Annotated in this window: 41 protein-coding genes and 8 pseudogenes; 22 read left to right on the top strand and 27 right to left on the bottom strand. The window is 73.2% G+C overall.

The genetic code is table 11. The annotated features are described in order from the left end of the window. The 3 genes from UK82_RS24935 to UK82_RS24945 form a co-directional block, all read left to right on the top strand. Nucleotides 1–201 (top strand): transposase (locus UK82_RS24935; protein ID WP_236706405.1); only part of this gene is annotated, 201 nt, incomplete at both ends. Between the two features lie 356 nt (nt 202–557). Then, nucleotides 558–1,190, top strand: a complete 633-nt coding sequence (locus UK82_RS24940) for an RNA polymerase sigma factor (protein WP_044884081.1) — start codon at nt 558–560, stop codon at nt 1,188–1,190. Further along, the gene (locus tag UK82_RS24945) at nt 1,183–1,893 is read left to right on the top strand and encodes a hypothetical protein (protein WP_236706406.1); all 711 of its coding nucleotides are present in this window, start codon (nt 1,183–1,185) and stop codon (nt 1,891–1,893) included. The genes UK82_RS24940 and UK82_RS24945 overlap by 8 nt, the downstream gene beginning before the upstream one ends. A gap of 69 nt (nt 1,894–1,962) precedes the next feature. Here UK82_RS24945 and UK82_RS24950 read toward each other — a convergent pair whose 3' ends face one another. Beyond that, nucleotides 1,963–3,861 (bottom strand): alkaline phosphatase D family protein, encoded by a 1,899-nt coding sequence (locus tag UK82_RS24950; RefSeq protein ID WP_055409692.1) that lies wholly within the window; start codon nt 3,859–3,861, stop codon nt 1,963–1,965. Nucleotides 3,862–4,520: 659 nt separating this feature from the next. Between UK82_RS24950 and UK82_RS39995 the strand changes: the two genes are divergently transcribed. The 11 genes and pseudogenes from UK82_RS39995 to UK82_RS25000 form a co-directional block, all read left to right on the top strand. Further along, nucleotides 4,521–5,360 (top strand): O-acetylhomoserine aminocarboxypropyltransferase/cysteine synthase family protein (locus UK82_RS39995; protein ID WP_236706407.1); only part of this gene is annotated, 840 nt, incomplete at its 3' end. Nucleotide 5,361: 1 nt separating this feature from the next. Further along, nucleotides 5,362–5,813 (top strand): annotated as a pseudogene (locus UK82_RS40000) (PLP-dependent transferase); the annotation flags it as partial. Nucleotides 5,814–5,916: 103 nt separating this feature from the next. Beyond that, a complete protein-coding gene (locus UK82_RS24960) occupies nt 5,917–7,080 on the top strand; it encodes a homoserine O-acetyltransferase (protein ID WP_083507358.1) in 1,164 nt (387 codons plus the stop codon). A gap of 18 nt (nt 7,081–7,098) precedes the next feature. After that, nucleotides 7,099–8,046: a MurR/RpiR family transcriptional regulator gene (locus tag UK82_RS24965; RefSeq protein ID WP_044884085.1), complete on the top strand. Its 948-nt coding sequence runs from the start codon at nt 7,099–7,101 to the stop codon at nt 8,044–8,046. Nucleotides 8,047–8,353: 307 nt separating this feature from the next. Next, the gene (locus UK82_RS24970) at nt 8,354–9,562 is read left to right on the top strand and encodes an ABC transporter ATP-binding protein (RefSeq protein ID WP_055409727.1); all 1,209 of its coding nucleotides are present in this window, start codon (nt 8,354–8,356) and stop codon (nt 9,560–9,562) included. Nucleotides 9,563–9,641: 79 nt separating this feature from the next. Further along, a complete protein-coding gene (locus UK82_RS24975) occupies nt 9,642–11,033 on the top strand; it encodes an ABC transporter substrate-binding protein (RefSeq protein WP_055409696.1) in 1,392 nt (463 codons plus the stop codon). 35 nt (nt 11,034–11,068) lie between these two features. Beyond that, nucleotides 11,069–11,971, top strand: a complete 903-nt coding sequence (locus tag UK82_RS24980; RefSeq protein ID WP_044884087.1) for a metallophosphoesterase — start codon at nt 11,069–11,071, stop codon at nt 11,969–11,971. 99 nt (nt 11,972–12,070) lie between these two features. Continuing rightward, nucleotides 12,071–13,051: a carbohydrate ABC transporter permease gene (locus tag UK82_RS24985; RefSeq protein WP_083507359.1), complete on the top strand. Its 981-nt coding sequence runs from the start codon at nt 12,071–12,073 to the stop codon at nt 13,049–13,051. A gap of 84 nt (nt 13,052–13,135) precedes the next feature. Further along, entirely contained in the window at nt 13,136–13,957 is an 822-nt protein-coding gene (locus UK82_RS24990) for a carbohydrate ABC transporter permease (RefSeq protein ID WP_055409698.1), read from the top strand. A 695-nt stretch (nt 13,958–14,652) separates the two neighbouring features. Next, nucleotides 14,653–14,985: pseudogene (locus tag UK82_RS43340) on the top strand (GNAT family N-acetyltransferase); the annotation flags it as partial. Between the two features lie 222 nt (nt 14,986–15,207). Continuing rightward, nucleotides 15,208–15,717 carry a nuclear transport factor 2 family protein gene (locus UK82_RS25000; protein ID WP_055409702.1) on the top strand — a complete coding sequence of 170 codons (510 nt, stop codon included), beginning with the start codon at nt 15,208–15,210 and terminating at the stop codon, nt 15,715–15,717. A gap of 57 nt (nt 15,718–15,774) precedes the next feature. Here the strand turns inward: UK82_RS25000 and UK82_RS25005 are convergent, their stop codons facing one another. From UK82_RS25005 to UK82_RS43350, 6 genes and pseudogenes are all read right to left on the bottom strand, one after another. Continuing rightward, the gene (locus tag UK82_RS25005; RefSeq protein WP_063897568.1) at nt 15,775–17,400 is read right to left on the bottom strand and encodes an FAD-dependent oxidoreductase; all 1,626 of its coding nucleotides are present in this window, start codon (nt 17,398–17,400) and stop codon (nt 15,775–15,777) included. Between the two features lie 433 nt (nt 17,401–17,833). Then, the coding region (locus UK82_RS25010; protein WP_236706408.1) for an ATP-dependent 6-phosphofructokinase at nt 17,834–19,071 on the bottom strand (1,238 nt) is incomplete at its 5' end. 1 nt (nt 19,072) lies between these two features. After that, nucleotides 19,073–19,171: pseudogene (locus tag UK82_RS40005) on the bottom strand (hypothetical protein); the annotation flags it as partial. Nucleotides 19,172–20,670: 1,499 nt separating this feature from the next. Further along, a partial coding sequence (locus UK82_RS40010; RefSeq protein ID WP_396230645.1) for a hypothetical protein occupies nt 20,671–21,042 on the bottom strand: 372 nt, incomplete at its 5' end. A gap of 1 nt (nt 21,043) precedes the next feature. Beyond that, nucleotides 21,044–23,908, bottom strand: a pseudogene (locus UK82_RS43345) (hypothetical protein); the annotation flags it as partial. A gap of 1 nt (nt 23,909) precedes the next feature. After that, nucleotides 23,910–25,119, bottom strand: a pseudogene (locus UK82_RS43350) (NB-ARC domain-containing protein); the annotation flags it as partial. 450 nt (nt 25,120–25,569) lie between these two features. Here UK82_RS43350 and UK82_RS25020 point away from each other — a divergent pair. Further along, on the top strand, nt 25,570–30,183 hold the full coding sequence (locus UK82_RS25020) for an AAA domain-containing protein (protein WP_236706409.1): 4,614 nt from the start codon (nt 25,570–25,572) through the stop codon (nt 30,181–30,183). Nucleotides 30,184–30,311: 128 nt separating this feature from the next. Here the strand turns inward: UK82_RS25020 and UK82_RS42105 are convergent, their stop codons facing one another. The 20 genes and pseudogenes from UK82_RS42105 to UK82_RS25110 form a co-directional block, all read right to left on the bottom strand. Next, on the bottom strand, nt 30,312–31,484 hold the full coding sequence (locus UK82_RS42105; protein WP_313949836.1) for an enoyl-CoA hydratase/isomerase family protein: 1,173 nt from the start codon (nt 31,482–31,484) through the stop codon (nt 30,312–30,314). A 262-nt stretch (nt 31,485–31,746) separates the two neighbouring features. Next, entirely contained in the window at nt 31,747–32,238 is a 492-nt protein-coding gene (locus UK82_RS25030) for a flavin reductase family protein (protein WP_044884096.1), read from the bottom strand. 229 nt (nt 32,239–32,467) lie between these two features. After that, a complete protein-coding gene (locus UK82_RS25035) occupies nt 32,468–33,784 on the bottom strand; it encodes a hypothetical protein (RefSeq protein ID WP_055409714.1) in 1,317 nt (438 codons plus the stop codon). 572 nt (nt 33,785–34,356) lie between these two features. Continuing rightward, a complete protein-coding gene (locus tag UK82_RS25040; protein ID WP_044884168.1) occupies nt 34,357–34,674 on the bottom strand; it encodes an antibiotic biosynthesis monooxygenase in 318 nt (105 codons plus the stop codon). Nucleotides 34,675–34,709: 35 nt separating this feature from the next. Continuing rightward, the gene (locus tag UK82_RS25045; protein ID WP_044884098.1) at nt 34,710–35,051 is read right to left on the bottom strand and encodes an antibiotic biosynthesis monooxygenase; all 342 of its coding nucleotides are present in this window, start codon (nt 35,049–35,051) and stop codon (nt 34,710–34,712) included. Then, nucleotides 35,051–35,403 (bottom strand): SDR family oxidoreductase (locus tag UK82_RS40020; RefSeq protein ID WP_236706410.1); only part of this gene is annotated, 353 nt, incomplete at its 5' end. The genes UK82_RS25045 and UK82_RS40020, both read right to left, overlap by 1 nt. Nucleotide 35,404: 1 nt before the next feature. Then, nucleotides 35,405–35,788: pseudogene (locus tag UK82_RS40025) on the bottom strand (SDR family NAD(P)-dependent oxidoreductase); the annotation flags it as partial. A 114-nt stretch (nt 35,789–35,902) separates the two neighbouring features. Continuing rightward, nucleotides 35,903–37,237, bottom strand: a complete 1,335-nt coding sequence (locus tag UK82_RS25055) for a beta-ketoacyl synthase N-terminal-like domain-containing protein (RefSeq protein ID WP_370657130.1) — start codon at nt 37,235–37,237, stop codon at nt 35,903–35,905. Next, nucleotides 37,234–38,529, bottom strand: coding sequence for a beta-ketoacyl synthase (locus tag UK82_RS25060; protein ID WP_044884100.1), 1,296 nt, complete (start codon nt 38,527–38,529; stop codon nt 37,234–37,236). The genes UK82_RS25055 and UK82_RS25060 overlap by 4 nt, the downstream gene beginning before the upstream one ends. After that, on the bottom strand, nt 38,526–39,014 hold the full coding sequence (locus UK82_RS25065; protein ID WP_044884101.1) for a cupin domain-containing protein: 489 nt from the start codon (nt 39,012–39,014) through the stop codon (nt 38,526–38,528). Before UK82_RS25065 ends, UK82_RS25060 begins: the two co-directional genes overlap by 4 nt. Before the next feature lie 14 nt (nt 39,015–39,028). Then, nucleotides 39,029–39,523, bottom strand: a complete 495-nt coding sequence (locus UK82_RS25070; protein WP_044884102.1) for an SRPBCC family protein — start codon at nt 39,521–39,523, stop codon at nt 39,029–39,031. Between the two features lie 80 nt (nt 39,524–39,603). Further along, the gene (locus UK82_RS25075) at nt 39,604–39,861 is read right to left on the bottom strand and encodes an acyl carrier protein (RefSeq protein ID WP_044884103.1); all 258 of its coding nucleotides are present in this window, start codon (nt 39,859–39,861) and stop codon (nt 39,604–39,606) included. A gap of 480 nt (nt 39,862–40,341) precedes the next feature. After that, complete coding sequence (locus UK82_RS25080; RefSeq protein ID WP_044884104.1) at nt 40,342–40,716, bottom strand: TcmI family type II polyketide cyclase; 375 nt, start codon at nt 40,714–40,716, stop codon at nt 40,342–40,344. A 649-nt stretch (nt 40,717–41,365) separates the two neighbouring features. Then, nucleotides 41,366–42,274: a LuxR C-terminal-related transcriptional regulator gene (locus UK82_RS42110; RefSeq protein WP_313949837.1), complete on the bottom strand. Its 909-nt coding sequence runs from the start codon at nt 42,272–42,274 to the stop codon at nt 41,366–41,368. A 239-nt stretch (nt 42,275–42,513) separates the two neighbouring features. Next, a pseudogene (locus tag UK82_RS25090) lies at nt 42,514–43,062 on the bottom strand (GTP-binding protein); the annotation flags it as partial. Between the two features lie 130 nt (nt 43,063–43,192). Beyond that, nucleotides 43,193–43,564, bottom strand: a complete 372-nt coding sequence (locus UK82_RS25095; protein WP_044884106.1) for a DUF742 domain-containing protein — start codon at nt 43,562–43,564, stop codon at nt 43,193–43,195. 127 nt (nt 43,565–43,691) lie between these two features. Next, nucleotides 43,692–44,111, bottom strand: a complete 420-nt coding sequence (locus UK82_RS25100) for a roadblock/LC7 domain-containing protein (protein ID WP_009737517.1) — start codon at nt 44,109–44,111, stop codon at nt 43,692–43,694. Nucleotide 44,112: 1 nt separating this feature from the next. After that, the gene (locus tag UK82_RS40035; RefSeq protein WP_313949838.1) at nt 44,113–45,441 is read right to left on the bottom strand and encodes an ATP-binding protein; all 1,329 of its coding nucleotides are present in this window, start codon (nt 45,439–45,441) and stop codon (nt 44,113–44,115) included. A gap of 86 nt (nt 45,442–45,527) precedes the next feature. Next, nucleotides 45,528–46,953 (bottom strand): annotated as a pseudogene (locus UK82_RS40040) (nitrate- and nitrite sensing domain-containing protein); the annotation flags it as partial. 764 nt (nt 46,954–47,717) lie between these two features. After that, nucleotides 47,718–48,689 (bottom strand): acyl-CoA thioesterase II, encoded by a 972-nt coding sequence (locus tag UK82_RS25110; RefSeq protein WP_236706412.1) that lies wholly within the window; start codon nt 48,687–48,689, stop codon nt 47,718–47,720. A 140-nt stretch (nt 48,690–48,829) separates the two neighbouring features. On the opposite strand from UK82_RS25110, the gene UK82_RS25115 reads away from it, so the two are divergent. From UK82_RS25115 to UK82_RS25140, 7 genes are all read left to right on the top strand, one after another. Next, entirely contained in the window at nt 48,830–49,600 is a 771-nt protein-coding gene (locus tag UK82_RS25115) for an enoyl-CoA hydratase-related protein (protein ID WP_044884108.1), read from the top strand. Between the two features lie 112 nt (nt 49,601–49,712). After that, nucleotides 49,713–50,024, top strand: coding sequence for a DUF6343 family protein (locus UK82_RS25120; protein ID WP_055409718.1), 312 nt, complete (start codon nt 49,713–49,715; stop codon nt 50,022–50,024). A 142-nt stretch (nt 50,025–50,166) separates the two neighbouring features. After that, the gene (locus tag UK82_RS25125) at nt 50,167–51,468 is read left to right on the top strand and encodes a DUF445 domain-containing protein (RefSeq protein ID WP_055409719.1); all 1,302 of its coding nucleotides are present in this window, start codon (nt 50,167–50,169) and stop codon (nt 51,466–51,468) included. Between the two features lie 1,272 nt (nt 51,469–52,740). Continuing rightward, nucleotides 52,741–54,051, top strand: coding sequence for a DEAD/DEAH box helicase (locus tag UK82_RS25130; protein ID WP_052680986.1), 1,311 nt, complete (start codon nt 52,741–52,743; stop codon nt 54,049–54,051). Nucleotides 54,052–54,382: 331 nt separating this feature from the next. Further along, a complete protein-coding gene (locus UK82_RS34165; RefSeq protein ID WP_173667349.1) occupies nt 54,383–54,559 on the top strand; it encodes a hypothetical protein in 177 nt (58 codons plus the stop codon). Nucleotides 54,560–54,672: 113 nt separating this feature from the next. After that, nucleotides 54,673–55,746: an alpha/beta fold hydrolase gene (locus UK82_RS25135; protein ID WP_052680987.1), complete on the top strand. Its 1,074-nt coding sequence runs from the start codon at nt 54,673–54,675 to the stop codon at nt 55,744–55,746. 95 nt (nt 55,747–55,841) lie between these two features. Further along, nucleotides 55,842–57,485, top strand: a complete 1,644-nt coding sequence (locus tag UK82_RS25140; RefSeq protein WP_396230646.1) for a pyridoxal phosphate-dependent decarboxylase family protein — start codon at nt 55,842–55,844, stop codon at nt 57,483–57,485. Nucleotides 57,486–57,671 lie beyond the last annotated feature (186 nt).

Here is a 57,671-nt window from a genome sequence, read left to right on the forward strand (position 1 = left end):
CGTTGCACCACATCCACCACCGGACGGACCCTCACCATCCACCCCCAGCACACCCAGCTGGCCGCCGCCCGCCGCGAGGCCACCAACCCGGCATGGCAGGACGAGTACCGCCGCTGGCGTCCCCCGGTAGAACGCGGAATCGCCTGGCTGGTAGCCCACGGCAACCGCCGCGTGCCCTACCGCGGCGTGACCCGCAACGACNCCTGGCTCCACCACCGCGCCGCCGCACTCANCCTCCGCCGGCTGATCAACCTCGGACTCNCCCACACCAGCACCAACGGCTGGNCCCTGACCGCCGCACCCCCTTAAACCACGGCCATCCACCCCCACCAGCACCCCGCAAGATTTTCAGTGATCTTCTAGACACTCCTGGACAAGCAGGTCCTTCGCACAGTTGCGGCGCGCGTTGCGGTGCGACACGCACGGCCTACAGGGTTCAGACCGTGCAGCACGCACCGCAACCGCCGGCTGGTCGCCCGCCGGGCTGCTGTGCACTTCTCGTGGGGCTGCGGGAACCGGACGGCGCCGGGCGGACACATAACCGGTATGGGGCAGCGATGACGGGTGAGTCCGAGTCGGACGAGGCACTGCTGGCGCGGGCCGCCCGCGGGGACGGCGCGGCGTTCGGGCGGCTGTTCAGGGCGCATGCGGGCGTCGTGCACTCGTACTGCTTCCACCGTCTCGGGTCGTGGGGCGAGGCTGAGGACGCGACGTCGGTGGTCTTCCTGGAGGCGTGGCGGCGGCGGTCCGACGCGGTGGTGGTGTCGGGGTCGTTGCGGTCCTGGCTGCTCGGTGTCGCGACGAACGTGATGCGCAACCAGCGGCGCGCCGCCCGTCGGTACGACGCGGCGCTGTACCGGCTGCCGCCGGCGCGCGCGGAGCCGGACCATGCCGACGACGTCGTATCGCGGCTGGATGACGAGCGGCGGATGCGGGCGGTCCTGGACGAGCTCGCGGTGCTGGATCGCGGGATGCGGGAGGCCGTCGTACTGGTGGCGATGGAGGGTCTGACCTATGCGGAGGCCGCGGTGGCGCTTGGTATCCCGGTGGGGACGGTGCGGTCACGGTTGGCGCGGGCGCGCGGCCGGCTGAAAAAGGTGCGGACGGCGGCTGACTCCTGGGATCTCCCTGCCGGTGTAGCCGGTCCGACGGGAGACCTACCCGGTCAGGAAATGGCGCGAGATGTCTGATCTGGAGTTTGGGCAACTTCCGCCGCCGCGGTCGATTCCCGGGGAGCGGCTGGAGCAGCGTCGGATTCTGCTCGAACGTTACGTCGCCGCTTCGCTGCGGTCGTCGCCGAAACGGTGGTGGCGGCGACGGCGGGTGCTGCTCCCGGGCACTGTGGTGGTCGTCACCTGCCTAGCCGCGGCCGGCTGGGGCCTGCGACCGGGTGGCCTGGCCGACCGGGCGAGCGCCGTTGGTTGCTATTCCGCCGTCAGCCTTCAGAGCGATACCGCTGTCATCGGTGGTGCTGCCGCGGCCGATCCTGTCGGTGCCTGTCTCGAGATGTGGCGGCGCTCCGGGCTCGAGTCTGGTGGCGATGCAGCCGCCTGCCTGCGCGACGACGGGGGAATCGCCGTGTTCCCGCGCAAGGACGCCTGCGGATCCCTGGGACTGCGACCGTTCGCGGGTGTTTCTGACCTGGGGCGGCGGTTCGCCGCCTTCCAGCACGACGCGGTCAGCCTGGTAGCGGCGGATCGCTGCCGTCCTCGCGCGGAGATCGTGGCCGATCTCCGGCGAGCACTGGATTCCTACGGGTTTTCCTCATGGTCGGTCGACGACAGCGGATTCGGCCGGCCATGGGCGCGCGGTCTGCCCTGCGCCAGCCTCGCCATCGACCACGACCGGTCAGCCGTGGTCGTCGTGCCGTTTCCCGATCTCCGCCAGAAATGAGGGTGGGGGTGGTCGGCTCCCCTCGGGCGACCACCACCCAGCAGCCCTTCCAGGGTCCAGGGGTGAGGGTCACGGGGTGAGGTCGGCGACGAGGACGGGGTCGAGGCCGCCGGGGGTGCCGTCCGGCTCGGTCTTCGACACGGTCAGGCGCGCGGTGCGGCCCTCGAGCTCCAGCACGGCGAGCTGGCTGTCGAACCAGGGGCCGTCGGTCACCGTCCAGCGCAGCGCCCGCCGGGGCACGCCGGCGAGTCGCGCGACCGCCCCCGACGCCACGGCGAACGGGGTCCGGCGGGACAGGGCGTCGATCCGGCGGATCCCGGGGCCGAGCGGGTTGCGGAACGGCGAGCAGACCGCCTGCCACACCGGCACGTCGACCCCGGCCGGCCCGACCTTCGACAGGTCGGCTCGGGCGAGGTAGGCGTGGTGCACGTCGCCCGACAGCACGACGACGCTGGCCGGGGCGGGGCCGTGCTCGCCGGCGCTGACGGCGCGCAGCAGCTCCGTCATCGCGTCGAAGGACGCGCCGAACGCCGCCCAGTGTTCGAGATCGAGCGCCTGGCGCAGCCGCTCGGCCACCTCGGCGGCGCGGCGGCCCCACCGGCCCGCCGCGATCTGCTCGTTGGCCGCCTCGACGTTGTGGATCAGCGGGCTGAGCAGGTACGGCACCGACGTGCCGAGCAGCAGATGGTCGACCTCGCCGGTGTGCTCGGTCTGCCGGCACACCCAGGCCCACTCGGCGGCGTCGACCATCGCCCGCGTGCCGTCCGCCGCGACGACCCGCGTCGCCCGCGAGTCGATCACGACCAGCCGGGTCCGGCCCAGATCCCAGCGGAAGCTCCACCGCACCGACCGCTCCCGCGGTTCGACGCCGCCCAGGTCGGCCTCGGCCTGGGCGTCGACCTCGGCCTGCTCGGGCTCGGTGGGGTCCGTGGGGTGGGGGTCCGTGGGGTGGGGGTGGTCGGGGACGGCTCGGTCGGCGTCGGCGTCGGAACGCCGGGCGAAGGCGCGCAGCAGGTCCTCCGCGGACGGGCCGGGGCCGCTGAGGCCGTCTGGGCCGGGTTGGCCGGCCGCGATGACGGCTCGGTGAACCGGATCGCGGTCACGCTCGTCCGGTGTCAGGTTGCCCAGGTGCTGGTACAGCCAGTAGGCCATGATCCCGCCGGTGATCCGCGCGTCCCACCAGGGCTCGGTCCTGATCTGCGCGCGCCACGCCGCGGAGATGTTCCAGTCGTCGCGCACGTCGTGATCATCGAAAATCATGGCGGTGGGGACCGTGGACAGCAGCCAGCGGATCTCCGGCTGCGACCAGGCCTCCTGGTAGAGCCAGGTGTACTCCTCGAAGTCGGCGATCTCCTCCCCCGGGGGAGCGGTGACGTCGCGTCGCCGCCGGATCCGCGCGGCGGTCTGCGGGGAGACGTGGTCGGCGTAGACCTGGTCGCCCAGCAGCAGCAGGGCGCCGGGCCAGGTGGCGGGGTCGCGGGTGGGCAGCTCCAGCGCGAGCGCGTGCAGCGCGTCCGTGCCCAGGCCCTGGCTGTCGTCGTCGGCGTTCAGGGTGTACGGCGGCTCCTGCGGCGCGGTGACCCGGCAGGAGCCGAAGACGATGCGCACCGGTTCGCCGCCGCCGACCGGCCGCAGCAGGCTCGGGGGCGCCCCGGGCTCGGGCCACACCCGCAGGGGAGGCGCCGCGGCCCCGGCCAGCCACACCTCGTACGGAACCGGCTCCCCGGGCACAAGACCGTCCGCGACGATTAGGCCGTAGTGGTGCCCGGCCACCTCGAACGTCGACGCGCGGCCCGCGACCCGTCCGAGTGGACCAGGGTCGCCCGGACCCGGGCCCCCCTCTCCCTCGCCCACCACCTGCGGCGGAAGGGCGACCAGCACCTCGCACGCGGCGTCGGTCTCCACCCAGACGGCGACGCGGGAGACGTCCGGGTGGCGTTGGATGGGGCCAAGGAGGAGTCCAGCCATCCTTCTACTGTCGCCCGTCCCGGCCGTCCCACCGGTGGCGGGTGCGCTCCAGATCAGCAATCATGAATACCAGCGCCATTTCGGCCGGCCGGGCGCAGACAACGGGGCGTCGCGCTGCTAGCGTCGTCAACTGTGAGGTCACACGTCGGACATCGGGGACGGTTTCGCGCCGCCGTGCGATGTTCCGTGGGGTGCCCGGAATCCGGCGTCCCGGCCGTCCGCCGGCCTCGCGGCGCCGCCCCCGTCGTGGCGTCCTCCGGTCGCTGACCGGGCCCTTTCGCCGCGACCGTTCGTCGGCATCCCGCCCACCAGCCCTGGCCGCGCCGGCTCCGGTGACCGCCGTGGCCCGCGTCCGGCCACGGGCCGCCGCATACCCAGGTCACGTCCGCGTCACAACCGCGTCACGTCCCTGACGGTGGACGGCGGCCCGCCAAGCCCGGCATCATGCCGCCCGCACCCGACGACCCACCGCAGGCGACGACCCACCGCAGGCGACGACCCACCGCAGGCGACGACCCACCGTCGGCGACGACCCACCGTCGGCGACGTTCCACCCGCCGGCGGCGTTCCACCACAGCCGATGTTCCACCACAGCCAATGCCGCAACGCGGCCACAGCGCAGTGCAGCCGCACCACACCGACACGGGGAGAGTCACCCAATGAGTGCCGAGAGCTGGTCGTTCGAGACTCAGCAGATCCACGCGGGCGCGCAGCCCGACCCGACGACCGGCGCCAGGGCGGTGCCGATCTACCAGACGACGAGCTACGTCTTCCGCGACACCGACCACGCGGCCGCCCTGTTCGCGCTCGGCGAGCCCGGCAACATCTACACCCGGATCGGGAACCCGACGCAGGACGTGTTCGAGCAGCGCATCACCGCCCTGGAGGGCGGCGTCGGGGCGCTGGCGCTCGCGTCCGGGCAGGCCGCCGAGACGCTGGCGATCCTCAACCTCGCCGAGGCCGGCGACCACGTGGTGTCGTCGTCCAGCCTGTACGGCGGGACGTACAACCTGTTCCACTACACGCTGCCGAAGCTCGGCATCGAGGTCACCTTCATCGCGGACCCGGACGACCTGGAGGAATGGCGCGACGCCGTCCGCCCGAACACGAAGGCGTTCTACGGCGAGACGATCGGCAACCCGCGCGGCGACGTCCTCGACACCGCCGGGGTGTCCGAGGTCGCCCACGCCCACGGCATCCCGCTCATCATCGACAACACACTGGCCACCCCGTACCTGTACCGCCCGCTGGAGCACGGCGCGGACATCGTCGTGCACTCGGCGACGAAGTTCATCGGCGGCCACGGCACGGCGATCGGCGGTGTCATCGTCGACGGCGGCCGGTTCGACTTCGGCGCGTCCGGCCGGTTCGCGAACTTCACCACGCCCGACCCGAGCTACCACGGACTGGTCTACTGGGAGGCGCTCGGCCACGGCTCCTACATCGCCAAGGCCCGCGTGCAGCTCCTGCGCGACATCGGCGCCTCGATCTCCCCGTTCNCCTCGTTCCTGCTGCTGCAGGGGCTGGAGACGCTGTCGCTGCGGGTCGAGCGGCACACCGCGAACGCCCAGCGGGTGGCCGAGTGGCTCGAGGCGCGCGACGAGGTGAGCTGGGTGACCTATCCCGGGCTGCCGTCGTCGAAGTGGTACTCCCGGGCGCAGCAGGTGCTGCCCCGCGGCGCGGGGGCGATCCTGTCGTTCGGCATCGCCGGCGGGGCCGCGGCCGGGCGGAAGTTCGTCGAGGGAGTCGAGCTGTTCAGTCACCTGGCCAACGTCGGCGACGCGCGCTCGCTGATCATCCACCCGGCGACGACGACACACTCCCAGCTCACCGAGGCCGAGCAGGCCGCGACCGGGGTCACCCCCGACCTGATCCGGCTGTCGGTCGGCATCGAGGGGATCGACGACATCCTCGCCGACCTCGACGCGGGGTTCCGTGCCGCCAAGAGCTGAGCCGGGGGGCGCCGGTCCGGCCCCGCCGACCGGACCGGCGCCGCCACCGGCCTCCCCCGGCCCGGCCTCCCCCGATCCGACCACGGCCGATCCACGTGGCGGCGTGCCGGCGGGTGACCGGGCACCGGCCGTCTCCGGGGCGTGGCGGGCGGGCGTCGACCCGGTCGGGCGGCGGCGGTTCGCCGAGCTGCCCGGCCCGCTGCGCCTGGAGCGCGGCGGGGTGCTGCCGGGGGTGCGGGTGGCGTACGAGACCTGGGGGCGCCTGGACGCCGCGGCCAGCAACGCGGTGCTGGTCCTGCACGCGCTCACCGGGGACAGCCACGCCGCCGGTCCCGCCGAACCGGGCCATCCGAGCGCGGGCTGGTGGGATGGGCTGATCGGGCCGGGCCGGGCGCTCGACACCGAGCGGCTGTTCGTCGTCAGCCCCAACGTCCTGGGCGGCTGCCAGGGCACGACCGGTCCGGCCACCACCGCACCGGACGGCCATCCCTGGGGCGGTCGCTGGCCCGAGATCACCATCGCCGATCAGGTCTCCGCCGAGGTGGCGGTCGCCGACGCCCTGGGCGTGCGGCGCTGGGCAGCGGTGGTCGGCGGGTCGATGGGCGGGATGCGGGCGTTGGAGTGGGCCGTCGGCCATCCCGACCGGGTCGGGCGGGTCGTGGTGCTGGCCTGCGGCGCCACCGCGACGGCGGAGCAGATCGGGCTGTACGCGGTGCAGGTGCGCGCGATCATCGACGACCCGGGCTGGCACGGCGGCGACTACCACCGCCTGCCGGCGGCGCAGGGGCCCGCCGCGGGGATGGGCCTGGCCCGCCGGATGGCCCAGATCAGCTACCGCAGCGAGGAGGAGCTGGAGGACCGCTTCGCCGCCCGGACCCGCCCGGACGGGCAGTTCGAGGTGGCCTCCTACCTCGACCATCACGCCGGCAAGCTGGCCCGTCGGTTCGACGCCGGCACCTACGTCACCCTGACCCGGGCGATGATGACGCAGGACGTCGGACGGGGCCGCGGCGGGTTCGCCGCGGCGCTGCGCGCCTGCCCGGTGCCGTTCACCGTCGCGGGCGTCGACTCCGACCGGCTCTACCCGCTGCGGCTGCAGCAGGAGATCGCCGCGTCCACCGGCGCGCCGCTGCGCGTCATCCACTCCCGCAGCGGTCACGACGGCTTCCTCACGGAGACCGACCAGGTCGCCGCGCTCGTCCGCGAGGCGCTCGGGGCGCTGCGCGGCGGCGACTCTCCGACCGGGTCACCCGGCTCGTCACCTTAGGCGTGTAAGACCTCCATCATGGTGACTCCCTTCACCGGACCGGCCGGTGCCGTCCGTCCGGGCGGGCTGTTCGCGGCCATCCGCGCGACCCTGCCGAGCCTCGTGCCGAGCGAGCAACGGGTGGCCGAGGTGTGCCTGGCCCGTCCGGGGGAGGTGGTGGAGTGGTCCGCGGCCCAGCTTGCGGAGGCGGCGGGGACGTCGGCGGCCACCGTGGTACGGGCCTGCCAGTCGCTGGGCTTCCGCGGGTTCCAGCACTTCCGGGTGGAGCTGGCCCGCGAGGCCGGGGCGGCGGCACTGCGCGGCGAGGTCGGCCGCGCCGGCGCCGGGGACCCGGTCGAGCGGCTGGTCGACACCGTGTTCGAGGCGGCGGCGAAGGTGCTCGCCGACGCGTTGGGACCGCTGGACCGCGCCTGCCTCACCCCGGCGGTCGACCTGCTGGACTCCGCCGGGCGGCTGCTCATCGTCGGCAACGGCGGTTCGGGGCCCGTCGCCCAGGATGCGGCGCTGCGCTTCCTGAGCATCGGCCGTCCGGCGGAGGCGCCGGGTGATTCGATCATCCAGGAGATCACGGCCCGGCTGCTCGCCCCCACCGACGTCTGCCTGGTCATCACCTCGTCCGGCGCGAACGAGCCGACGCTGCGCGCCGCCGAGGCCGCCCGCACCGCCGGGGCCGCGGTCGTCGGGATCACCAGTTACACGTCGGGCCCGCTGGCCGAGATCGCCGACATCACCCTCGTCGTCGGGACGCCCGACTGGCCGGTCGGCACGGACACGATCGCGAGCCGGCTGGCGTCGCTGTTGCTGCTCAACGCGCTGCAGCTCGCCGTCGGGCTGCGCCGGGAGAACGACCCGCAACGAGCGTCGTCCCTGGTCCCGGACGTCCTCGGCCACTCCGTGCGGGCCGAGCCGGCGAGTCCGCCGGAGCCGGCGGGGACCGAGCACGGCGACGGGCCTCGGCGGCGGTAGGCACCCGGCGGTCGCTCCTCCGAGGGCGGATACCCGACGATGGGGATCCGACGGTGGGGATCCGACTGCAGGTACACAGCCCACAGATCTTCTCACTTTCGGTAACAGGCGACGACGGCACAATCGGCGCCTTGACCAGGTCGAATGGCACCCCTCGCCACCAGAAGCCAGAGAGAACCGTTGCGATAAGTGACCACCGTCCGTTTCCCGTCCGTCGAAGACCGTTCATCTCGGTATTCGACGCTGCCCAGGTAACAGGAAACCGGGAGCAGCCCCGCCCCCGGAACGGACGTTACCTGGAGTGCTGGTGGCAGAGATCCGGATCGAGGGCCTGACGAGGACCTTCGGCGATGTCCGCGCCGTCGACGACATCTCCCTCGAGGTGGCCGACGGCGACTTCCTCGTGCTGCTGGGCCCGAGCGGATGCGGGAAGACGACGCTGCTGCGGATGATCGCGGGCCTGCTGGAGCCGAGCGAGGGCCGCATCCTGCTCGGCGAACGCGACATCACCCACCTGCCGGCCCGCCAACGCGACCTCGCGATGGTGTTCCAGAGCTACGCGCTCTACCCGCACCTGTCCGTCGAACGCAACATCGGTTTCCCACTGCGGGCCGCCCGCGTGCCCCGGGCCGAGATCCGCCGCCGGGTCCGCGAGGTCGCCGGGCAGCTCGAACTCGACCACCTGCTCGCCCGCCGACCCCGCGAGCTGTCCGGTGGCCAGCGCCAGCGGGTCGCCCTCGGCCGGGCGCTGGTCCGCGACCCGCAGGCGTTCCTCATGGACGAGCCGCTGTCCAACCTCGACGCCAAGCTGCGCACCGCGACCCGTACCGAGCTCACCGCCCTGCATCGCCGGCTCGGACGCACCTTCGTCTACGTCACCCACGACCAGGTCGAGGCGATGTCGATGGCCACCCGCGTTGCGCTGCTCAGCGGCGGCCGGGTGGAGCAGGTCGGCACGCCGACGGAGGTGTACGACACCCCGGCGTCCGTGTTCGTCGCGGGCTTCCTCGGCGCGCCGCCGATGAACCTGCTGGCGGCCCGCATCGAGGCGGACGGCCCGATGCTGACGGTGCAGGCACCGGGGCTGCGCCTCCCCCTGTGGCCGGGCACGGCGCCGGACCGCGACGTGACCCTCGGCATCCGGCCCGAGAGCCTGCGCCGGATCCCGGCCGGCGACGCCACCGCGCGGGACCACCCCGGTGTGGAGATCGAGGGTGTCGTCACCGCGATCGAGAACCTGGGCAGCGAGGAGGTGGCCTGGTGCGATGTGCACGGGCAGCCGGTGGCGCTACGCGGTCCGCGGCCGATCGGACTCGCGGTCGGTGACCGGACCCGGCTCGGCGTCGACCCGGCCCGCGTCCACCTGTTCGACCGGGCCAGCGGACGCCGCCTGACCTGGCAGCAGCCGGCCAGCCGGCCCGCGGTGCCGGTCGCCCTCGCCGCCGGGACGCCGGCTCCCCCCGATCCGACCACCGCGACTCCGACCACCGCGACTCCGACCACCGCCGGCGTCTGACCCGCCACACCCGCCACACCCGAGCCACCCGAGCCACCCGCCACACCCGAGCCAAGGCCCACTCGATCCCCCAGGGAGCATGCCCGTGGCCCGACCACGCCTGCTGCGCGTCGCGGCTGGCCTCGCGCTGATCGCCGCGCTGGCCTCCGCGTGTGCGACGTCCTCGTCCACGCCGTCCAGCGCGGCCGCCGGCGCCAGCGCCGGCTCGACCGCGACGATCCCCGAACTCGCCCCGGATCAGAAGGTCTCCATCGTCTTCGAGAGCTACAACCTCACCAGCACGGGCACCTGGAAGCCGGTCATCGAGGGACTGCTGCACGACTTCGAGGCCGCGCATCCCAACATCACCGTCAAGGGCCAGCCGCCGCAGGGCACCACGCCGAACGGCGACTACACCAGCAGCGTGAAGAACCAGGTACTGGCCGGTCACCCGCCGGACGTCGCCCAGGTCACGTTCGACGCGCTGCGGTTTGCCGCCGGCAGCCTCGGCGCCCAGCCGCTGGACACCCTGGTCGGACGGGACGCCGTGCAGGCCAACTTCGGCGGCACCCACCCGTTCGCCCCCACGGCTCGCCCCCTCGGCAACGTCGACGGCAAGACCTACGCGGTGCCCTACGTCTTCTCCACCCCGGTGCTCTGGCTGAACAGGACGCTGTTCACCCAGGCCGGGCTCGACCCGGCCAACCCGCCGAAGACCTGGGCCGACGTCCGGACCGCCGCCCTGGCCATCAAGGCCAGGACCGGCAAGGACGGCATCGTCGTCGACTGCCTGACGAAGGCCGCCGTCTGGTGCTTCCAGAGCCTGGTCCGATCCTCGGGAGGTCGGGTGATGTCCGCGGACGGCCGGACGCTGTCGTTCGGCGACGCGCCGGCCGTCTCGGCGGTGTCGACCGCGGCTGACCTGGCCCACAGCGGCGCCATGCCCAACCTGGACCAGCAGCAGGCGTTCAAGGCGTTCAGCAGCGGACAGCTCGGGATGATCCTGGAGACCAGCGCCGTGCAGGGGCTGTTCATGGCCGGGGCCAAGGCGAACAACTGGGAGCTCGGCGCCTCGCAGGAGCCGTCGTTCGGGTCGAAGCCGGTTGTCCCCACCAACTCGGGCTCCGGCCTGGCCGTCTTCAGCAAGGACCCGGCCAAGCAGCGCGCCGCCTGGGAGCTGATCAAGTTCCTCACCAGCGACCACGCCTACACCCAGATCTCCTCGAAGATCGGCTACCTGCCGCTGCGCACCGGGCTCATCGACGACCCGAACGGCCTGCAGGCGTGGGCGAAGGCGAACCCGCTCATCAAGCCCAACCTCGACCAGCTCACCCGGCTGCAGCCGTGGGAATCCTTCCCCGGCGACAACTACCTGCAGATCAGCGACACGATGATGTCCGCGGTCGAGGGCGCCGTCTTCGGCGACAAGGACCCCGCCGCCGCGATGGCCGCCGCGCAGAAGCAGGCCACCACCCTCCTGCCGCCCAAGTGACCCCGACGGACATGTCCGCCACGCCCGCGGAAGGGATGCCCGTGCTCCCCCAGCTCGCCCCGAACGCCCACACGCCCACCCACACCCTGATCCAGATCAGCGACACCCACATCGTCCGATCGGGCGAGCGGCTGTACGACAAGGTCGACACCCATGCCGTGCTGTCGGCCGTCCTCGCTCAGCTCGAGGCATCCCCGCTGCAGATCGGCGTCCTGCTGCTCACCGGCGACCTGGCCGACAGCGGCGATCCGCTGGCCTACCGACGGCTGCGGGAGCTGGTGGAGCCGGTCGCCGCCCGGATGGGGGTGCCGGTCCTCTACGGGATGGGCAACCACGACGCGCGTGGGCCGTTCCGGGCAGGGCTCCTCGGCGTGGAGCCGACCACCGAGCCGCACGACTACACGCACTGGGTCGGCGACCTGCGGGTCATCGTTCTTGACAGCACCGAGCCGGGCCAGCACGGCGGTTTCCTCAGCACCGCCCAACTGGGCTGGCTCGCCGACGAGCTGGCCACGCCGGCTCCCGCCGGGACGGTGCTGGCCCTGCACCACCCGCCCGTGCCCTCCCCGATCGCCGCGGTCAACACGCTGCTGCTCACCGAACCGGAGAACCTCGCGGCCGTCCTCGCCGGCAGCGACGTGAAGATCGTGCTGACCGGGCATGCCCACCACGCGTCGGCGGGTGTGCTCGGCGGGATCCCGGTGTGGGTGGCGGGTGCCACCGCCTACCGGGCCCAGGTAATCGGGGCGGCAGACCGGATGACCGGGCTGGTGGGCGGCGAATACACCCGGGTCGACGTCTACCCGGCCGGCGCGGTGGCCACCACGGTGCCGATCGGCACCGCCGACGTGATCTATGACTTGAGCCTGGACGATCTCAGCCGCCACGCCGCCGAGTACACCGCCCACGCCGCCCAGGCCGCCCACGCCGCCCTCTGACGTCCCATCGAGCGTGCGGGAGCGCGCCACCCCCGAGCGTGGCCCGGTCGGACCCCGCACGGGGGTGGCGTCCGCCTGCCGGAGAGGAAGTTCCAGATCGTGTTCGTCGAAGTCGCGCCGTCCGGCGCCGCGAGGATCTCCGGCGGCGGTGGGGCCGCGGTGGCGGTCCCGGTCAGACGGGTCCAGGCCGCTCGCCCGCCGCTTGCCCAGCGGGCGCTGGGCGCCCTGCCGCCGTATCTCTACCTGCTGCCCGGCCTGGTCTGCCTGGTGCTGTGGACCTACAAACCGATCGTCGAGGCCGTCCAGCTCTCCTTCTACCACTGGAACCTGCTGCCCACCTCGCCGCGGACCTACGTCGGGTTCGAGAACTACCGGCGGGTGTTCACCCTCCCCCAGTTGCGCGGCGCCGCCGAGAACACGCTCTGGTACATGCTCGGCCTGATCCCCTTCTCGATCATCCTGCCCACCGCCATCGCGTTGGGAATCCGGAACCTGGGCGACCGTTCGCGGGCAACGTACCGTGCACTGATCTTCCTGCCGATGCTCATGGCGCCGGTCGCCACGGCCGCAGTGTGGCGCTGGCTGCTGGACCCCAAGGGAATCGTCAACCACGCTCTCGGTCTCGGTTCCTACAACTGGCTGCGCGAGGAGCGGACGGCGCTGCTCGCCATCCTCGGGATCTGTGCCTGGCAGATCCTCGGTTTCGCCACCCTCGTCATCTCCGCCGGCCTGACCGGCATCAGCGCCGACTACGCCGAGGCGGCCGAGATGGACGGCGCCTCCCGCTGGCAGGTGACCCGCTGGGTGACGCTGCCGCTACTGCGCTCGACGCTGCTGTTCATGCTGCTCATGACGGTGCTGCTGTCCGGTCAGTGGACATTCCCGCTCCTCGACGTGCTCACCCAGGGCGGGCCGGCGGACTCCTCGACGAACGTCTACTACCTGCTCTGGGAGTACGGCTTCCGCAGCCTCGACTCCGGTCTCGCCTCGGCCGCCGGCATCGCGTTCTTCGCCGTCTTCGCCGTCGTCGCCGCGTTCCTGGTGAAACTCGCCGACCGTTACAGCTTCGCCGACAACTGACCGGTGCCGCGCCGCACCAACCGGCGCCCGTCCCTCCCCACCGACCCGCCGACACGCCGACCCGCCGACACGAGGACACGACCGATGAGCAGCGTGCGGACATCCCGCCTGCGGGCCGCGACCAGCCATTCCATGCTCGCCCTGGTGAGCCTGATCAGCCTTTTCCCGGTGTACTGGATGTTCGCGAGCTCGTTCCGCCGCCGCGGCGACGTCTTCGACCAGTCGTTGCTGCCCTGGCCGCTGAGCCTCGGTAACTACCGGCAGGTCTTCGACAGCCTGGATGTCGTGGGCCTGCTCGGCAACACCCTTGTCATCGCCGTCGTCACCGCCGCCGGCCAGCTCGTCGTCTGCCTGCTCGCCGGGTACGCCTTCGCCGCCTGGGAGTTCCGCGGCCGGACGGTGCTGTTCATGGCGTTCGTGGCGACCTGGCTCATTCCGTTCCAGGTAACGATGATCTCCAACTATCTGGTGCTGTCGAACCTGGGCCTGCTGAACACCCTCGCGGGCGTCATCGTGCCGAACCTGTGCTCGGCGCTGGCCGTGCTCATGCTCCGCCAGCACATGCAGGCGTTTCCCCGCGAGCTGCTTGACGCGGCCCGCATCGACGGACGGGGGTCGTGGACGACGCTGTGGACGGTGGTCGTGCCGAACCTGCGCCCAGCGTTGGCCTCGCTGTCGATCCTGCTGTTCATCTCCGCCTGGAACGAGTACTTCTGGCCCGCGCTCGTGCTGCAGCGCGCGAACTCGGTGATCCAGCTCGGCATCCGCGGCTACCTCACCCAGGAGGGCGACGACTGGGGCGCGGTGATGGCCGCCTCCGGCCTGGCCTGCCTGCCGGTGTTCGCGCTGTACCTCACCATGCAGCGGCAGGTCATCGACGCCTTCGTCCGCTCCGGGCTGCGCTGACCACGCCCAAAAACCGGTGGTAGGCCCGGACGGACTACCGCCATGCTGGCACCATGTCAGAGACACCCCCCGACTGGACCATGCCGATACTCGCCGGCAGCCACGTGCGGCTGGAACCGATGGACACCGGCCACCTCGACGGTCTGGTCCGCGCCGCCACCGAGGACCGGCGGACCTACGGGTTCACGGATGTCCCGGCGACCCCGGAGGCGATGGCCCGGTACGTGGCGGCGGCCGTCGCGGAACGGGACCGCGGCCTGGCGGTCCCACTCGTGCTCCGGGAGCGGGGTGGCGACGCCGGTGGCTCCGGCCGGATCGTGGGCGCCACCCGCTTCCTCGACCTCGGCTTCTGGCGGCCGACGCCAGGCCCCGCCGGATCGGGCCCCGCCGACGCGGCAGGCCGCTCCACCACGTTCCACTGGTCGACGGCGTCGGACGCCGGGACGGCCGTCCACAGCTCGACGACCACGACCGCCACGGCGACCACGATCACGGTGGTGACGACGGCGGCAGGCGGGACGACGGCGGCAGGCGGGACGACGGCGGCAGGCGGGACGACGGCGGCAGGCGGGACGACCGTGGCCACGTCGAGCGCCGACGGGACCCCGGCTGCCGGAGCCCCGGTCCAGCACCCCCCCACCCACGAGACCCTGGCTGCCAGCGCCCCGGCCCGCGAGGCTCCGACGGCGTCCGACCCGGCGGGCGCCCCACCGTCGGTGGCCGAGATCGGTTCGACGTGGCTGGCAGCGTCGGCCCAACGCACCGCCGTCAACACGGAAGCGAAGCTGCTGCTGCTCGGCCACGCCTTCGGCACCTGGGCGGCCCTGCGGGTCTGCCTGAAGACCGACGCGCGCAACGCCCGCTCCCGCGTGGCGATCGAACGTCTCGGCGCCCGCTTCGAGGGCGTCCGCCGCACCCACGTACTCGCCCTCGACGGCACCGCCCGCGACTCGGCCTACTACTCGATCGTCCGCGCCGAATGGCCCGGCGTGCGAGCCGGCCTCATCGCCCGCCTCACCCGCCCCTGACCGATCCCCCGCCCTTCTCCGCGGTGCGCCTCCAGGTCGGCGACGATCCGGTCCGCGTCGGCCTCGCCCAGCACCGCCTGACGTGCTCGTGCGGCTGCGGTGGTGCAAGGTGGAGAGGCCGCGCGAGCGGGGACGTTCAGGGTGAACGCGTCGAAGGGATGTGCAGGTGCGCAAGGCGTGGAGCAACGATGACACGACCGTGGGTCCGTCGACGGTGGCCGCATGACCGCCCAGGGATCCACGGGTCGCCTGCTGGCCAAGCTCGTGTCGTCGGTACCGGCCACCATCAGCCCGGCGGACGCCCGCGCGCGGATCGCCGCGTACTACGCCAGCTACGCGGCGGGTGACGTCGCGGGCCGCGAGGCGCTGTTCAGCGACGACTGCCTCGTGGAGGATCCGGCCGGCTATGTCGTCGCCCGTGGGGCCGAAGCCCTGCACCGGTTCTTCGTCGAGGGGATTCCGCCGGACTGGTCGGTCGCGTTCCGGCTCGACCGCGTCGCGGTGGTGGGCAACGAGGCGGTGGCCACGACGCTGTCGGTCATCGACGCGGGTGCCAGGGGCGGGCTCGAGAACGTCGTCACCACGCACTTCGTCTTCGACGACGCCGGTCTCATCCGCAGTCTGCGCACCTTCTTCGACGCCGACTCGATGAACGACCCCGCGCCGAACGACCCCGCGCCGAACGACCCCGCATCGAACGACTCTGCGCCGAACGACCCCCGGACGCACTGACCCCACGCGCGGCGAGGCCGGGCCCACGGTGCGGACCCGGCCTCGCCGTCGATCGGTTCAGGCCACGCCGACGGGCGCCCGGCTGTGGGCGACCTGCTCGCCGGCGACGTAGGCCATGGTCATGCCCGTCCACAGCGTGGTGCCGCCGCCGGGGTAGCCCCAGCCGAGCGGGCTCGCCGCGGCGTTGCCCGCCGCGTACAGGCCCTCGATGACCCCGCCGCGCGCGCGGCGCACCTGGCCGTTGACATCCGTGCGCAGGCCGCCGTTGGTGCCCAGCGTTCCCGGGTAGATGCGCACGGCATAGTACGGGGCGCGGTCGACGGGACGGATCTTGGATCCGGTCATCCCGCGCGGCCGGTCGAAGTGCGGGTCGACGCCGTCGGCCGCGTGCTTGTTGAACTCGGCGACGGTCTCGGTGAGGTGCTCCGGGTCGACGCCCAGCTTCTCGGCGAGTTCGGCGATGGTCTCGCCGGTCGCGACCCAGTCGGGGATGGGGTCGCCGGGCTTGAACGACAGGATCTGCTTGCGCGAGCGAACACCCTCGTCGAAGATCATCCACGCGATCTCGTTCGGGAAGTCGATCGTCGTCGCGTCGAACTCGCCGAAGGCGTGGGCGAAGTCGTGGTACGGCTGAGCCTCGTTGACGAACCGGTCGCCGTGGGAGTTGACGATGATGGTGCCGCCGGCCGCCCGGGCGTCGTCGAAGGTCGGCAGCGGGGCGCCGAGGGTGAGGTCGGTCGGGTCCAGCATCGCGCCGGAGCCCCAGAACGAGTGCATGTTGCCGAGCAGCGCCCCGGCCTCCATGCCCATGATCTGCCCGTCGCCGGTCGCGTGCTGGGGGCTGATCGGGTACAGCTCGAAGCCGATGAACGCGGACACGAGCTCGCGGTTCCACTCGAACCCGCCGCTGGCCAGCACGACGCCGCGCCTGGTCTCGATGGTGGAGGTCGTGCCGTCCGCGGCGGTCACCCGGATCCCGCGCACGACGCCGTCCTCGCCGAGGAGCTGCTCGGCGCGGGTCTGCATGCGCACCTCGATGCCACGGTCGAGGACCCCGCGCAGCAGGCCCGCGACGATCGCGCTGCCCTTCGTGCGGACGTCCTCGCGGTTGCGCCGCTCCAGCTCCTCCGGGGTGCGCTCGCGCTGCCCGATGTCCTCGGCAAGCATGTTGCGGGCCACCTGACCGCGCACGGCCACCTTGGTCTGGATGCGCGCGGCCCAGTCCGGAAGCAGCTCGCCGACGGGGAAGGGAAGCGGCTCGCACGAGCGCCCGCCGTACTTCTTCCCCGGGATGTCGTAGGCGGCGTAGTAGTCCGGGTACTTCGCCATGGTCGTCATCTTCAGCGGGGTGTGCGTCTCGATGTACTCGAGCATCTCGGCGCCCCGGTCCACGCACAGCTCCAGCAGCTCCGGGTCGGCCACCCGGCCGGAGAGCCGCCGGATGTAGGCGAGCGCCTCCTCCCGGGTGTCGGAGATGCCGAACTCGGCCTGGTGGGAGTTCAGCGGCACCCACACGATCCCCGCCGAGACCGAGGTGCTGCCCCCGACGACGGCGGTCTTCTCCACCACCAGCACACGCGCCCCGGCGTCGGCGGCGCGGACCGCCGCGGTGAGCCCGGCGGCGCCGGTGCCCACCACGACGACATCGGTGGTCTCGTCCCAGGATGTGGGGGTCGTGTCCATCTGGCTCCTCGTCATCGCGGCTCTGCGTGGAGAGTCCTCGTGCGGCGGCGGCGGCGCCGTCGCCGCCCCGGGGCACGCGGAACCTCGAGGACCGCAGCCTGGGGCCGGCCGGCGGGGTACGCCCCCGTCGGGAAGAGGAACAGAGCATCCCGAACATAACCGCGCTGTCAGAAGCGGGCAACCGGCGTCAACCCTGCCGCGTCCGGCCGGAGCCGGCGGCGTCGAGGACGCAGGTGATCGGCCGCGGCCGCGGCTCTCCGAACGTGGCTTCGCTGTCAGAAACAGGTGACCAGCCTGCCGGTCATCCCGACAGGTCGATCACCGGGTCGACCCCGGCCATGGACGGGAACCTTGCCCTTCCAGAGGGCTTCGTGTCCGATTCGTCCCGCTGGAAGGACAAGCCCTCCGGAAAGACAAGGAAAGGCGGTGGGGGCTACTCGAAGTGGGGGGGCTGGCCGGTGGCTTCGAGGACGGACATCCACAGGTCGCCGGCGGGGTCGACCTGGTTGCGCTGGCTGACGGCGAGGGCGATCGGGATGTGGATGAAGCGGCGGCGCCAGCGGCCGACGACCATCTCGGTGCGCCCGGACATCGCGGCGTGCACGGCGGCGTGGGCGAGCCGGATCGTGTAGACGTTGTCGTACGGGTTGGCCGGGACGCTGCGGATCGCGTAGCTGGGGTCGATGTACTTCAGGTTCAGCTCGACGCCCTCGTTGGCGAAGTGTTCGGTGATCCGGCGGGACAGCACCGGGCCGACGTCGTGCAGCTTGCGGTTGCCCGACGCGTCGGAGCCCTCCGGCTGGTCGGTGATGAGCTCCTGGCCGGCGCCCTCCGCGACGACGACGACCGCGTGCCCGCGCTCGACCACGCGGTGGCGCAGGTAGTTCAGCAGGCCGCCCTCGCCCTCCAGCTTGAACGGCAGCTCCGGGATGAGCACGACGTCGGCGTTGCTCTTCGCCAGGGTCGCGTAACAGGCGATGAAACCGGAATGCCGGCCCATCAGGCGGACCACGCCCATGCCACCCGGTGCGGACGTCGCCTCGGCATGCGCAACACGGATCGACTCGGCGGCCTTGCCGAAGGCGGTCTGGAAGCCAAAGCTCTGATCGATGTAGGGGATATCGTTATCGATCGTCTTCGGGATGCCGACGACGGCGATCTTCTCGCCGCGTTCGGTGGCCACCCGGGAAATCTCCTTGGCGCCCCGCAGCGTGCCGTCCCCGCCGATGACGAACAGAATGTTGATGTTCATCCGGGAGAGGCAGTCGACGATCTCGCCGGGGTCCTGCTGGCCGCGGGAGCTGCCGAGAATCGTCCCGCCGTCGTCGTCGATGTTCGCGACGCTCTCCGGGGTCAGGTCGACGACGTCGTGCCCGTAGCGGGCGATGAAGCCCTGGTACCCGTTGCGGAAGCCGAAGATCCGCCGGACCCGGTAGTGCGAGGTCAGCTCCAGCACCAGCCCGCGGATGACGTTGTTCAGCCCGGGGCACAGGCCGCCGCAGGTGACGATGCCGACCCGGGTCTTGGAGGGGTCGAAGTAGATCTTCCGACGCGGACCGGCCGGCTCGAACCCCGGTAGCTCCGCGAGATCGACCTGCCGGGCGGCGATCATCGACGTGGTGTCGTCGTAGAGGACCTTGTCCGCCTCGTCGATGTAATGCTGTGTCGTTGNCCGTTCCCCCAACAGGGGCATAAGAGGGGAATCTATCCGGCAGGCCCCCAGGGTCTTCACCGACAGATCGGCATTATCCACAAGCAGTGGCGCACCCACCGTTGCCCGGCCCTCACGTCTCGCTCGGCGTTTCGTCTCTTCGCGACTTCGCTCCATACATACCCCGGGCGGGCCGGCGACGGACGCCGCCGATCATCCCAGTTCTTCCAGACCGAGACTACCGGGCCAAACCAGCCGTCACGGGGGCATCGCCGGGCCAACCCGGCCACCAGCGGGCGGAAACATGTGCTTCACCGTCCGGAAACCGGCCGAAACGGCCCTTCGGACCCGCCCTGTACTTGTCCCCGGCGGACACCTCGGTGCCCGCCGGAGAACCGGCCGCCCGACCCGGCGCCGGCGGCCGTCCCCGCGCGGCCAAGGGCCGTCCGACCGGTCGGACCTGCGCGAACCCGGCCCCGGCCCCACGGGCGGATGGGAGCACGACTGCCCTGCTCACGGCGCCCGCCATGCGACCGGAGGCCAGCGTCACCAGCCTCCGCCGAGGGCAGCCCATGGCCGCCTAGCGCCCCGTCCGCGGACCGTCTTGTCCGCCGGCCGTCCTGTTCTCCGACCGCCCCGTCGGCGGACCTTCCTGTCCACCCCCGTTCCGTCCGTCCGATCGGGCCGTACCCGGAATACCGTGCCCGAAGACCATTCGCTGCAAAAGCTGCCTGATTCACGGTCCGCCAGGCGTCACCGAGGCATGTCAGGAACATGACGGCGACGACCGGTGGCGATCCGGCTGGCATCTGCCGGACACGGGCGTTCTGCCCGGGCAGCCACGGCCCCCGCTCGACCGAGCCACCCGGATCACACCCCGGGGTGTCGTCGCCTCACCACCCGTACGGGCGGCGTCGACACGCAGGCCACCGCCGGCCGGAGCCGGAGCCCGAGCCCGATTGTCAGGCGCGCGCCGCCCGCCGATCGGCCGATCCGCTGCGGGAACGGGCGACGATTCGCCGGGCACCAGGATGATTTCGGTCGAGAGCAGGACGATCCCGCTGGGCAACAGGACGTCGGGCCCCTCCTCGGGGGCCGGTCGGACCGGTGCGGCGGCGCCTTTCGGCGCCCCGGATGCGGTCCGCTCGCCCCTGCCCCGTCGCCGCCCGATCCGGGAAGCTCAAACCACGCTCACGCCGACCACGGGAGCGGACGGGGAGGTCACGGTGCACGTCATCGGGCACGGCCGGATCGGCGGGCAACGCCCACCGCGGTGGCCCACTCGGACGGTCGCCGCCGGCTTCACGCCGCCTGCTGGTCGGAACCAGGACGGGGGCGCGACAGGCTGACACCGGGCTCGGGATCGTCGCACCACCGGGGTCCGGCACGGACCCGCGGTCGAGGATGCGGCGTCACCCGACGCAGACGGCTGCGACCCGCGGAGGGATCGGGTCGGAGCCAACCAGGCACGGCGCGGCGGCCACCGACGCGATGGCGAGCGTGTCGGTGGGGACCGACCGCCGCGCCGTGCCCGGACCTCCGGCATCCCCCAGCCCCGTCCGAACCATGAGTCGGTCCCGACTGGAGACCCGCCGGACCACCCGCGACCGCGCGCACGCTCAGCCCGGGACGTCGAGCCGCCACAGCCGCAGGCCACCCCGCCCAAACGTCCACACGCTGCGCGACCCGGCCTCACCGAGCCAGCCACAGCTATCGACCCGCCCCTGGACCCGCAGGGCGGCCATCCTCTCGGCCGAGCGCAGATCGAACACCCGCAACACGTTCGCCCCGTCGACGGACGCGAGCATCGCCTGATCACCACTGACCGCGAACGCCGTAACCCCGCCCGCATGCCCGTCGAACACACTCGTCCTCGACCGGCTTGACAGATCCCAGACCGTGATGGTCACCGGGCTGTCGTCTCCGCTCTCGCGATGCGCGACGGTGAGCAGTCCTGAACCGTCGGGCAGGTAGGCCGCCTCCGAGATCCGNCCGAGACCGCCAGGATTCTCCCTCTGCCTGAGCGTATGTAGATCCAGAAGGGTCACCGTCCCCACGCCACTTCGTAGCAGGATCTCGCCGGCTGTGGCACTGACCGCAACGTCAGCGACTCCACCGTCGATGCGGCGCTCCACCCCGAACTCCCTGCCGGCAGCCGCGGTCCACAACGAAATCCGACAGGATTCTTCGTCGCTGCGGCCGGAGCTCACCACGACGAGCACGGCGGGTTCATTCGAAGCACCGGCTACTGCCGAGGCTGCGATCCTCGTGTGGCCCTCGGTCTCGAATTCGTCCATCAGCCCGCCGGTGTACGGGTTCCAGAGCCCGACCTCCCTGGAGAATTGGATGGCGAGCCAGCTCCCGTCCGGAGCCACGGCCAGTCTGGATCGGTCGAGAAACCTCGCCTGAATCCCCGCTAACCGCCTACCAGTCTTCGCCGACCAGACAGACATCTGCTCCTCGTCCGATCGCGTCGTGGAGGCATACCAGCCCCCCGAAGGAGAGAGCAGGACGACGGACACCTTGGTCTCATGGGCGGCCACAATCGCGCTGACATCCCCGACATGGTTCCAGGTGCGCACCTTCCCATCCCCGTGGCCGGATACCAGCCACTGGCCGAGAGCGTCGCCCACCACATCCGTGACGTCGTCGGCATCGGGACCCGGAGCGTCTACCGTCGCCCTCCGTCCGATGTCCCAGATCCGCACAGTCGGGCTGCGCTCAACGCTAGCGAGCCACGAGCCGCCACCAGGTTCAGACAGGAGACCAGTGATCATTTCTCGATGTCCCGTCAGGACGTCGCGCAGGCTCCAGTCAGCCGTGTTCCAGATCTTGATCCTCCCGCCACGGCCCCCAACCTGCGGGTACATGTCCTCGGCCGCCGCGATCCAGTCGCCACTCGGGGAAATCGCCACCGCCCCCACACCACTCGCGTGCCCGGGCAGGCGGACGATCAGCGAGCCGTCCGCGATGTTCCACACGTACAGGCAGCCGACTGCCGCCGGCCCCCGGCCATTGACCGACTCGCCAACGACGATCGACGCGCCGTCCCGCAGGAATGCCACGGTGGAGACTGTGTGATCGTGGCCGGTGAGACTCGAACGCACGGACTTTGTTGCGATGTCCCAGACGAACACAGCCTGCTGTGACGCCGTAGCGAGCAACAGGCCGTCCGGCGAGATCGCCACGAGGTTGCTGCCGTCCGGCGTGAACACGGACTTGTTCACGGTCCGCGAGGAGCCACCGGTTCCGGCCGGTAGGACCCCGAACACGAGGTCGTCGGCGATGTTCCACAGGCGGAGCAATCCATCCGCCGATCTCACGGCCAGCCACGTCCCGTCTCGAGAACCGACCAACTCGGACTGGCCATATGGGAGCGTGCGATACAGCTCGCCAGTTCGACTGTCCAGAATCCGTACTGCAGCGGTCGCAGCTGGTCGGTCATCGCCTAGTTGCCGACCGCCGCGATGTCCCACCACCAGCCACCGGCCATCGGGGGTGAAGTCCAGGAAACCGACTCTGCCGGCGGAGTCGTCGGTTGAGAACAAGACCGTCCTCGCAGCCATGTCCCAGACGTGGACGCGCCCCAAGCCATCCGCGCTCGCGACCAATCCCCGAGCCGAGTCGTGGACCGCGAGCGCAGCCACCTCATACGGATAGCCAGAGATCCCGCCTTGCCGGGCACCGGTGGCCACGTCCCAGAACCAGACATTCCGCGGTCGTGTCGCCCACAGCACCTCACTCTCCCCTACTACCAGTCGCTGCCCATCGCGAGAGATGGCAAAGGCAGAGACATTAGCCTGTCCTTCGGACAGGATACGTTTCAACGCGGGATGAGGGCGATCGAGCTGTGGCCAGACCGGGACAAGCCGGGCGCCGTCGACGGTCGCGGCGAACGCCGTCGCCAAATTGTTCAGGCGCTCGTCCGAGGCCATCCGCGCGAGCAAGGTAGGCGCTAGGATGTCCGGGGTCGGGGCCGGGGTGAGCACGTTGAGCGAGCGGGCGATGACGTCCCCGAGCAGGCCGAGCTGCGGATCGGCGGAGCGAGCCAGGTCGGCCTCGACGGCTACCGCGCCCGACCGCTCAAACTGGGCGGCGATCCACCGCAAGTCGTGTACGAGGGCCTCGGCCTCGTCGCCGGGCTGGGGCGCGGCATCGGCCCGTGGCGCGGCCGCGTGCTCGGGACCGGGATCCGCGGCCTGGCGCAGGTGGGTGAGGAGATAACGCCATAGGTAGGTCTCGGACTCCGCCAGCAGCCACCAGGCGGTGCGGCCGTCGACTACGGGCAGGTCGCGGCGGTAGGCGTCGACGAGGCGACCGTGCGCGGCGGGCAGCGCGTCGCCCAACGCGAGGCGCAGGTGTTCGCGGATGACCTGGTGCAGGTCGAGGCCGGGCGGATCCTGGCCGAGGCGGGCCAGGGCGAGCTCGTCGAGCAGCTCGCAGAACCGGCCCGTCTGCCAGGAGGTCCAGCCGGCGCCGGCGGCCCAGAACCGCTCCAGCACCGGCAGCGGGATGACCGCCCCCTCCGCGAAGATCGCCAGTTCGTGGTAGCGGGCGACCCGGTCGGGGTCGCTGCCGATGGTAAGGATGTCGACGCTGGCCGTGATGGCGGCGGCGACCGAGCGGGCGCGGTTGCGTTCGTCGTCGAAGGCGCCGGGTCCGGCGGCGGCGAACCCCTCGAGGGTCGCGGTGACGGCCTCGCCGGCGGGGACACCGCGGCCGACGCGGGTCCGGATCGCCCCGGCGGCCAGGCCCAGCAGCAGCGGCCAATCGCCACAGCGGGCGGCGAGGGCGTCGGCGGCGGCATCGTCGAGGTTGGGGACGGCGGCGGTCAGGATGCCGATCGACTGTTCCCGGNCCATCGCGTCGACCGCGACGACGGACGCCTCCGACGGGAACACGGACCGGTCACGGCCGGTGACGAGCCGCCCGCAACGGTGCCCCCCGTGCAGGAACGGCGCGAGCTGATCGGCGGACCACGCATCGTCGACGATGAGCAGCATCCGCCGCTCGGCCAGCAGCTCGCCGAGGCGCATCCCGGCCTGCGCCGGATCGGAGGAGCCGACCGAGCGGTCGCCGAGGCGGCGCGACAGTCCGTTGACGGTCTCTGCGAGAGGAACCCCGGCCAGGTCGGGGCCGACGCCGACCCAGAGCACCCCGTCGGGGTAGCGGGCCCGGATGTCGTCGCGGTGGCCGATCATCCGGGCGAGGGTCGTCTTGCCGAAGCCACCGGCGCCGTGCAGGGCGACGATCGGCGCTGCGGGCCCGTCCGCGGCCGGCTCGACGAGTCTGCGAGCGGCATCCAGCGCCAGCTCCGTGCGGTCGATCTCCCGGCCCGTGAGCTCCGGCAACCAGCGGATCTCCGCCTCGACGGCTGGTTCCGCGGGGCCGGGCGAGACGTCCGGTCGCGCAGCGAGGACGGCGAGTGCCTGCAGGAGCTGCGTCTCGAGATCGGCGGGGCTGGCGACCTTGCCGGCGGTGACACCGCTGTCGAGGATCCGGCGACGGAACGCCTCCTGCCGGTCGCCGTGGGACGGGTCGATGAACAGCTCGTAGCCGCCCTGGACGCGGTCGGGGTCCAGCAGGAACATCAGGCGCGGCCTGTCCAGCCGGGTCGCGGTGTCGAACTCCAGCTCGGTGTAGGAGACCTCCGGCCGGTCTCGGACCGGGGAGCCGTACCGGAAACCGATGATCCCCACGTAGACGTCGCAGCCGGCGACCTCCCGCTCGCACACCTCGGCGGGCGGCGCGTCGGCCACGGCGAAGAATGCCATGTCCACCGCCGCGAACTTCATCCGCCCGACGGCATCGGCTGCTGCCTGCACCCAGGACCGCTCGGCGGGAACCCGGCTCAGCTCGCCGGTATGGCTCAGGAAGACGCGCACCCGAACCACCTCCCATCGCTCGTCCAACCGGAACGGGATGCGGCGGCGGCCTCCGCGCATTCGGTGCCCGGATGCCCGGCAGTGAAACCGAATAATGTGACGCTTCGTCCCCCTACACTCACAGTGCAGCAAAATAACACCCGGTGCAGCGCTCCGGCTCCGGCTGGACAGTCCGGGGATCATGGCGCTTCGGCCGTCCCGCTCCCTGNCACGGGCCGGGGATCCGCCCAACGCGTGGCGCGGTTCCGCGGAACACTGTGAGCGCCGGTCCGGGGCCGGGGCCGCATCTCGTGACGCGGTTCCTTAGGGCACACCTTGATCGCCGAAACCAATACCGGCGCCGGGGTCCGGACACGTGGTGCGGTGGCACGCTGGCCGCGCTGATGCCCGACTGAGCGGATAGGACTGACTCGTCCAGGACGCCCGTCTCCCCGGGCACCCGCCCGCTCGACGAACCAGAGGTTGGCCAGGGGATCGCAGCGGTGCGGCGGGGTCCGACGCCAGCTCGGCGGTCGGAAACCGGCGATGCTGTCGGACGCAGGCCGTAGTGTCGGCTCAAGCGGAGGCGCGGACCACATCAGGCCGCGCTCGCCGCGCCCTGACCCCGCCGTCCGTCCGAGGAGCCGATGTCCGTTGTCTGCCCGTGACCTGGTGCGCAGCCGGTCGCTTCGACTGTTGGACTACCTCGCCGCGCTCGCCGCCGAGCGGCGCGGCGCCCCCCGCCGTCAGCTCGCCGACTACTCCCCCGCCCCGATCCTCCCGGCCGCCGTGCCCGCGCATGCGGACGTCCGCCTCGGCCCGTCGACCCGGCGGGACTCGTGGCTGGAGATCGATCGGACGGCGCCGCCGCGGCCGCCCGCCTGGCCCCGAGCCCTCGACGCGATCCTCGGCCCCACCGGGGTGAACCCCGACACGCCACCCACGATGCCCTCCCCCGCGCCCGCGGGCGGCCCTGACGGCATCGGCGGCATCGGCGGCATCGGCCCGAACGTCGCAGTCGGCGATGTTCCGGATGGAGCCGTCCCGGCGCAGCCAGCGGTCTCTGTGGAGGCGGCGTCGCCGGCCGGCGCCCTTGCGTCACCGGGGATGGAACCGGCGACGGCCCAACCCGGCGAGCCGGGCGACACCGACCGGCACGGGGCGGCGCCCTTGGCGGACGAGCCCGATCCCCGGGCGGCGTTGCTGGACGCCTGGGTACGCGACGTCTGGCGGCCCTGGGCGCCGGCGGCGCGCGCGGCGCGGGACGCCCGCGCGCTCTACCAGCGCCTGTTCGACCTGCGCCTGACTCTGCAGCGCGACGACGCCACCACCGAGCTCGTGTGGGGGCACGGCGTGCTGTGCTGGCGAGTCGGCGACGCCGTGATCAGCCATCCGCTGCTCGTCACCCGAGTGGTGACGACACTCGATCCCGAGTCCGGCGTCATCCGCCTGCATCCCGACGGGCCGACCAGCCTGGAGACCGAGCCGCTGCACGGCCTCGGGCTGCCCGGCCTCGACGAGCTCTCCGCCCTGCGCGACCGGCTGCGCGCCGCGCCGGTCGACCCGTGGGACGCCCCGGGCCGCGCGGAGGTGTTCCGCCAGGTCATCGCGCCGCTCGGGCTGGACGCCCGGCTGGTCGCGGGGCCGGGGCTGCCGTCGCCCGGCGCGGCGCCGGTCCTCGTCGACACCTGGGCGCTGTACGCGCGGCCGCGGCCCGCCCTGCAGGCGCAGTTCTACGCCGACCTGCGCACCGCCCTCACCGATCGCGACGTCGTTCCCGAGGCGATCGCGTCCGTGGTCGCCGACGAGGCGCTCGTCGCCGACGCGCTGGCCGGCGACGGCACCGGGATGCCGCCCGGCGCGGGGCGCTGGGATCACGGCGATCCAAGCGCGCGGCCGGGGCCGGGTGGCGGCACGCCGGTCGGCCTGGGCGAGCGGCTGCTCATGCCGCTGGCGACCAACGCCGACCAGGAGCGGATCGCCCGCCAGCTCGCCGGCTCCCGTGGGGTGACCGTGCAGGGGCCGCCGGGCACCGGCAAGAGCCACACCATCGCGAACCTGATCTGCCATCTCGTCGCGCACGGGCAGCGCGTGCTCGTCACCGCGCAGGACGAGCAGGCACTCGGCGTGCTGCGCGACAAGATTCCGCCGGAGCTGCGGGATCTGAGCGTCGCCGTGCTGGGATCGAGCCGCGCGGACCTCGACGAGCTACGCGCCGCCGTGGTGGAGATCTCCGGGGCGCTCAGCGACGTCGACCCCGCGCGGGAGACGGCGGCCGTCAAGGCGCTCGCCGAGGAACTCGACGCGGCCCGCGCCCACGCCCGCACCCTCGAACTGCGCATGATCGACCTGTTGGCGGCCCAGGCCCGCGAGTTCGAGCTGCCGCACGGACGGGAACGGGCCCCGGCGGTGGCTGCGTGGCTCGCCGAACGGGCGGGCGAGCTGTCATTCATCCCCGACCGGCTCGACCCGACCCGGGCGCTGCCGCTGGACCCGGCGGAGCTTGCGGTGCTGTACCGCACGGCGCGTCAGATCGGTCCCGCCGACGCGCGGGCACTCGCCCAGGAGCAGCCGGACGCCGCCGCCCTGCCGAATGCGGTCGCCCTGGCGCGGCTGCACGCCGAGCTCGACGAGGTCCGCGACGGCCTCGCCGACCTGGAACAGGCGGGGCTGTCGGTGCCCGCGCTCGACGCCCTCGGCGAGTCCGCGACGCGGGCGCTGGTCGACGACACGCGGGCCGGCGCCGAGCGGGCGGCGCGGCTGTCGGTCGGCTGGCTCGCCGCCGCCCGGGCGCAGTGTGCCGCCTCCGACGCGCAGGCCGAGTTCTGGGCCGGTCAGGCCGCGGCGCTGGCCGCCGAGGTCACGCAGCTGCGCGGGCTCACCGCACGGACCTTCGGCCACCCGATCCAGGTGCCGGACGGCGACCCGCGGGTGCACCTGCGCCTGCTCGCGGAGCTGCGCGAGCGCTACGCCGCCGGCCGTGGGATCCCGCGGCTCGGCGGGCGGGAGCTGCGGGAGCTGCGCGACGCGGTCCGCGTCGACGGGCTCGTCCCGCACACGGTGGACGACGTGGCCGTCGCCGAGGCCGAGGTGCGCCGCCGCCAGACCCTCGCCGCCGCGGTGGCCCGCCAGGGCGCGATCGCCGCCGCGCTCGGCGGCCAGCCCGTCGACACGGGTGCCTCCGACGTCCTCACCCGGCTCGACACGGCCGCCCGAGACCTTGCCGACGCCGTCGACTGGGAGCGTCAGGTCCGACCGGAGCTCGCCGTGCGGCTGCGCGCCGTCGCTCCCGGCGCCGTCGCTCCCGGCGCCGGCGACGGTGGCGATCCGGCCGCGCTGTCCCGGCTCGCCGACCTGCTGGCCGCGGCGGCCGGACGGGGCCGCGAGCAGGAGGTCACCGACCGGCTCGCGACCCTGGCGCGGACCCTTGACGAGGGCCGCCGCCGCCCGCGGGCCGGCCGGCTGTGGGGCGAGCTGCACGAAGCACTGACCCGACGCGACCTCGCCGCCTGGGATGCCCTGCTCGACGAGGCCGCCCGGCTGGCGGCGCTGCGTCCCGACGCCGCCGCGCGCACGCGGCTGTCGGAGCGCCTGGGTGCGGTGGCGCCGCTGTGGGCCGACGCCATCCTCGACCGGTCCGGCGAGGCCGTCGCCTGCGGCGACCCGGCGCGGGCGGCGGCGGCGTGGCGCTGGCGGCAGGCGCAGACCTGGCTCGACGACCTGCACGCCGACGGCGACCTGGCGCTGCTCGGCCGCCAGCTCGGCGACGCCTCCGAGCAGGCCCGCCGGCTCGTGCTCGACACCGCCCGTCGGGCCGCCCGCCTCGGGCTCGCCACCCGGCTCGGGGACCCGCAGCGCCGCGCGCTCACCGGCTGGGTGCAGGCCCTCGACCGGCTGGGGAAGGGCACCGGGAAGTACGCCCCGCACTGGCGGGCGCAGGCCCGCGCGCACATGCGGGCCGCGATGGGCGCCGTACCCGTGTGGATCATGCCGACGTACCGAGTGATGGAGAGCTTCGACCCCGGTTCCGACGACCTGTTCGACGTCGTGATCGTCGACGAGTCCAGCCAGTGCGACATTCTCTCCCTCGGCGTGCTGAGCCTGGGTCGGCGCGCCGTGGTCGTCGGCGACGACGCCCAGACGAGCCCGGAGGCCGTCGGGATCGACCGGGCCCGGGTCGGGGCGCTGATCGACGCCCACCTGCCCGACGTGGCCCAGCGCTCGCTGCTCGACGTCGAGGCGAGCCTTTACGACACCGCCACCCGGGTGTTCCCACGGACCGTGGTGCTCAAGGAGCACTTCCGCTGCCTGCCCGACATCATCGGGTTCTCCAACCGCTTCTACGACCATCAGATCCTGCCGCTGCGGGAGGATCCGGAGCTCGCGATCGGCGCCGCGCTGCGCCCGGTGCGCGTCACCGAGGGCGCCCGGACGCAGACCCGGTTCGGCGACGCCAACCCGGTGGAGGCGCGGGCGATCGTCGATCAGGTCGTCGCCTGCTGCGCCGACCCCGCCTACGACGGGATGACGATGGGTGTGGTGACCCTGCTCGGCGCCGGGCAGCCCAGGCTCATCGAGCACGCTCTGGTCGAGCGACTCGGCGAGCGCGAGTTCTCCCGGCGGGCGTTGCGGGTCGGCGACCCCTACCAGTTCCAGGGCGACGAGCGCGACGTCGTGTTCGTCTCCGTCGTCGCCGACGACAACCGCTCCGCCGCCACCCGCCGCCGCGACCTGCAGCGTGTCAACGTCGCCGCGAGCCGCGCCCGCAACCAGATGTGGGTGTTCCACACCGTCGACCCGGCGACGCTGCGCGAGGACGACATCCGCCGCCAGCTCATCGAGTACACCTACGCCGGTGCGACCCCGCAGGCCGAGGGCCGGCTCGCCGACCGCTGCGAGAGCGAGTTCGAGCGCGCGGTCCTGCGCGAGATCCTCGGCCGTGGCTACCGGGTCCGCCCCCAGCACCCCGTCGGCCGCTACCGCATCGACCTCGTCGTCGAAGGAGCACCCCGCCCGCCGGCGCCCGACGCGGGCGCGGCGCGCGTCCGCGGCCCCCGGCTCGCCGTCGAGTGCGACGGCGACCGGTTCCACGGCCCGGACCAGTGGGAGGCGGATCTGCGCCGCCAACGGATCCTGGAGCGGCTCGGCTGGACGTTCCTCCGCATCCGCGGCTCGGAGTTCTACCGCCATCCCACCCGCACGCTCGACGGCCTGTGGCGCCGGCTGGACGAGCTCGGCATCCACCCGGACGTGGGCGCCGGTCCTTGACCCGTGGCCCCTGCCCCCTGACCGCTGGCCCCTGACCGCTGGCGCCTGGCACGGCGCCACGCCCGAGGACGACCGAACCCGGCAGGCCGGCCGCCGTCACACGACCGGCCGGGGCCGGGGCGGGTCGGTCAGCGGCTCGCGCCGGGCATGACGGCCCGCGGGGCGATCTCGTCGACGAGCCCCCAGGCCAACGCCTGCTCGGCGTCGATGGGAAGCCCGCTGAGGATCAGGTAGGCGGCCCGCTGCGGGCCGATGCGCCGCGGGATGCTCGCGGTGCCCCCGGCGCCGGGGACCAGCCCCATCGCCACCTCCGGCAGCCGGAACGTGGTGTCGGGGGCGGCGACGACCCGGCCGCAGAACGCGGGCAGCTCCGCCCCCGCGCCGATGCAGAGCCCGTGGACGTAGGCGGTCACCGGCAGCCCGGTGGCCAGCAGGCCCAGCGGGATGCTGCGGGTGGTTCGCACGGCGTGGGCGCCGACCGGATCGAGCATCGTGCCGAACTCGGTCAGGTCGCCGCCGCTGGAGAACGACGGCCCCGTGCCGGCCAGCCGGATCTCGGCGAGCTCGCTGTCGGCGGCGGCGAGCCCGAAGGCGGAGACCAACCCGTCACGCAGGCTGATGCTCACGGCGTTGTGCACCCGCGGCCGGTTGAGGATGACCGTGAGGACCGCGCCGTCCCGCTCGATCAGGACGGCCGGTGCGGCCGCGGCCCGGGCCGCCGTCGCCGCCGTCACCGTCGCCGCCGCCGTCGGATCCGTCGCCACGTCGGCCGCGGGAGCGCTGTCGGCGGGCGGGACGGCGGCCGCGGAGGCTGCAGCCGCCGGGTCCAGCCCAGGCCGGGCCGCCGCGCGCGCACTCTGCCGGGCCCGTCGTCGGGCCAGCCAACCGGCGAACTCCGGGCCGGCCTGCAACGCCGAGTAGGCGAACGACTCGGCGACGACCGCATCGCGCACGTCGATGCCGGTACTCACGCGCAGCAACTGCACGAGCGCGACAGCGGCGTAGGGATTCGCCGCGGTCGCGGCGACCAGCGCGTCCACCGCGGCATCGATCCCGTCCGGCGCGGTCACCCACGGCCGCGGCGCCCCCGGCTCATCGGTGAGCAGGATGTCGAAGCCGCAGGTGGCGACGCCGTCGGGAACCCACCGCAGATCCTCGGCCACGGCGACACAGACGCAGGGCAGCCGGCGGCCGAGTTCGCCGACCCTGATTGCCGCCGGGGAGGCGGCGTCGACGACCAGGATGGGCCGTCCCCCGAGTGGACTGAAGGCCTCCGGATCGGCTTGCAGGTCCGCGAGCACCNCTTCGGGGTCGGTGACCCGCCGCCCACCCACGCCGTCCAGACCGGCGAGCAGGTCTACCCCGACCGGGCTGGGGGTGGCGGCGAGCGGGTCGGAGCCGACCGGTTGCGCGGCCGGCCCGGGCACAGGAGTGTTCACGGACGATGACGCTAGTGCCCCGGCGCCGCGGAATCGCGCGGTCCTCCTTGCCGGACCGCCGACGGCGGGGCATCGCGGCGGCCTGCGCGCGGCGCGGGCCCACGTTCGGCGTCGGTCGAGGCCGTCAGGCCGGATGGCCCGGTTGCATGTCCCGGACCTGTTGGAAGCCGAGCTGGGTGAACGGCCCGCCGGCTGCGCCGTCGACCGGCTCGAGGACGAACGCCGTATGGTCGCCGACGCCGACGCGGGTGTGTACGGGGCCGGCGAACCAGGCGCGCGGCTGCGCGAGGACGGGCAGTCCGAACGGGCCCTCCCGCCAGGCGCAGCGCGCGAACTTGTCGATCTCGTCGCCGGTCTGCTCGCCGAACAGCGTCGCGAGCCCCTCATCGGCCTCGTCGAGGAGGTGGACCGCGAGATGGCTGGCCGCCAGGGCGATCCGGTGGGTGTGGTTGGCCTGCGAGATACACAGCAGGTACCGCGCGGGCTCGATGCTGCACTGGGTGTGGAAGCCGACGAGGCAGCCGCTGCGTTCCCCGTCGGGCACCGCCGCGGTCACGATCACCATCGGATAGCTGATCGCGCTCACGGCCTCGTGGAACGCGGTGGGCTCAGTCATCGTCCGCCACGCTCCTCCAATCGGGCGGCCGGGTCAACGCCCGCGCGGACTACCCGACCTGCCCAGCCGGACCACCAGCAACGCGAGCGCCGGGCCACCAGCGGCATGGGACCACCAGCGGCATGGGACCACCAGCGGCATGGGACCACCAGCGGCATGGGACCACCAGCGGCATGGGACCACCAGCGGTACGAGACCACCAGCGGTACGAGACCACCGCCCCGTGCGGTCAGCCGCTGGTGGCCGACCGCGGCTTCGGCCCGGCGGCGCGCATGTTGACCAGCCGGCCCAGCAGCTCGAACCAGAAGGGGGCTCCGGCGGTCAGGGCAAAGCAGGCGATGGCCAGTCCGGCGATCTTCAGCAACCAACCGCCGACCGTGTGCGGGACCTCCCTCGGGTCGTCGCGGTCGTCGCTCGTCCGAACCCACCCGATGGGCAGGGCGAGGCCGGAGGCATTCCGCACCGACCTGATCGCGCTCTCGACGGCGTCGCCCACACCGGCGTCGGAGGTACCGCCGGTCTCCTGGTCGCCGGACTGCGCAGCGTCCTTCGTGTCACCGGGCCCGGCGCCGCCGGACCCCGCGTCGCGCGAACCCGCGGTGGTGGGGCCGACATCAGCGGCCTGGCCAATCTGGCCCTGGCTTGCGGCCACCGCCGCGTCGCGCACGGTCCCGTCCTGCCACAGCGCACGGGAGATGGCGACCGCGTCGAGGTTGAACACGGCGGCCAGCACGATCGCGTAGGCGAGCAGGAACACCGCGACCCGCCGCTTGTACCACCCGGACAGGCGGTCCATCGCCTCGTCGTACCACCGCGCCAACTCGGTGATGATCTTCTCTCGGTCACCGCCCGTCCGGACCACCGCCGCGGTCAGCGCATCCTTCGCGAGGGAGGGTGGCAACACGGCCAGCCCGTCCTCCAGCGTGCCGACCGTCCCGCCGCCGACGGCGGACACCAGCGCGGCGGCCACGACCCGCCCGGTCGGGTGGTCCGCCGGCATCGCGGCGTACAGCGCCCGGGCGGACCCCTCGTCCAGAGCGCGCCGGGCAGCCTCGTACGCGGTCCGGTAGGCCTCGCGGGTCTCATCGGGGATGTGCGAGGGCAGCCCGTCCGGGCGTAGCTGGGCCAACATGGCGCGGGCGGGTGGGTCGACCCGATCGAGCAGGGCCCGAGCGAATGCGGTGGACGGCACGTAGGAAGGCAACCGCAGCCGGCGGGCCCGGCTCACCGCGGCCCAGGTTCGCTGCACGGGCGGATGAGCGGCCATGTCCGCGGAGACCTCGTCCCGGCCGGCGGTACGCATGGCCCGCAGGGGCCCGTCGAGCAACTCCGCAGCGACGTCCACAGGCGGCGGGCCCCCCGGATCGGGCGGTGCGCCGCCCGGCGGGCAGCCGCCGAGCAGCCGGCGCAGCTCCGACTCGAGGCGTCGGCCCCGGTAACGCACGAGGCCGAGCACCGCCTCGTTGATCCGCGAGACGGCGAGGCTGAACGCGGCGAACAGCAGCGCGAGGCCGATCAGAACGTCCAGCGCGGACGAGTCAGGCATCCGATTCCCCCGATCCCCACCGCACCGACGACGGCCAGTTCGCCACCCGCCACCACTGACACCGCCCCGGAGCTGCCCGGATTCCAGCGGGCCACGGGACACATCCGGGCACCGCGGGCGCATCCGGGCCGGACCGCGCATTTGTACACCGAGGGGCAGGACCGCCACCGAGCGGCACCGACCAATCTCACAGCCGACACGGACCGTCACAGCAGGGAAGGGTCGGGCCCCGGCTCGGAGCCGCAGTCCGGGCACGGGGCCGGAGCCTCGAGGTGGCCTGGGGTCGCTGTTTTCCCGGACCCACCGGGCAGCGGGCGACGGCTGGTCCCCGTCGAACGGGCGGAGCCGGCCGAACAGGCGGAGCCGGCCGAACAGGCGGAGCCGGCCGAACAGGTGGGCCGGGCCGAACCCCGCCTGCCCGTTCGGACCAGACGCGCTCCACGGAGGCGGGCGCGGGGGTTGAGGGCGGGAGATGGCATGGCGTCGGCCGCGCCGCCTGCCCCAGACGGTGCGACCGACGCCATGCGACTGTGGCGCCCGCGGGCGGTGAGTCCAGCCCGCGGGCGGCCGGATCAGCCCGCGGGTGCCTCGCTGAACGGCCCCTGCGGGCCGTACGCGGCGACCTCGCTGTAGATCGCCGGGCGGCGCTCGGGATCCTGTAGCGGCCGCAGCGGGGAGGTCGTCCCGCGGTGGTTCGCCCCCTGCTCCCAGGCGCTGAACTCGGTCATGCCCGACCAGACGCTCACCACGACGTACCGGGCCGGGTCCGCCGCCGAACGCTGCAGCGTGTTGCCGAGCAGCCCCGGGGTGCCGAGCAGCTTGGAGCTGATCGCGTGGTAGGCGCGTTCCACCGCCCCGGGATCATCGGGCGGATCGACCGCCCAGAGCATCACCCGGACCGCCGCCTCGCCGCCGGCTCCCACGGCTAGCCGGCCGCCGGCACCGGCAGGGATGCCGCGCCGGCCAGGTGCGTCAGGACGCTGCCGGTGGCCATTGAGCCGCTGGCGCGCAGCGGATGCAGCTCCTTGCGGTGCTTCAGGTGCCGCTCGCTGGTCTCGAACTCGCGGAACTGCGCCTCGTCGACCCAGTCGCTGGTAATGAAGTAGGTGCTCGGCTCGTCCTCCGAACGAATCAGCCACTGGCCCAGGTTGGCGGGGTGAGAGGTCACCGCGTCGCCGATGCGCAGCCAGGTCTGCTCGAACTCGGCCTCGCGGCCCGGGTGGATCCGCATGGTCAGCATGATCCGAAAGGGCGGGGTCGATGCCATCAGATTCCTCCGTCGACCGTGAAGGTGGCGCCGTTGACGTAGGACGACACGTCGCTGGCCAGGAACAGGACGACCGCGGCGACCTCGTCGGCCTCGCCGAGACGGCCAAGCGGGATGCGGTTGGTGTAGGCCGTTCGGGCGGCCTCGGGCATGCCGGCGGCCTGGTCGGTCTCGATGACGCCCGGCGAGACCAGGTTGACCCGGATGCCGCGGGAGCCGAGCTCCTTGGACAGCGAACGGGTCAGCCCGATCAGGCCGGTCTTCGCCGCGGTGTAGTGCGCCCGCAGCGGCACGCCGACGACCCCGGCGCCCGAGCCGATGTTGACCACCGAACCGGACTCGCCGAGCAGCGNCAGCGCGCCCTGGGTGACCAGGTGGGTGGCGGTGAGGTTGGTGGCGAGCACCTGCGTCCAGGCGTCCAGCGGCAGGTCCGCGTAGGGGATGTGGCTGATCGTCCCGACGCTGTTGACCACGATGTCGAGGCCGCCGAGGTGCGTGCCGGTGGCCTCGATGAGCTCGGTGATCTGGGCCGGGTCGGCCACGTCCGCCTGGACCAGCAGGTGGTCGCCGCCGGTGTCCTTCAGCTCGCGGCGCAGGCTCTCGGCCTCCTCGGTCTGGCGCTGGTGGCCGACGACGACCGTCGCTCCGGCGCGGGCCAGGCCGAGCACGACGGCCCGGCCGATGCCGCGGGTGCCACCGGTAACCAGGGCGCGTCGCCCGGCCAGGTCTGGGAACATCGCTGACTGTCTCCTAGGTCGAGGAATCGAGCGGATCGAGCAGGTCGAGCGAATCGAGCAGCTCGGGCGAATCGAGCAGCTCACGAGGGTCGGGCAGGCCGGGTCGGGGTCCGGTCAGGCGGGGTCGACGGCGCGGACGACGAGGCTGCTGTTGAAGCCGCCGTAGCCGCGGGCGTTGACCAGCGCCACCCGGACGGGGGTCTGCCGGGGGGCCTGCACCAGGTCCAGTCCGTAGCCCGGATCGGGGGTGTCGAGGTTGCCCACCGCGGGGATGACGCCGTCCCGGATCGACAGCAGCGCCGTCGCCACCGACAGCGCCGAGCCGCCGGCGCACAACCGGCCGACGAGGCCCTGCGGCGCCGTCACCGGCACCGCGCGGTCGCCGAACACGGCCCGGATCGCCGCCGCCTCCTGGGCGTCGAGGTCCGGGGAGCCGGCGCCGTCGGCGAACACCACGTCCACGTCGTCCGGGGCGAGGCCCGCGTCGGCCAGGGCGCGGCGCATCGCGGTGGCCAGCCAGCGGCCGTCCGGCGCCGGGCGGGCGTGGTCGGCGGCGTCGTGCGTCGCGGCGTATCCCGCGATCTCCCCGTAGACGTGCGGGGCGCCACGGGCCGCCGCCGCTGCCGGATCCTCGACGACCAGGGTCGCGCCGCCCTCCCCCGGCAGGTAGCCGTTCGCCCGGATGTCGAACGGCTTGTAGCCGTCCGCCGCCGCGGCGGCGGTGCTGACCCGGCCGCTGCTGAGATGGCAGGTGAGCCCGTACGGCGTCAGGCCCGATTCGGCGCCCCCCGCGAGCACCGTCGACGTGCCTCGACGGATGACCCGTCTGGCCTGGGCAAGGCTGTCCAGCCCGCCGGCGCCGTCGCTGACCACGACCCCGGATGGCCCCTTCAGGCCATGACGGATCGACGTCTGACCGGTCGTCGCCGCGTAGAACCAGGCGATCGACTGGTAGACGCTCACCGCGGTCCGCCCGCGGGTCCACAGCCGCTGCAGCTCCCGCTGGCCGAAGTCGTTGCCGCCGGAACCGCTGCCGAACACGACCGCGGTGGCATACGGGTCGTGGTCGGCCGGGTCGTAGGCGGCGTCGGCCAGGGCGAGCCGGGAGGCGGCCATCCCGAACCAGGTCCACCGGTCGGTCTGGACGATGTACCGCTTGTCGACGTGCTCCTCCGGCTCGAACCCGGCGACCTCGCCGGCGAGCCTGGCGGAGTAACGAGCCGGGTCGAACCGGCTGATCGGGGCGACGCGCAGCTCCCCGCGCAGGGTCGACGCCCAGTACTGCTCGACCCCCAGACCGCTGGGGGCGATGACCCCCAGGCCGGTGACGACCGGCCGGACCGCGCCCAGCGGGCGCCCGCCGCCACGCACCGAACGGTCCTCGCCGGTCACGGCCGAAGCCGCGGTGGCAGCGGTGGTGGCAGCCGCGGTCTCCACTGCGGCGCTCACCGGTTCGGCGCCGACAGGACGATCGCGGACTGGAACCCGCCGAACCCGCTGCCCACCGACAGTGCCACGTCGACGGTGTGATCACGGGCGATGTTCGGCACGTAGTCGAGGTCGCAGGCCGGATCGCGGGTGGCCCAGTTGGCGGTGGGCGGGACGACGTCGTTCTCGATGGCCAGGGCGCAGGCGGCGATCTCCAGCGAGCCGATCGCTCCCAGGGAGTGGCCGATCATCGACTTGATCGAGCTGACCGGGACCTCGTACGCGCGCTGCCCGAGCGAGCGCTTGAAGGCCGCCGTCTCGTGTCGGTCGTTCTGCTTGGTGCCCGAGCCGTGCGCGTTGATGTAGTCGATGTCGTCCGCGCCGACCCGCGCCGAGTCCATCGCGACCCGGATCGCCTCGGCCATCTCGACACCGTCGGGACGCAGACCGGTCATGTGGAAGGCGTTGGACCGCGACGCGTAGCCGCCGACCTCGCAGTAGATGTGCGCCCCACGGGCCCGCGCGGACGACAACTCCTCGAGGATGAGCACGGCCGAGCCCTCCCCCATCACGAAGCCGTCGCGGCTGGCGTCGAACGGGCGGGAGGCGTGCTCGGGGTCGTCGTTGCGCGCCGAGGTCGCCCGGATCGCGTCGAAGCAGGCCACCGAGATCGGCGACAGCGGCGCGTCGGAGGCGCCGGCGATCACGATGTCCGCCTCACCGTCGGCGATGAGCTGCGCACCGTAGCCGACCGCGTCGATGCCGGATGTGCAGCCGGTGGACACCACCGACGCCGGGCCGTGCGTGCCGAAGCGGCAGGCGAGCTCCGTGGCCAGGCAGCTCGGGACCAGCGCGTGGTACAGGAAGGAGCTGGCGTAGTGCGGATCGACCTCCCAGTGGCGGCCCGAGTCGGAGACGACGACGTACTCGTTCTCCAGCCGGGTCGTCGCGCCGACCGCGCTGCCCATGCTGACGCCGACGACCGGGCCGTCCCCGCCCTCGTCGCCGAGGCCGCCGGTGCCGGCGGGGCGCAGGTCGAGGCCGCTGTCCTCGACCGCCTCCAGCGCCGCGGCGAGCGCGAACTGCACGAAGCGGTCGTTCCGGGCGATCTGTCGGGCGGTCAGCCCGGCCGCCGCCGGGTCGAAATCGCATTCGGCGGCGACCTGGGAACGGAACTGCGACGGGTCGAAGAACGACAGCCGCCGGGTCGCCGTGCGCCCGTCGGTCAGCAGCGTCCAGAACTCCTTGCGGTTCACCCCGCCCGGGGCGACCACCCCGATCCCGGTGACCGCGGTCCTCCTCGGTTCGCTCACCGTCTGGCCCCGGCGGGCAGGGCGTCGGCGGCCACGGTGTGGGCGTGGGGGCCCGAACGGATGATGGGGGCGTGCGGCGCGTCCGGGTTCAGCACCGCCTCGGTGTCGACGTGGCCGAGGTCGGGACGGGGCGCCAGTGGGCTGAGGTGGAACACGAGGAACGCGGTCTCCTCGCCCGTGTTGACGATGCGGTGGCGCATCCCGATCGGGATGCACACGCCGTGGTCGGCGCCCAGGACCTGGTGCTCACCGTCCAGCCGGGCGGTCACGATGCCGCGCACGCAGTACAGGAACTCCTCCGAGTAGGGGTGCCAGTGCTCGGTGACGACCTCGCCGGGCTCGAGGGTGAGCGTGCCGAGGAAGCCGGTGGTCGAGCCGACCGTCGCCGGGGAGAGCAGGGCACGGATGTCCCCGCCGCGGCGCCGGTTGGGCGCGATGTCGTGGATGCAGAGAACCTTCGGGGTCGTCGTCGCTGGAGCTGCCATCGGTCGCGTCCTCCTCAGACCTGTTCCGGCACGGCCACGGCAAGCGGGGCGGGGCGCGCGGCCGCGGCGGCCCGCTCGACCTTCTCCCGGATCACGGCCATCTCCCGGGCGGTGTTGGTGTTGATCCGGGCGGTCATCTGCTCGTCGTTGAGCGGCGCCGCCGGGCGCATGTGGAAGTCCTGCACCCAGCGCATCCGGGTACCGGTGCCCTCCGGGGTGTAGGTCCAGTGGATGTGCATGTACTCGAACGGCCCGGTCTCGACGCGGTAGGCGCGGACCTGCCGGTTCACCGGGTCGAGCGTCCTTTCCGATACCCAGCTCCACGCCGTGCCGTTCTCGTCCGGATGCATGGTGAGCCGGAACTTGAAAGTGTTCCCGTTGCTCTCGATGATGTCCACCGACGCATATTCCGTAAACAGGTCGGGCCACGCAGGCAGATCGTTGGTGATGGTCCAGACCGTGTCGATGTCGGCGTCGATCAGAATCGAGTTGTCGGTATGCCCACTCACGGCTACTCCCCGGTTTGTGAAGGAAATCCGGATGCGGATCGAGAATCGGCGGCCGGCGGTTCCGGGCGCCCGGCGGGAATTCAGACCGGTTCGCGCTCGCCGAGCGCGGCGTTCACGGTGTCGAGAATCTCGGCGAGGGTGTAGCCGTCCGGCATCTCGGCCGGTAGGTCCACACCGAAGGCACCGGCCACCTCCGCCGAGAGCTGGAGGTAGGCCAGCGAGTCCAGGCCGATGTCCAGGAACGTCACGGCCAGGTCGATGGGGCGGTCCTCCGGGGGCAGCCCGGCCTGCTCGACGAGGAAGTCGAGCAGGGCGTCGGCCGTCCACTGCTGGGGCATGTCACGATCTCCTCGGGTTGGCGCAGATGGGATCGGCGGGAAGGTTGTCGTCAGGTCTGTGCCGGGATCCGCCGCGGGCAGGGAGCTGCCCGTCGCGGCGGGCAACGGCGGGTTACTACGGGCAACGGCGGGTTACGGCGAGCGACGGCGGGCGGCAGGCCGGGCGCCGAGGCAGAACCCCGACGGAGCCGGCGGTTGCACGCAGTCGGGTGGCCGGCGTGGCGCCCGCCGCGCCGGCGTCACCGGGGCAGGTCGAGGCGGCCCTGAGCACCGCGGCGATCAGTGGGCCCGGACGCGGGACATCGCGACGGCACGGGTCGGGACGGGTCGGCGAGACCGGTCGGCGAGACCGGTCGCTGCGGATCCGGCAACGCCGGCCGGGCGGGCACCCGGATCAGGCCACGGCGGCGCGCGCCCCTCGCGGGGGGCGGGCCGGGGCCGCAGGTGACCGAGGCCCGCGGCGGCGTGGACCCAGGCCGGTCAGCCGGCCGACCAGTGGTAGAAGCTGCGCGCCATCGCGTCCCGCGGCCCCCGCCAGGTGGCCGGGTCGTAGGCGGTGATGAACTTCTCCAGCTTCGTGTTCACGTCCACGAACAGCGGATGCCCGCGCACATCCGAGACGGTTGGCGCGATGTCCGCCGGCGCGTCGATGAGGTGGAAGTAGAGCCCGTGGAACTCGAACAGCTCGCGGCGGGTGACGCCGACGATGCCGGGGAGTTCCCCCGCGTCGGACTCGGCGAAGGTCTCTGCGACGGCGTCGGCGTCGGCGGGGTTCATTCTCGCCACGATCAGCGTGCGGTGCGTCGGCTTTCCCGACGACGTGGCGGCGGGCTGCGATCCGGCAACTGCGGGCACGGAAGGACTCCTCGGGCGTTTTCCAGGAGAGGCGAGCGGCGTGCATGGCGACCTGCGGGCCGGCAGGTCGACGGCACGGCGGACGGCGGACGGCGGACGGGCGAGCCCGCCGCGTGCCGCGCGTGCGCCCGCGCGGCCTGCGGGGCCCGTCGACGACGGGCGGGCAGGCGGACTCCGACCGACTCGCGACCGCCGGCCGTGCCCGCCAACCCCCTGACATGGTCAGTGTTCGGCTCATCGAGAGCATGCGGCCGGGCGCGGCCGGTGTCCTGGAATTGGCGTGGCATCAAGCTGCCCTGGCCATATGTGCCAACTGGCACGCACCCGATCCACAACACCGCTACAACGATCCGAACGTCGGACCCATGACCTGCAGCGATGCACCTCAACGTCAGCCGTCCACGCCCACCCGGAGGACCACCGACCGGATGCCCGGCGGGCGCGCGGCCGCCCGAGTGAGAGCCGTCACATCCGGTCGGCAGCGTCGACGAGTCCGTCGCCGCCGGGGGAGGTGGTCATTCCCCGGTCCGAGCCGCGCTATTCCGCTGCCTTCCGTGGAACCGGCATGCCGCGATGACCGCGAACGCCGCCCGCCCTCGCTCGGCGCCGAAGGCCCCAAGGGCGCGGGGACAGTCCGCCGACGACGGGATCAGAGCCAGCCGCGGCGGGAGGCGAGGGTGCCGGCCTGAAAGCGGCTGCGGGCGTTGAGGCGGGACATCAGGTCCGCGATCATGCGCCGCACGGTGCGCACGGAGACACCGAGGTGGCGGGCGGCCGCCTCGTCCTTGACACCGAGGCTGAGCAGGCGCAGCAACAGCCGCTCGGTGTCGGAGGGGTCGTCGGCCGACTCCTCGCCGCCGGTCTGCGCCGACCCGCCGCCGAGCGGCTCGGCGATCTCCCAGACCTGCTCGAACAGGGTGAGCAGGACGGCGGTGAGCTCGGGGGTCCGCACGAGCAGCGTGTGGCCGCCCGCGCCGCCGCCGCGGGCCAACCGAACGAGCCCGATGCGGCCGTCGACGGTGGTGGCGTCCAGCCGCGGGTCGTCGGTGACGCGTGCGTCGAGGCCGTGGGCGGCGACGGTGCGCACGTAGCCGGCGCCCCGTTCGTCGAGGCGCAGCGACCGCGGCAGCACGCTGCGCATCACGACCCCGCGCCGCAGGGCCCGCAGCTCGACCGGCATGACGTCGGCGGACAGCGCCGCCGACCAGCCCCGGCGGGTGCGTAGGGTGAGCACCTCCCGCTCGGCCCGGCCGACGAGGGTGAGCAGCTCGGCTCGGGCCTGGTCGACGCCGTCGATGCGCTGGACCTCGACCGTGTCCGGACCGGGACGGCCCTCCAGGTAGTCCGAGACGAAGACGCCCACCTGCGCCCGAGCCCGCACAAGCCGCTCGTGGCGCCGGATGAGCTGCTCGTGCTGGGCCTGGAGCAGATGATCCAGGCCGGCCTCGGGATGGACGGCGACGAAGCGTCCGGGCCGGTCCCGGGAGGCCAGCAGCAGGCCGAGTTCGACCAGCCGGTCGCGGACCCGACCGACGCCGTTCGCCGGTTCCCCGAGCATCTGCGCCGCCTCGGAGACACTCAGCGACCCGTGGCGCAACCAGAGCCGGTAGGCGGACAGGGCATCGTCGTCCAGACCGAGAATGTCGAGCACCTTGCCCTTCCCTGGAGCGGGATCGGGGGCCGGATCGGGACCTTCCCGGCGGACCGGGGGCGTGGCGATCGGTCCTGCCGCGGGCGGTGCGCTCGTGCTGGTCAGGTCCGAACAGTCGTTCGTGGCGTTCACCCGGACCGCTGCGNCAGGCTCGGCCGGGCGGCCGACTCGGCGGAGACCACGTCGAGCGCGTGACGGACCAGCGAGACCAGCGACTGGCGGACCGACTCGCGCTGGCGGGCGTCGCAGAACACCACCGGCCGGCGCGGGTCGAGGTCGAGCGCCGCGCGGACGTCCTCGACCCGGTACTCGCGGGCGCCGTCGAACCGGTTCAGCGCGATGAGGAACGGGATGTCGCGTTCCTCGAAGTAGTCGATGGCGGGGAAGGAGTCCGCCAGCCGTCGGGTGTCGACGAGCACCACCGCGCCAATCGCGCCGAGGACCAGCTCGTCCCACATGAACCAGAACCGGTCCTGCCCGGGGGTACCGAACAGGTAGAGGATGACGCTGTCGATGAGCGTGATCCGCCCGAAGTCCATCGCGACGGTCGTCGTCGTCTTCGAGCTGACCGAGCTGGTGTCGTCGATGCCGATGCTGGCGGCCGTCATCGCGGCCTCCGTGGTCAGCGGTGGGATCTCGCTGACCGAGCCGACGAACGTCGTCTTCCCGACGCCGAACCCGCCGGCAATGATGATCTTGACCGGATGTGGCGCCGCCGTCTCCGACGACCGCGTCCTGTCGGGCCGGTAGTCCTTGTCGGGCCGGTAGTCCTTGTCGGGCCGGTAGTCCTTGTCGGGCCGGTAGTCCTTGTCGGGCCGGTAGTCCTTAGAGGGCCTGTAGTCCATCGAGCACCTTTTCGATGAGGGCGGCGGAAGGACGATCGGATGAACGGCCCGGCCGGTTCACCGTGACCAGGCCGGCGTCGAGCATGTCGCCGACGAGGACCCGCACGACGCCGAGCGGCAGATCCAGCCGCGCCGAGATCTCGACGATCGACTGCACCCGCTGGCAGAGCAGCGCGATCGAGCGCTGCTCCACCTCCAGCGTCGCGCCCATCAGCCGTCCGTTGGGCGTGGTGGTCACCAGCGCCACCAGCTCCAACGCCCGGTTGGTAGGCCGGGTCCGACCGCCGGTGACGGCGTAGGGCCGGACGACCGGACCCGCATCATCGTCGAACCATTCCTCGTCGTGCGACATACCGGTCCTCCTGCCTGAGAGAGCTCCGCCGCCATGACGGTGAGCGTTGCGGTCCGGTCGGTTCGGGCAGGGGTCGACCGGTGGGCCAGATTCGCGGTCGCACCCCCGTCGACCGCCGCGGCGCCGCCTACAGCGGCAGCGCGGACTGCATCTGGGCGCGCAGCTCCGGGGTGAGGAACTCCCCGACCCTGGTCACCAGCAGGGCCATCTCGTAGGCGATGAGCCCGATGTCCGCCCCGGTACTGGACAGGATCGCCAGGCACGAGCCGTCGCCGACCGCCGTGACGAACAGGAAGCCCTGGTCCATCTCGACGATGGTCTGGCGGACGTTGCCACCGCCGAAGAACCGGCCCGCTCCGCGGGCGAGGCTGTTGAACCCGGAGGCGACCGCCGCGAGCTGGTCGGCGGTCGCCCGGTCCATCCCGTAGGAGGTCGCGAGCAGCAGACCATCCGAGGACAGGGCGATCACATAGGTGACTTCCGGAACCTTCTTGACAAGGTTGTTGAGCAACCAGCTCATGTTCTCGGACGGCCCCAGCGGACGCATCTCAGGTCACCTTTCCCACATCGTCGCCGTCGTTGGAAACCTGGCCGTCCGCCAGCCCGCGACCGAAGTTGCTCTGGAAGGACGACATCATGCTGCGGATCTCTTCCGGGCTGCGCTGCGCGGCGAGCTTGCCCGGCTGGTCGTCCGGGCTGTCCCGGCGGAGCTGGGGCGCGAGGCTGGCCCGCCGGGTGCGCCGCGGCAGGCCCACCTCGGTGTGCTCCTCGGGCGCCTGGCCGCCACGCTCCGGCAGGTCCGCCCCGCCCGCCCCACCAATACCGCCGGCCCCGCCAGCACCGCCGGCACGGGCGGGCGGCGCCGGGCGGTGCAGCGGGACGATCGACTGGCCCGCGCCGGGGGTGTCGCCGCCGCGGGGTCCGGTTGGGCGGCTCAGCGGCGCGGTGAACGGGTCGTTGCGGGCCAGGGGGCCGCCGGGCAGGTCATGTATCGCGGGGGGCGGCCCGAACAGGGACGAGGTGCGGCGCCCGGCATCGTCCACCGGCGGCTCTGGCGGCCCGAACCGGTCGGTCTCGGCCGGCGGGAACGGTTCCGGGGCGCCCCGGTTGCCGCGCGAACGGCGGGTCGGCAGGTCGGGCAGGTCGCCATCGCCCTGGCCGGGGTCGCCGCCCGGCGTGGGCTCGGGGCGCGGCCCGGCCGGTCGCGGCGGGCCGTCCGGGCGGCGGCCGTTGGAGCGGTGCCGGGGGCGGTCGGCCACGAACCAGCTCGACCGGACCGTGGCGAAGACCGGCAGGTCGTCGATCAACGTCTCGTCCTGGCCACGCGGCGCCTCGTCGGGCCGCTCCGGGGCGGGGGCGGCGGTCAGATTGCCGTCCGCGTCGACGAACGGTCCGCCGAACCCGTCCTCGTCGACCGTCGGGCCGTCGAGCGCGGGCACGGCAGCGACGGGCAGCGCCCGCACGGTCGCGGTGCCCTCCGAACGGGTGTCGCCGTCGCCCTCGGGCTGGCGCAGCAGGGCGGCCGGCACCAGGACGATGGCCATCGTGCCGCCGTAGGGCGAGGGACGGAGCTCCACCGAGATGGCGTGCCGCTCGGCGAGACGGCCGACGACGAACAGGCCGAGCCGCTCACTGGTCGACAGGTCGAAGGGAGGCGGGTTGGCCAGCCGATCGTTGAGGGAGTGGAACTCCTCCGGGCTCATCCCCAGGCCGCGGTCCTCGACCTCGATGACGAAGCCGTTGGACACCTCGTGCCCGTTGACCTGGACCGGGGTGTGCGGCGGGGAGAAGGAGGTGGCGTTCTCGATGAGCTCGGCGAGCATGTGGATGACGTCACCGACGGCGTGCCCGCTGATGGCCCCGCCGTCGATGGGCATCACCTTCACTCGGGTGTAGTCCTCGACCTCGGCGACGGCGCCGCGCACCACGTCCTTGACGGCGACCGGTCGGCGCCAGCCTCGCNCGGGCTTGGAGCCCGACAGGACGATGAGGTCCTCGGCATGGCGCCGCATGCGGGTGGCCAGGTGGTCGAGGCGGAACAGCTCCTCGAGCTCGTCCGGGTCGGTCTCCTTGCGCTCCAGCGCGTCGATCACCTTGAGCTGGCGGTGGATGAGGGCCTGGCTGCGGCGGGCCAGGTTGAGGAAGGTGTCGCCGATGCTCTTGCGCATCGCGGCCTGTTCGACCGCGGTGCGCACCGCGACGGAGTGCACGATGGAGAACGCCTCGGCGAGCTGGCCGATCTCGTCGGTACTTTGCACATCGACCGGGAATTGCTCGGCGGACATGTCGACCTGTTCGCCTCGGTGCAGCCTCTCGACGACCCCGGGCAGCCGCTCGTTGGCGACTTCGAGGGCACCGCGCCGCAGCGCCCGTAGATGCCGGATCATCGGGCTCGCGACCAGCAGCGAAATCACCACCGACACGACCAGGACCAACGCAACCCCGATACTGCCGAACAGTGCGTCACGAGTGGCTGAACTGGCGATGTCCTGGCTGGTGGAGCCCAGGTCGGTCGCGATCCTCCGCTCGACCTGCCGCATCGCCGCGATCTTCTGATCGACGGTGTTCAGCCAGATCTGCTGCGTAATCGTCAGCGGCTGGCCGTTCTGAACGGCGTTGACCGTGTCGTCGCGCATTGCGGTGGCGGCGGAGATGGTTCGGCCCACCGTGACGTTGTAAAAGGCCTGCTCATCCGCGGTGGCGGTGGTCCGGAACTGCTGTAGCCAGGCGTCCTCGGCGCCGGCCGAGCTCTCGATCTGGCGCAGGGTCACGGAATCCGTCTGGCCGAGAATGATCACACGGGCGATCGAGCCGCGCTGCTGGGCTGCCTCCTCCTTCGCCCGGGAGATACCGACGAGCGTGGTGGCGCCGTTGACCAACGACGCGTTGTCGCTGCCGGCGGCGACGCTGGCGTTGAGCGAAAGGAGGTCGCGCACCAGGTCGTTGTAGAACGTGTTGTTCTGGTCGACCTGCGCCTGCCGGGCGTCGATCGCCTTGCGCTGCGCGGGCAGCCGGTCCAGGCGGGTGGAGATCGACGCCAGCGTGGCCGCCAGGGCGTCCCGGGCGCCGGAGGGCAGCGCGGCCTCGCCGGCGTTGTAGGTCCCCAACGCCTGGTCCACCGGGCCGCGGGCGGCGACGGTGGCCTGTCCCGGCCCGGCGGCCAGGTAGTTGGAACCCACATAGGAGTTCGTCGCGTACCGCTCGGCCTGGAGCGCGGCGACGAGGTCGTTGCCTTTGATCGAGAAGGCTGCCAGCGCCTTGATGCGGTTCGCGGCCCGTACGTTGTCGACGTTCCCCCGCACCTGTATCGCGCTCAGTACCGCCAACGCGGCCAGGGGGACGACGAGAATCACCACGAGCTTCGAGCGGATGGGCCAATTCTGGAGCATCCGGTCCTCTCGTCCGGCACCCGGGAGTTGGGCGCCTCATGTGCGGGGTCAGTGTTCGAGTTCAACGGGCCTTGTCCCCGAAGGACCACGCGCGACAACACCCGGACCGAGGTATTGGAGGCGAGGCCCGAACATCGGGGGAATGTTCCTGGGGCGCCGACAACTCTAGCGGGTGAATGAAGCGGCCGCGTTAGGGGCGGGCCTCTATAACGGAAGAGCATGACAGCGTTGCACCGCGTGACGGACATTCGTTCCGACCTGCGACGAGCGATAGGACAGCTACGCCTAATGAAAATCGACGTAGCCCGGACCAAATGACGTCCATGCACCGGAACTGGCACTGATCGGCAGCATCTGGCAGGAGCCGACACGGGACGTCGGCCGGTGATGCCGGTCCGATGACCGGACTCCCGACGGCGGCAACACAAACACACGAAATGTTGCACGAAACACATCTGGACATCCCGGGACGCCCAGCCGGGGCCGGGTCGTCGGGGTGGTCGTCGGTCTGGTCGCAATACGCGCCCTCACCGGCTTGTGAAGAGCCCGCCCCCGGGACTCCCCATGCACTCACCATGACCCGGCAATGCCCAGCCGCACAGCATCCGCCGTACTGCCCCCATACCCCGGCTACCGTGGTTTCAATCCAGCATCCGCAACGGATCCCGCCATGAGCGGGGCAGCGCGGACGCGGGCGGGCCGTTTCGGCAGGCCGTCGGTCAGCCGGCCGTCGGTCAGCCGGCCGTCGGTCAGCCGGCCGTCGGTCAGCCGGCCGTCGGGGCGGGTGACGGTTGACCGTCCCGGCTCGCCAGGGACGGCGGCCGCACCCGGTGGACCAGCGCCGTCTGACTCACGGTGGCGACCAGCGCACCCGTGCGGTCGTACATCCGCCCGCGCACCTGCGCGACGTTGCGGACGATCGCCTCGACTCGCACGTCCAGTAGCACCCACTCACCGGTCGGGGGCGCGACGATACGCAGGCTGTTGTCGAGGCTCGTGCCGGCGGCCATGTCCCCCGTGGCCTCGATGAGTCCGACCGGGGCGAAGTCGCCAAGCAGCGCGAGCACCGCCGCGTGCAGGGGCAACCGAGGTCGCAGGCGCAGCCACAGCGCGCTGCTCCCGCCGCCCGGCCGGCCGTCGAGGTCGGTCCGGGCCGGGCGGGCCCACCGCTGCTCGACCAGGGAGATCACACCGTCGCGGGGGAAGTCCAGCCAGTTCGGGTACTCGCGCGGGGGGCAGCTGTCGGGGTCCGGCGCCCAGTCACCGGCCGGGCCGAACCGGCTGACGACGCCACTCACCCGGCTGAACGTGCCCCCCGCGAGGAACACCAGCCGCCCGGCCGTGGTGGCGCGCACGACGACCTGTGACAGACCGCCGGTGCCCGGGTCGACGCTCAGCTCCACCTCTTCACCGGCATGCACGGGGGCGAGGAACTGGGTGTGCGCCCACACGCAGTCCCGCCCGCCGCAGGCCTGGACGAAGGCGATCGCGGCGGCGAGTCCGCAGCCGCCCCACAGGGTGCCCCGCGTGTTGAGAAGATGAGCGTCGGCCACGAAGCTGCCGCGGCACTCCCCCGGGTCGACCGTCAGCCCGAGCAACCCGGCGAGGGAGGTGGCCTCGCGGCGGAGCTCACCGCGGGACTGCCCGGCCCGCCGCGGACCGACCCCCTGGCCGAGCTGGGTCGGCAGGTCGGCAGCGAGTCTTGGCGGGATGCCGGGTTCGCGCGGGTCTGTCACATTCTCATCCTGGCAGGCCCGGTCGGGCCATGCGCCGGGGTCGCCCGGCCGGACTCCCCGCGTCTGCTTTCGCGCAGACCTCGCCCGGTGACACAGTGTCGGTCAGTCAGCCCGCCGCCCGTCGGCACCAGGAGGCCGGATTGAGTAGCCAGATCGAGACCGAGGTCGCCGACGGCGTGCTCACGGTGCGCATCGTGCGCCCGGACAAGCGCAACGCCCTCACCCAGGCGATGTACGCGGCGCTCGCCGAGGCGTTTGCGGCGGCCGAGGCCGATACCGGGGTGCGGATCGTCCGGATCCGCGGCAGTGGCGGGTCCTTCACCGCCGGCAACGACCTCGCCGACTTCCTGGCCACGGCCGGCCTGGCCCCGGACGGTCCGACGATGACCTTCATCCGGACGGTCGCCCGCGGCACGAAGCTGCTCGTCGCCGAGGTCGACGGGCCGGCGGTGGGCATCGGCACGACGCTGCTGCTGCACTGCGATCTGGTGTACGCCACCGAACGCAGCACCCTGGGCATCCCGTTCGTCAACCTCGGCGTGGTGCCCGAGTTCGGCTCGTCCCTGCTGCTGCCGCGCCGGGTCGGACCCGCGGCGGCAGCGAGGCTTGCGTACTTCGGCGAACCGTTCAATGCCGCGCGGGCCGCGGAGCTGGGGATCGTCACCGAGGTGCTGCCCGACGCCGACGCGCTGCGCGCCCGGGTCGACGACCGGGTCGCGGCGCTGCTGGCCCAGCCGCCGCAGGCCCTGGCCGCCACCCGTGCCCTGCTCCACGACGGCGGGACGCCGGCGGTACTCGAACGCATCGACGTCGAGGGTGCGCTCTTCGCCGAGCGGCTGGCCTCGGCGGAGGCGAAGGCGGCGATGACCGCGCGGCTGCCCGGCCGCGGGGCGTCCCCCCGGTCGAGCTGAGGCCACCCGCGACCCGCGCGGTCCCCCGCACGGATACCCACACGGACACCCACTGGCCCGAAGCGGTCACGATCCCCGGTTCACCCGGGCGTGGCCGGGCATACCGGGGATCGTGACCAGTTCCCTGCCGCGCCAGCGCGACCAGGGGGACGTCCTGCCGCGTCGGCACTGGTGGCATCGGTTCTCCCCCGGTCCGGGGGGTGCACCGCCGGCTCGCAGCGCACTCGGATTGCGGCTGGCGCTCGCCGTGTTCGGTCTGGTCTTCTGCGGCGTCACCGCGGGACTGTTCGCCTCGCGCGAACAGCCCGCCGCCGCGGGGGTGCTCGCGCTGCTCGCGCTGGTCGCCCTCGTCGACCTCGCCGTCATCCAGCGCCGGTTGCACCAGCGTTCCCATCCCCGCCGGCCGCCACCTCCGCGACCGTGACCGCCGACCGCCCGCGCCCGCCGATGTCCGCTCCGGCCGCATGGTGTCCCGGTCCGGCCGCATAAGGTGTCCGAGGATCGACTGATCAGATCCGGTGGGCCCGGGTGGGCGTCGAGGTGGCACGGGAGAGGGACGGCGGCCCATGAGCGAGCCGGCGGGCGGCGGGCGGCCGGTACCAGCCGGACTGCCCCGGGGCACCGCGGACGAACCCGGACTGCGCCAGGCGCTGCGCCGGATGCGACTGATCGCCACCGGGCTGCTCGCCGCTGTCGTGACCGTCTACCTGCTCGCGCAGGGCTGGCACAGCCACGGTGGCCCCGGCTGGGTGGCGTATGTGGCCGCCGCCGCGGAGGCCGGCGTCGTCGGCGCGCTGGCCGACTGGTTTGCCGTGACGGCCCTGTTCCGCCACCCGCTCGGCCTGCCGATTCCCCACACGGCGATCATCCCGGAACGCAAGGACGCCCTCGGCCGGGGCCTGGAGAACTTCGTCAGCACGCACTTCCTCGCCGAGGACGTGATCCGGGACAAGGTCGACGGCATCGGCGTCTCGGTGCGCGTGGGGTCGTGGCTGCGCCAGCCGCGCCACGCCGAGCGGGTGACGACCGAGATCGCCGGCCGGCTCACCTCGGCCATCTCCGGGATGAGCGACGACCTGGTCCGCGAGGTCGTGGAGAAGGCGGTGCTGCCCCGGGTGGTCGAGCGCCCCTGGGCGGGGGTGCTGGGCGCGGCGTTGCAGCGGGTGCTCGACGACCGGCTGCACGTCCGGCTCGTCGACGTGATCGTCACCGAGGTCCAGGAGTGGCTGACCCGCAACCCGGAGCTCTTCACCCGGCTCGTGGTCGACCAGGCGCCGAGCTGGACGCCGCAGTGGCTGGACGAGGCGGTCGCGGTCAAGGCCTACGACAAGGCGCTGGAGGCGATCGCGGAGCTGCGCGCCGACCCGGAGCATCGGGTGCGCCAGGCGCTGGACCGGTTCCTCGGCGACTTCGCCGGCCGCCTGCGCGCGGATCCGAGCCTCGGCGAGCAGGTCGAGCAGATCAAGCAGCGGCTGCTGGGGCACGCGGAGGTCGGCCGGGCCGTCGCCGCGATCTGGGCGACGACCCGGACGATCCTGCTCGACCTCACCACCGATCCGACCAGCACCGCCCGGGTGCGGGCCACCGACGAGCTGGCCGCGTTCGGGGCACGACTGGCCACCGACCCGGAGCTCGGCCGCACCGTCGACCGGGCCGCGTCCGATCTGGCCGCCCGGGCGGTCCACCGCTACCAGGGGGACATCGCCGCGATCATCGGGGACACCGTCGCGAGCTGGGAACCCGAGGAGACCTCGCGGCGCATCGAGCTGCACGTCGGCCGGGACCTGCAGTTCATCCGCATCAACGGCACGGTCGTCGGCGCCCTCGTCGGGTTGCTCATCCACGCCCTCACCGAGCTGGTCTTCTGACGGCGTGGCCGCGACCGCCCGGCCCGTGCACGCGGCCACGCACCTGCCTCGAGGCCCGCACGGCCGGGCGCACGGGAGACCGGGCGGGCGTCCGGGCCAGCCGCCGGGCGGGCGCGACCTGCACCTGTGACCGAACGGGCAGCGGCGGTCGGCGGCCGCAACCCACGCCGCACGTGCACACCGACCGACCGGGCCCGGGCCCGCAGAGCCCCCCGGATCGGGGGGCACCGGCCGCCGCACCCGAAGGTCCCGTCCACCCCGTGCCGGTCGCCACGTTCGCGGTGGTCTTCTGGTTCCTCCGGACGGTGCGGCGCCGCACCGGCCTCGAACCGGCCGTGACCGCGGTCATCCCGGCGCCACTGACGGTGTTCGGCCTGCTCGGCGGGCATGCGGCCGGGTCCTTCGCCGGTCGGCGCAGGCCGACGTTCCCGATGGTGACCCTCATCGCGTCCCCGGCCGCCACGCCCCTCACTTCCGGTGATGGCCCGGCGATTATTGCTGCGACGCAAGCGGCGGGCGCACGCGTCATCCGCCCGATGCCGCACGCCGGGGTGTTCGTCCTGGTCACAGGGACAGCACGGAGTAACCCGACACGCTGCGCAACCATCGCCGCCGCGGGTCGGCGCCGACCCGCGGGCCCGGCCGGGACGAGGCGGACGACCGTGCGGACGCGCACCGGCATACCGCCGTTCCGTGACCGCCCGAACCGGCACAGAGGGGTATGCAACGGCTCGTTGCGTGCCGCGGCCCTATCCCGAAGCACGGATCGTCGATGTACCGTGAAGGAGACGACGGCCCGAGCGGCTGTCCGCGCCCGGCTGAATGGTCGGGTGTGCGAGGTCGGTGCGAGCGCCATAGCGGGAATCACCCGCCGTTGGGTCTGGTCGCGGAGCCGGCCGTACCCCGGCCGCCGGACGATGCAACGGGCTGGTGTGGACCTCCTCACCCGTCCAATTGATCTCATGGTGGCCCTGACCTGATCGGCGGATCCCTCTGTCTCAGCACGGAAACTCCCAGTCCCATGCTGCCCATCGCCAGCCCCGCCCGGCCCGTGGCCGCGGCGTCGCAGGCGGTACTGGACGCGGCGGCGCCCGCACCGCGGGCCGCGGTCCGCGGCCCGGCGGCTCCCGCTTCGGCGGCCCGGCGCGCCCGGCCGCTCCCCTCATCACGACGCGTGAACCCCGACCCCCGGCCGAGACGTTCGAGGCCGCCGGCCTGCCCAAGCGCCTGATCAAGGCGCTCGCCGACCGGAACATCGCCGCGCCGTTCCCGGTGCAGGCCTCGACCCTGCCCGACGTCCTCGCCGGGGAGAACGTCCTCGGCCGGGCGAAGACCGGATCGGGCAAGACGCTCGCCTTCGGGCTGCCCATCCTCGCCCGGCTCGCCAGCGGCGGTCCGGCGGCACCGCGCCGCCCCCGCGCCCTGGTCCTCGTCCCGACCCGTGAGCTGGCCCAGCAGGTCAGCGACGCGCTCGAGCCGCTGACCCGGGCGTTGAACCTGCGCCTGGCGCCGGTGTACGGCGGGACGTCGATCAGCCGGCAGATCTCGGCGCTGCGCCGCGGCGTGCACCTCGTCGTGGCCACCCCGGGCCGGTTGACCGACCTCGTCGAGCGCAGCGCCTGCGAGCTCGGCGAGATCGAGATGACGGTGCTGGACGAGGCCGATTTCATGTGCGACCTCGGCTTCCTGCCCGCCGTGCGGGCGCTGCTCGACGCCACTCCGTCCACCGGGCAGCGGCTGCTGTTCAGCGCGACGCTCGACCGCGAGGTCGAGGTCCTGGTCCGGGACTACCTGCCCGACCCGGTCCTCGTCGCGATCGACTCGGAGACCTCCCAGGTCACCACGCTGGTCCGGCACGCCCTCGAGGCGCCCGACCGCGCCGCCCAGGTCGCGCTGGTCACCGCGCTGGCCGGCGGCTCGGGCCGCACCCTGGTCTTCGTCCGCACCCAGCGGGACGCCGACCGCGTGGCCGAGTCGCTCAGCCGCGCGGGCGTGCCGGCCGAGCCGCTGCACGGCGGGATGCCGCAGGGCGCCAGGACCCGGGCGCTGGCCGGTTTCACCGACGGCTTCTACCGGGTGCTCGTCGCCACCGACGTCGCCGCCCGCGGCATCCACGTCGACGGCATCCGGCTGGTCATCCACCTCGGCCCGCCGGAGGACGCCAAGACCTACCAGCACCGCGGCGGGCGGACCGCGCGCGCCGGCGCCGACGGCGCCGACGTGCTGGTCACCCTGCCCGCCGAGCGGGGCAAGGTGCGCGGGCTGCTGCGCGCGGTCGGCATCGAGGCGCGCCCCGAGCCGACCACGCCGGACGACCCGATCGTCCTGGAACTCGCCGGCCCGCCGGCCCCCCGGGTCAGCAAGGACGAGATCCCGCAGGCCCGCATGGCCGGCGCGACCGGTGGGCGCGGACCGCGCGTCGGCGCACCCCGGACCGGCGGCGGCCGTGACGGTGAGCACCGGCACGCCCGCCGCGACGGCGGTCACCGCTTCGGCCGGTCCGGGACCGCCCACGGCCGGCCGCAGCGGCGCCCCGGCGCCCCGGCAGCCCCGGCCCCCGCCGCCCCGGCCCCGACGGCCTGACCCACCGACGGTCTGAACCACCGACGGTCTGACCGGCCGACGGTCTGAACCACCACCGTTCACCCGCTCCCGCCATCGGCGCCGCCGCCCTGATCCGTCAGGGCGGCGGCGCCGACCGGGATCTGGCACCGACCGGACCGTCACCGTCGGGTCCCCGCGTTCGCAACGGCCGACTCCCGGCGACAGGTCCGTCACCAGCAGCGGAACACCGACACGTGACGAGACAGTCCGGATCTGTGGTGTGAGCAGGGCCACCCGAGGTCTTTGTGTGCCCCGTCCGCTCGATACCGTTTTAGGGACAGGTGTCGACATCGATGGAAGGAGCGTGCACATGGAACAGGACCAGTTGACCCAGCTGACCTCGGGTCTCTCCGGGCCGGGTCCGCGGGACACCGTCCCCGGCACCGTTGACGCGGTAGAGGTCACGGAGATCACAACCGAGAAGATCGCGTTCGGTTCCGTCGCGAACCCGAAGCGGCTGCGGCTCGGAGCCTCCCGCGCACTGTGACCCCCGACGGGTCAGGATTTCTCCAGGTCGGCCGCCGTGGGGCGGCCGACCTTGCGTTTCATCTCACCGATCCCGGCTTCCGGTCGGGGTCGGGGTGGTCCTACCGTCGAGGGATGAGCAGCCCCGAGACGACCCCGCGCGCAGCCGGATCGACCGCATCCACCGGCTCCACCGGTCCCGAGCCGGCCGGCGCGGGGCACGAACGCGTCACGCGGCCGGTCGGCGGTGACGGCTTCCGGTCGTCCTGGGCCCAGCTCGATGGGCCGGTGCACGTCGTCGACTTCGGCGGCCCGGCGGACGGTCCGCTGCTGCTGTGCGTGCACGGCCTCGGCGGTTCCTATCTGAACTGGCTGCCCCTCGCCCCGCTGCTCACCACCACCCATCGGGTGATGGCCGTCGACCTGGCCGGTCACGGCCGCACCCCGGCCGCGGGCCGGCGCACCGACGTCGTGGCCAACCAGGGTCTGCTCGACCGCTTCCTGGCCGAGGTCCTCGACACCGCGCCCATCCTCGTCGGCAACTCGATGGGCGGCATGATCAGCGTGATGCAGGCCGCCCGGCGGCCCGACTCGGTCGCCGGCCTGATCCTCGTCGACCCGGCGCTGCCCCGCCCGCGCGGCGTGCGCCCGGATCCGGAGATCGCCCGCATCTTCGCCGGCCTGTTCGTCCCCCGCCTCGGCGCCGCGGTCCTCGCCCGCCGGCGGACCCGCTTCACCCCGCGTGAACTCGTCGACCAGAGCCTGCTGCGGCTCACGGCCGACCCGAGCGCGATCCCCGAGACGGCGCTGGCCTCGATGGAACGCGCCCAGCGGGAGCGCGGCGGGCTGCCCGACGCCGACCAGGCGTTCGTGGGCGCGGCCCGCTCGGTGGTCTGGTCGCTGCTGCGCCCGGCGCCGCTGGCGCACATGGTCCGCACCGTGCCGCAACCGACGCTGCTGCTGCACGGCTCCGCCGACCGGCTGATCCCGGTGGCGGTGGCCCGCAACGTCGCCGCGCAGCGGCCCGACTGGCGGGTGGAGATCCTCGACGGCCTCGGCCACGTGCCGATGCTCGAGGCCGCGGAGCTGACCGCGGAGCTCATGGCGGACTGGCTGAGCCGCGAGGGCCGCGCGGCGGCCGAACGCGCCCGCCGTCCCGCCAGCCCGGTGCTCCCGACCCTGGCCCCGCTGCCGGCGGTGGGGAGCTGACCAGGGCGACCGATCCCGGCGAGGCGCTGCGGTCCGCGCTGCGTGCCGCCGCCGGGCACGCCGATGCCTGGCTCGCCGGCCTCGCCGAGCGCCCGGTGCGCCCGGCGCACAGCGCCGCCGAGGTCCTGGCCCGGCTCGACGACCGGCTGCCGGCCGGCCCCAGCGACCCGGTGGCCGTCGTCGACGCGCTCGTCGAGGCGGTGGGGGGCGGGCTGACCGCCACCGGCTCGCCTCGGTTCTTCGGCTACGTCGTCGGCGGCACGCTGCCCGCCGCGCTCGCCGCGGACCTGCTCGCCGTCGTCTGGGACCAGAACGCGGCGCTGGCGTCGCTGTCGCCCGCGGCCAGCGCCGTCGAGACCGTCGCCGGCCGGTGGGTCGCCGAGCTGCTGGGCCTGCCGGCGGACGTGTCGGTGGGCTTCACCACCGGCACCCAGATGGCGCACGTCACCGCGCTCGCCGCCGCCCGCCAGCGGGTGCTCGCCGACGCGGGCTGGGACGTCGCCGCCGACGGCCTGACCGGGGCGCCGCCGGTGCGCGTGCTCGTCGGCGCGAACCGGCATGCCACCGTCGACGCCGCGCTACGCCTGCTCGGCTTCGGCACCCGCACGATCGTCGAGGTGGCCACCGACCGGCTCGGCCGGATGCGCCCCGACGCCCTGCGCGCCGCCCTCGCACCGACCGCGACCGCGCACCCGACCGGACAGGCCGGCGCCGAACCACCGACACCAGCACCGATGCCGACATCAACATCGACGCCGACGCCGACACCGACACCGACACCGACACCGACACCGACGATCGTCATCGCCCAGGCGGGGGAGGTCAACACCGGCGCCGTCGACCCGCTCGGCGAGATCTGCGCGATCGCCCACGCCCACGGCGCCTGGGTGCACGTCGACGGCGCCTTCGGCCTCTGGGCGGCGGTGTCGGGGTCACCGGCGCGGCGCGACCTCGTCGCCGGCGCCGAGCTCGCCGAGTCGTGGGCCACCGACGGGCACAAGTGGCTCAACGTCCCCTACGACTGTGGGATCGCGCTGGTCGCCGACCGGGTGGCCCACCGGCGGGCGGTGTCGACCTCGGCGGACTACTTCGTACTCGACACGGCGGGGCAGCTCGACCCGGTGGACTGGACGCCGGAGTTCAGCCGGCGGGCCCGCGCCCTCGCCGTCTACGCGGCGCTGCGTTCGCTGGGCCGCGCGGGCCTACGTGACCTCGTCGACCGGTGCTGCGCCCTCGCCGACCACGCCGCCACCCGGCTCGCCGCACTACCGGGGGTGACCATTCTGAACGCGAGCGGCGACCCCGCCAGCCCGGAGCCCCTCGTCGCCCTCAACCAGGTGCTGATCCGGGTGGACGACCCACGCCCGGTGGCCGGCCGGACACACGACTCCTGGCCGGCGAGGCTGTCCGGGTCAGCCGAGGCAACGGGGTTGGCGGGGTCAGCGGGGTCAGCGGCGGCGCGGGGGGACCGGCTGACCCGGCAGGTCACCGCGGCGGTGACGGCGGGCGGCGAGGCGTACGTGACCGGCACGGTGTGGCGGGGCCGCGCGGCGATGCGGCTGTCGGTGAGCAACTGGGCGACCACGCGACGGGAGATCGACCGGGCGATCGCGGCGATCGCCGGCGCGATCGCCGACGCTCGGCGTGAGCCGTTCCAGCCGGACGCCGCGCCGGCGGCGGTCGGGCCGCCCACCCGCCCCCGTGATGCCGATCCGCACCGCGGCGGTGTCCCTTCGTGATGCTCGGGCCGACACAGTGGTGGAGGTGCCGGCGGGCTCGGGCGGGCCGCTAGGCTGCCGGGGAAAGCCCCGTCCATCCGGCCGATCCCCGTGGCGAGCGCACCCGGCGCGTCGGCGTGCCGTCCGCCCGTGACGGGGTGATCGGCCGCGCTTCGACCGGCGTGCCCAGCGCGCGGGAGGGTCCGA

The organism is Frankia sp. ACN1ag, assembly GCF_001414035.1.
Lineage (GTDB): Bacteria > Actinomycetota > Actinomycetes > Frankiales > Frankiaceae > Frankia > Frankia torreyi.

Bases quoted from the DNA above. Each gene is read 5' to 3' on its own strand.
- UK82_RS24940 (WP_044884081.1), top strand. From the start codon at position 558: ATGACGGGTGAGTCCGAGTCGGACGAGGCACTGCTGGCGCGGGCCGCC.
- UK82_RS24945 (WP_236706406.1), top strand. From the start codon at position 1,183: ATGTCTGATCTGGAGTTTGGGCAACTTCCGCCGCCGCGGTCGATTCCC.
- UK82_RS24950 (WP_055409692.1), bottom strand. From the start codon at position 3,861: ATGGCTGGACTCCTCCTTGGCCCCATCCAACGCCACCCGGACGTCTCC.
- UK82_RS24965 (WP_044884085.1), top strand. From the start codon at position 7,099: ATGGTGACTCCCTTCACCGGACCGGCCGGTGCCGTCCGTCCGGGCGGG.
- UK82_RS24975 (WP_055409696.1), top strand. From the start codon at position 9,642: ATGCCCGTGGCCCGACCACGCCTGCTGCGCGTCGCGGCTGGCCTCGCG.
- UK82_RS24980 (WP_044884087.1), top strand. From the start codon at position 11,069: ATGCCCGTGCTCCCCCAGCTCGCCCCGAACGCCCACACGCCCACCCAC.
- UK82_RS24990 (WP_055409698.1), top strand. From the start codon at position 13,136: ATGAGCAGCGTGCGGACATCCCGCCTGCGGGCCGCGACCAGCCATTCC.
- UK82_RS25000 (WP_055409702.1), top strand. From the start codon at position 15,208: ATGACCGCCCAGGGATCCACGGGTCGCCTGCTGGCCAAGCTCGTGTCG.
- UK82_RS25005 (WP_063897568.1), bottom strand. From the start codon at position 17,400: ATGGACACGACCCCCACATCCTGGGACGAGACCACCGATGTCGTCGTG.
- UK82_RS25030 (WP_044884096.1), bottom strand. From the start codon at position 32,238: ATGACTGAGCCCACCGCGTTCCACGAGGCCGTGAGCGCGATCAGCTAT.
- UK82_RS25035 (WP_055409714.1), bottom strand. From the start codon at position 33,784: ATGCCTGACTCGTCCGCGCTGGACGTTCTGATCGGCCTCGCGCTGCTG.
- UK82_RS25040 (WP_044884168.1), bottom strand. From the start codon at position 34,674: ATGCTCTGGGCGGTCGATCCGCCCGATGATCCCGGGGCGGTGGAACGC.
- UK82_RS25045 (WP_044884098.1), bottom strand. From the start codon at position 35,051: ATGGCATCGACCCCGCCCTTTCGGATCATGCTGACCATGCGGATCCAC.
- UK82_RS25065 (WP_044884101.1), bottom strand. From the start codon at position 39,014: ATGGCAGCTCCAGCGACGACGACCCCGAAGGTTCTCTGCATCCACGAC.
- UK82_RS25075 (WP_044884103.1), bottom strand. From the start codon at position 39,861: ATGCCCCAGCAGTGGACGGCCGACGCCCTGCTCGACTTCCTCGTCGAG.
- UK82_RS42110 (WP_313949837.1), bottom strand. From the start codon at position 42,274: ATGCTCGGGGAACCGGCGAACGGCGTCGGTCGGGTCCGCGACCGGCTG.
- UK82_RS25095 (WP_044884106.1), bottom strand. From the start codon at position 43,564: ATGTCGCACGACGAGGAATGGTTCGACGATGATGCGGGTCCGGTCGTC.
- UK82_RS25100 (WP_009737517.1), bottom strand. From the start codon at position 44,111: ATGCGTCCGCTGGGGCCGTCCGAGAACATGAGCTGGTTGCTCAACAAC.
- UK82_RS40035 (WP_313949838.1), bottom strand. From the start codon at position 45,441: ATGCCCATCGACGGCGGGGCCATCAGCGGGCACGCCGTCGGTGACGTC.
- UK82_RS25125 (WP_055409719.1), top strand. From the start codon at position 50,167: ATGAGCGAGCCGGCGGGCGGCGGGCGGCCGGTACCAGCCGGACTGCCC.
- UK82_RS34165 (WP_173667349.1), top strand. From the start codon at position 54,383: ATGGAACAGGACCAGTTGACCCAGCTGACCTCGGGTCTCTCCGGGCCG.
- UK82_RS25135 (WP_052680987.1), top strand. From the start codon at position 54,673: ATGAGCAGCCCCGAGACGACCCCGCGCGCAGCCGGATCGACCGCATCC.